Raw genomic sequence first — 57,671 nt, forward strand, 5'->3', positions numbered from 1 at the left:
GTGAAATGTTCTAAAGGTACCTACATACGTAGTTTAGCTGATGATATAGGTAAAAAGCTAGGGTGCGGGGCTCATCTTTCCAATCTTAAAAGGACGCGTAGCGGGCCCTTTAAAGTCGAAGATTGCTTAGATGGCAGCCAATTATTTATTGCCTCCCCTGATACTCAAGAAATTAGCAAAGCTCTTTTTTACCCTGCTCTATAGGATATTTCCTAAAACTTTTTTAGCTAATCAATTAGAATTAGCTCCAAAAAAATTCTAATAGATAGCTTATAAGTCATTTATGTTAAAAGATCCTTGCTTTCATCAACCTATCATCCTCATTAATAGCCTTACCAAAAAATTATATTTATTTGCAAGAAAATGTTTTATATGTATGTTGTAGGCAAAGCCCTTACAAAGGAAAAAAAGGGCTGTTTTTAAACCTAGTTACCAACCTAAAGATTAATAAATTCTTCATTATTTTTTGAACCATGAAACTCATTCGCGAACTTCCAGCTACGCCGCTTTTTTCTACCTCTTCTATTCTTACTCTAGGCAATTTTGATGGCATGCACATTGGGCATCAAACCCTCATCAAAAAAGTAGTAGAAACTGCTAAAAGCCAACACAAGGCCAGCGTAGTTTTATCCTTTGAGAATCATCCTTCCGAAGTCCTTTATCCTGATAGGCCGCTAAATAAAATCTGCACTAATGAACATAAAATTCAGCTGATCAAAAATATGGGTGTAGATTTATTAATCTTGCTTAAATTTACTAAAGAATTGTCTGAGCAGAGTGCTGAGCAATTTATTCATCATTTGCAAGCTCTCCTCCCCTTTTCTCATCTTATCCTTGGATGGGACGCTACGTTAGGTAAAGATAGAAAAGGCAATAAAGAAACCATTAAAGGTATTGCAGAAAGAGAACATTTTAGTGTGGAATACATCGAACAGCAAACTGTCGACGAAGTTACTGTTTCTAGCTCCCTGATTCGTAAATCCATTCAAGAAGGGCGATTAGAGACCGCCCAGAAGCTCCTAGGACGCCCTTATAGTGTCTTATCTACCGTTTATAGAGGCCTAGGAAAAGGAAAACAGCTAGACTGCCCTACAGCCAATTTGGACGTCAAAAGTTTGTGTATTCCTCCTTTAGGAGTCTATGCTATTAATATCTTTGTTGATCAGCAGCTGTTTAAAGGCGTGGCGAATCTAGGGATAGCACCCACCGTCCGTGAAGATAAAGTCCCTCTTTTAGAAGCTCATATTTTTGATTATGAGGCTAATCTGTATGGTAAAACTATCGAAGTTATTCTTACTTCTTATTTAAGGCCTGAAAAAAAGTTTGCTAGCCTTGAAGAATTAAAGCTACAAATTCAACAAGACATCTTAAAAGCTAGATCTCTTGGTTAAATTTAAATAAAGAAAGTACTTTATTTATTTTCCTTTTAGCTTGCTATAACCTTCAAGGAAGAAAAAATATTAAAACCTAGTAAAACATCTTATACGCTTTAAAAAACTCAGTCTACATATCCAACTCTCTGAAGTCTGACTTTCAACTTAACAAGAGGGGCTTTATAAAGTGTGGGGCTGCATAAGAAGTAGCTCAAAAGCATATTATATTTTTTCTTCTTAATCACACATACCCTTCCATGACGCTAACAATAGTAAAAAAATATTTTTAAGATTTAGATTGACAAATTATAACGCGTAGCTAAAAGCTTGTAAGTAAAGCATGTAATGCTTTGAAGTGCATGTGAAAATAAAACTAGATAAAAGAAGGATAAGCTTATGAACTTAGAAAGTTCCTCTATTAACTCTTTTATATTTACAACATTTAAGAAATTAGCAAAAGAAAAGCCTTATTTAGGGCTAGGCCCGTATGCAGAAATTAGCTTAAAGATTTTCAAAGAGCTGAGCCAGCAAGATCTCTCTAACGCACGAGGCGTTTGTAAAGAGTGGAAGCAATTGATTGAACAAACTGATGAATGGAAAAGGCTTCATTTAAAGAAAATTAAAAGTAATTTACCAACAAATAATCAGCTTGCTAATAATAAAGCAAATTCCTTAAATCTTTCTCCGCCTCACTGGAGCCGCTCTCAAATAGCTAAATCTTTATGGGATGATCCCTCAACTATTATTAGTGATTCAATAGAAATAAAAGTAAATGCTGTAGCTGCCTATCTACATAAAGAAGGCTTTGAATTAAGAGGTGTTGCAGGTGACGGCGACTGCTTTTTTAGTGCTTTTTTAGGAAGCTATAAAGAACTTCCTAGAAAGATTCCTTTGCTAGACGAGCAAAACGATAAAATCTTTTATTTAAGGCACGTGCTCTCAGACATTTATAGGCACGTTAACAGTAAAAGAGCAAAAGAAATAAGAGAAAAAGGAAGTTGGGTAAGTGGCTTGGGCGAAGGAGATTTATTAGCCCAGGCTTTATCTATTCCTATGAGATTGATCACAGTGAATGAAGACCCTTCGGGATGTGGTATTAATGATATGCTTATCTTTTCAAAAGTAGGCTTAACATCTAAAAAGGATAGATCTAGGGAATGGGAAACTATTCCTCAACAAGAAAGGCCTCAAGAATATATTGTTATTGTGGATTTAGGTGGCCATTTTATCTATGCTCAAAAGCCCTTAAAGCAAGATAAAACTCTTCTTTTAAAGTCGAAAATCTCTTCTAATATTCTTTTTTCTAATTCGCTATCTACAAATAAATTAAAAAAAACCTTAGAAACATTGGAAAGCGAGGAGCTTTTATCAGGCGAGAAGATAAAAGAATTAGAACAAACCTATACTTTAGCTTTACAAATTGCTGTCCAATGGAAAGATCCAATTCAAGAAAGCTTTTGCATAGAAGAATTAGGTGACATTTATCTAAGAAAGCAAACATCGGAAACGCTCCTACAAGCGGCAGGCCTTTATAATTATGCCTTACGCCTAGCTCCTCCACAACGGCAAAAAATTCTTAGGGATAGACTCTCCCAAGTACAAAATTTACTCGTTAAACAATGTAAAGGCAAACCTTTTGATTCCGTGGTAATAGAGAAACAATTTGAACACAATCGCAGCGAATTGAAAAAATTTAGAGAAGAAATAGAGAAGAAAATTCAAACTCTGCCAGAGAACCCTTCTTCCCAAGAGGTGAGAGAGCTTTATGGTGAGATAGCTCAACACATAAAAATTTTCTTCGGACAACTTGTAATACAAGCCGTGCATCAATTAGATACTGCGCCTTGTGAGTATGCCATGATAGGCTTTGGCTCTCTTGCTAGGGAAGAGATGACTCCTTATTCCGACCTAGAGTTTGGTATCCTTATTCAAGAGAACAATCCTATAAATAAGAAGTACTTTAGGAATCTAACAAATCTACTTCACTTAAAGGTTATCAACTTAGGAGAAACTATCCTTCCTGCTTTAAATATTCCTTGCTTAAAAGCCATCAACTTTTTTGATGGCATTACGCCACGGGGCTTTGCCTTCGATGGAGCAGGAGTAGAAGGAAAAGGCTGCAAAACTCCTTTGGGTAATGGTAAGACATTTGAGCTTATCCAAACTCCTGAAAAGATGGCTCAATATGTGGGTAAAGATGATGAAGGCCGGTGGTGGCATGAAAAAGAGCCTCATCTTCCTATGGAATTGCTAAACTTTACTCATTTGTTAGGTAACGAGAAACTAACTAAAGCCTATGATAAAAAAATTCAAGAAATACTCAATACCTCTTATCAAGAAAGCGTTGATCTGCGCCAACATTTAGCCAAGCAGCACCTTATGCTAGCTGATATGGAAGCTTTTAACCCAGGAATGGGTGATTTAGATAGGAATGGCATGCTTTTTCAAGTTAAGAATGATTTTTATCGGTTTCCTCATTTAGCTTTGGATCGGCTAGCCCTTCTTAAAAAAGTAGAAGCTTCCGACACTTTTACTAGGATTGATAAGCTAAGAGAGTTAGAAATTATAACGAAAGGGGCCACTGAAAAGTTAAAGGACTGGATGAGCCTAGCCTTATTCATGCGTCTTAAGACTTATTCTCATTATCAGGCGCAAAAAGAGATGATGAATCCTCTCCTTAAACCTTTTGGCTTTGAAGATCCAGATCTTATTCAACAGCAGTTTGCCCTAGATCATAAAGCCTTAAAAAAGATAAAAAAAATCTACCACATCTTCATTCCTTTCTATCAAGTTATTCAAGATTTTTTAGCGGGTAATGAAGATATACTTAAATCTTCTGATTTGGAGGATAACTCACCAGAGACGCAAGGGAATATACACCGGAGGCTTTTTCAACATAAAAAAGCAGAAAAATGGTTTCTTTTAGCGCAAGAAGCAAACCCACAAAATGCGAGGGTTTTAAATGCTCTTGCAATCATTTACCTCGAGCAAGGCAAGTTAGGCCAGGCGGCAGAGTATATTAACAAAGCGCTTGCCATCAGCCTTAAGCTTTTTGGTGAAAATCATCCCACGGTGGCAATTTATTACAACAACCTAGGACAAATCTACAAAGACCAAGGCAATTTAAGCCAGGCGGAAGAGTGTAGCAACAAAGCACTTGCCATTCACCTTAAGCTTTTTGGTGAAAATCATCCTATGGTGGCAACTTGTTACAACAACTTAGGACAAATCTACCAAAGCCAAGGCAATTTAGACAAAGCAGCAGAGTATAACAACAAAGCGCTTGCCATTGATCTTAAGCTTTTTGGTGAACATCATCCCACGGTGGTAATTTTTTACAATAACCTAGGAGCAATCTACAAAGACCAAGGCAATTTAAGCCAGGCGGAAGAATGTAGCAACAAAGCGCTTGCCATTGACCTTAAGCTTTTTGGTGAAAATCATCCTACGGTGGCAAGAAATTACTATAATCTAGGACTAATCTACCAAAGCCAAGGCAATTCAGACAAAGCAGCAGAGTATAACAACAAAGCACTTGCCATTCACCTTAAGCTTTTTGGTGAAAATCATCCCAACGTGGCAACTTGTTACAACAACTTAGGACAAATCTACCAAAGCCAAGGCAATTTAGACAAAGCAGCAGAGTATAACAACAAAGCACTTGCCATTCACCTTAAGCTTTTTGGTGAAAATCATCACGGTGTGGCAAGAGATTACAATAATCTAGGACTAATCTACCAAAGCCAAGGCAATTTAAGCCAGGCGGAAGAGTGTAGCAACAAAGCGCTTGCCATTGACCTTAAGCTTTTTGGTGAAAATCATCCTACGGTGGCAAGAAATTACAATAACCTAGGACTAATCTACCAAAGCCAAGGCAATTTAGACAAAGCAGCAGAGTATAACAACAAAGCACTTGCCATTGATCTTAAGCTTTTTGGTGAAAATCATCTCGAGGTGGCAATGTGTTACAATAACCTAGGACAAATCTACCAAGAGCAAGGCAATTTAGACAAAGCAGCAGAGTATAACAACAAAGCGCTTGCCATTGACCTTAAGCTTTTTGGCAAAAATCATCCTAGGGTGGCAAGAGATTACAATAATCTAGGACTAATCTACCAAAGCCAAGGCAATTTAGACAAAGCAGCAGAGTATAACAACAAAGCACTTGCCATTCACCTTAAGCTTTTTGGTGAAAATCATCCCGATGCGGCAATTGATTACAATAACCTAGGGCAAATCTACAAAGACCAAGGCAATTTAAGCCAGGCGGAAGAGTGTAGCAACAAAGCGCTTGCCATTGACCTTAAGCTTTTTGGTGAACATCATCCTACGGTGGCAAGAGATTACAATAATCTAGGACTAATCTACCGAGAGCAAGGCAATCTAGGCCAGGCGGAAGAGTGTAGCAACAAAGCGCTTGCCATTGACCTTAAGCTTTTTGGTGAAAATCATCCTACGGTGGCAATTGATTACAATAATCTAGGACTAATCTACCAAAGCCAAGGCAATTTAGACAAAGCAGCAGAGTATAACAACAAAGCGCTTGCCATTGACCTTAAGCTTTTTGGTGAACATTATCCTACGGTGGCAACTTGTTACAACAACTTAGGACAAATCTACCAAAGCCAAGGCAATTTAGACAAAGCAGCAGAGTATAACAACAAAGCACTTGCCATTCACCTTAAGCTTTTTGGTGAAAATCATCCCGCGGCGGCAACTTATTACAATAACCTAGGACAAATCTACCAAGAGCAAGGCAATTTAAGCCAGGCGGAAGAGTGTAGCAACAAAGCGCTTGCCATTGACCTTAAGCTTTTTGGTGAAAATCATCCTACGGTGGCAAGAGATTACAATAATCTAGGACTAATCTACCAAAGCCAAGGCAATTTAGACAAAGCAGCAGAGTATAACAACAAAGCACTTGCCATTCACCTTAAGCTTTTTGGTGAAAATCATCCCACGGTGGCAACTTGTTACAACAACCTAGGACAAATCTACCAAAGCCAAGGCAATTTAGACAAAGCAGCAGAGTATAACAACAAAGCACTTGCCATTCACCTTAAGCTTTTTGGTGAAAATCATGCCGATGTGGCAATTGATTACAATAACCTAGGACAAATCTACAAAGACCAAGGCAATTTAAGCCAGGCGGAAGAGTGTAGCAACAAAGCGCTTGCCATTGACCTTAAGCTTTTTGGTGAAAATCATCCTACGGTGGCAAGAGATTACAATAATCTAGGACTAATCTACCAAAGCCAAGGCAATTTAAGCCAGGCGGAAGAGTGTAGCAACAAAGCGCTTGCCATTGACCTTAAGCTTTTTGGTGAAAATCATCTCGAGGTGGCAATTGATTACAATAACCTAGGACTAATCTACAAAGACCAAGGCAATTTAAGCCAGGCGGAAGAGTGTAGCAACAAAGCGCTTGCCATTGACCTTAAGCTTTTTGGTGAAAATCATCCTACGATGGCAAGAGATTACAATAATCTAGGACTAATCTACCAAAGCCAAGGCAATTTAGACAAAGCAGCAGAGTATAACAACAATGCACTTGCCATTCACCTTAAGCTTTCTGGTGAAAATCATCCTACGGTGGCAATTGATTACAATAACCTAGGACAAATCTACCAAGAGCAAGGCAATCTAGTCCAGGCGGAAGAGTGTAGCAACAAAGCGCTTGCCATTGACCTTAAGCTTTTTGGTGAAAATCATCCTACGATGGCAAGAGATTACAATAATCTAGGACTAATCTACCAAAGCCAAGGCAATTTAGACAAAGCAGCAGAGTATAACAACAAAGCGCTTGCCATTGACCTTAAGCTTTTTGGTGAAAATCATCCCAACGTGGCAACTTATTACAATAACCTAGGACAAATCTACCAAGAGCAAGGCAATCTAGTCCAGGCGGAAGAGTGTAGCAACAAAGCGCTTGCCATTGACCTTAAGCTTTTTGGTGAAAATCATCCCGATGTGGCAAGAGATTACAATAATCTAGGACTAATCTACCGAGAGCAAGGCAATCTAGGCCAGGCGGAAGAGTGTAGCAACAAAGCGCTTGCCATTGACCTTAAGCTTTTTGGTGAACATCATCCCACGGTGGCAACTTGTTACAGCAACCTAGGACAAATCTACCAAGAGCAAGGCAATTTAGGCCAGGCGGAAGAGTGTAGCAGCAAAGCGCTTGCCATTGACCTTAAGCTTTTTGGTGAAAATCATCCCGATGTGGCAAGAGATTACAATAACCTAGGACTAATCTACAAAGACCAAGGCAATTTAAGCCAGGCGGAAGAGTGTAGCAACAAAGCGCTTGCCATTAACCTTAAGCTTTTTGGTGAAAATCATCTCGAGGTGGCAATTGATTACAATAACCTAGGACAAATCTACCAAGAGCAAGGCAATTTAGGCCAGGCGGAAGAGTGTAGCAGCAAAGCGCTTGCCATTAACCTTAAGCTTTTTGGTGAATATCATCCTATGGTGGCAAATTGTTACAATAACCTGGGGGTAATTTACCACGAGCAAGGTAATTTAGACAAGGCGGAAGAGTATAGCAACAAAGCGCTTGCCATTAACCTTAAACTTTTTGGTGAAAACTACCACGAGGTGGCAAGCAATTATAGCAACCTAGGAACAATCTACCAAGCTCAAGGCAATTTAGGCCAAGCGGAAGAGTCTATTAAAAAAGCGCTTGCCATTAACCTTAACCTTTTCGGCGAAAATCATCCCGAAGTGGCAATTGATTATAATAACCTAGGGCAAATCTACAAAGATCGAGGCAATTTAGACAAAGCAGCAGAGTATATTAACAAAGCGCTTGCCATTAACATTAATCTTTTGGGTGAAAATCATCCCCAAGTGGCAATTGATTACAAGTGAAATATTGGAAAGGGTTGTTAAATTTTAGTCTTATAATGTGTCCTAGGCAGTACTTGACCTGACAAGCATGAGTTACCTGGCAGGTACTATTTCTGTCAGTTGTAACTTATCTAACATCTTTTCTTGCGCAAGATGTTTAGCATCTAAGAATGTTTGTAAAGGCGTCTTGCCAAAACAATACTTTCCTGTATGTGTTCTCTCATTATTATACTCATTCATCCATTTTGTGGTGGCTTCGGTTGTTTAGACAGTTTTTTGCAAAATTAAGTAAGAAACTTTACCTTTTTAAGGTTTGTTCGATACAACATTAATCATCTTCTTCCACAATTTAATTCAAATTTTACGTAGCTTGGAGTTTCAATGACCATGTTGGTTTTGCGCCTATTATTTTATCTTACTTTTTTCATTTTCACCTAATAAGAGGTTATCTTAAAACCCCTCTTTTAACTTATCAATTCGCCTTAACATCAGTCTAATCATCGATAGATAAATCCAATTTTCACTCGTAGTTGTTAGGTACTCATACTCTTTAGAAGTTCTTCGATTACGACCAATCCATGCAAAAGTCCTTTCCACAATCCACCTCTTGGGCAGGACTTTAAAGCTTAAATCAAGGGTTTTTAAAAACTCTTCTATTTTATCCTCATGTACCCAAAATCTACGAGGAGGCCTTTTAACGATCTCAAAGTCAATGTTATACTGCTCTTGGCAGGTTTTCTTTAATGCAGTGCCTTGATAGCCCATATCCGCCCAAACCTTGGTGATGGTTGAAAATAGGCTTTTGCATTTGTCTAACAGCTTAATTAAGGCCGTTCGATCGTTTTCGTCAGCAGCTCCTACATAGCATGTTAATAATCGGGTCGCCCAAGGGAACTTCCCCCTTAGGCTCCCACAGACACGTACGTGAAACTCTCGCTTCATACGATTCTTATTGTTCTTCAAGCTTTCCAGCCTTTTCTCCACCCCCATAAGTTCCTCGTATTTCTACTTGACTTATTGAGTTGAATTGAACAATTCCAACCCCTTCGCTCCCTCTTCATTACAAAGACTTCCTCACTACTACGAGTTGATCTGCCCCTCATACATGCTTCGATATTTCCCACTTTGTGTTCTTCATTTATATGGTTTTCTCTTAACCTCATCTATGAGGTTCCCACGTTCTATATAAAAGCCTAGACTAAGTTTACGCTATCTTTATGCCGGACGCCATTTAGGCAGTAAACAGGTTGCCCCTAAATTTATCCTGGAAGAGCTTTTAACCCCCAGTTTTGACATCATCTTTATGCTTTCGACACTTGGACCAATAGTTCACTTTCGTTCGTCTCCTTAGCCCTCACCTGATATGTTTATCACACCTTTTCCTTAACGCTCACTACCTTGGCTTTTGACCAAAGCAGCTTAAGGTGGTTTGAAATCTCTTCCTGCAAAGCGACTTCGAGGAGCCATTTTCCTCATCTTTCGTATAGTTACGCACATCTATAATGTGCTCGTGGCACACAAAAGCCTTGCGTATCCACTAGAATGTGCCTTTTACGCCCCTTAACCTTTTTAGCTCCATCGTAACCTGTGAGCCCCCCCTTTCTACTGTTTTAACTGACTGGCTATCGACGATGGCAGCGCTGGGATCGGGGTTCCTCCCCATTATAACTCTTAATTTTTTCCTTAAATGATGATTAATTTTCTCAAACAAATGTGCGTCTTTCCACTTCTTAAAGTAAGTGTAAACCGTTTTCCAATGAGGAAAATCTTTGGGTAGATAATGCCATTGGCAACCGGTTCTTAAGACATAAAAAATAGCTTCCAATAACTCTCTTTTTGTATGTTTAATGGGTCTGCCTCCTTTGCTGTAATCCACTTCAAAGTAAATTTTAATGGCTTCCCATTCACGATCTGATAAATGACTAGGGTATGTATTGCTCATCTTTACCTCCCTTTTCTCTCAAAATTATCTTAAATAAGTTGTTTTGCATCAACCTATTAGATCTGTGAGAAAGCAGATTGATAAGATAAAACAGGGGTTTTAAGACATCCTCTTAAACGTGGACTGACCACAGTATGGGCATAGCCGTGTAGGATTTATATGGGTAATAAAAACTCTGACCATATCCTCCTGAATATAAATATCCTTAAACTTTACCCCTTCCAAATTAATAAGCTTTGTTAGATAATCATTATTTAGCATTTGTTCACTCTCCTTTTTTGTTTGCAAACACTAGGATGTGACAAATGCTATTTTTATTTAATCCTACTTCGTTAGGTTTAAGAAGTATCAAAAAATAGCCTTTTAGATGAGTCATGAATAGCTTGGCAAAAAGGGCAAATGATAATCCCGACTTTGACAGTTGTTTTCTAAGTAGATAATTATTAAAGGATTACATTCAAAAATTCAGGCACAACATAGGAGTTGAAACGTAGTAGTGTTAACTACTTTTAGCATTAAAGAAATTTTTTACCACGTAAACCTCCGAAGAGCCAAAAATTTAAGCCAATTCTTAAAAATCATTAGAAAAATAATATAGCGCTATTATTTTGACCTGCGGAACGCGTGTTCTAAAGAAAAATTTCCTCTATTCATTTTTCTACTACTTATCGAAGCCTTAAAGAAGAAAGAAATTTTAAAATTTAGAAAAAGATTTTATATTTTCTCTTCTTAATTACTCCATCGCTTCTCTAACGCTAGCATCAGCAAAAAATATTTTTTAGATTTAGATTGACAAATTATAACATTTCTTCAAAAAATTGAGGATAAAGCAGATAGAGCTTTGAAGTGCAGGTGAAAATAAAGTTAGATAAAAGGAGGATAAGCTTATGAACTTAGAAAGTTCCTCTATTAACTCTTTTATATTTACTACATTTAAGGAACTAGCAAAAGAAAAGCCTTATTTAGGGCTAGGCCCGTATGCAGAAATTAGCTTAAAAATTTTCAAGGAGCTGAGTCAGCAAGATCTAACTAACGCACGAGGTGTTTGTAAAGAGTGGAAGCAATTAATTGAACAAACGGATGGATGGAAAAGGCTTCATTTAAAGAAAATTAAAAGTAATTTACCCACCTATAATCAGCTTGCTGCTAATGAAGCAAATTCCTTAAATCTTTCTCCACCTCACTGGAGCCCCTCTCAAATAGCTAAGTCTTTATGGTATGATCCTTCAACTATTATTTGCGACTCCCAAGAAGCAAAAGTAAATGCTGTAGCTGCTTATCTACATAAAGAAGGCTTTGAATTAAAAGGTGTTGCAAGTGATGGCGACTGCTTTTTTAATGCTTTTTTAGGAAGCTATGAAGGGCTTTCTAGAAAGATTCCATTGCTTGATATGCCCAGCGATAAAATTTCTTATTTAAGACAAGTGCTTTCAGACATTATTAAGCACACTAACAGTAAAAGAGCAGAAGAAATAATAGAAAAAGGAAGTTGGATAAGCGGCTTAGGAGAAGGAGATCTATTAGCCTCGGCTTTATCCATTCCTATAAGGCTAGTAACGGTTAATGAAGAACGATTGATTTGCGGTGTTAATGAAATGCTTATCTTTTCAAAAGTAGGCTTAACATCTAAAAAAGTTAGATCCAGGGAATGGAAAAATACCCCTCTGGAAAAAAGGCCTCAAGAATATATCTTTATTGTAGATTTAGGTGGTCATTTTATTTATGCTCAAAAGCCCTTAAAGCAAGATAAAACTCTTCTTTCAAAGTCGAAAACCTCTTCTGATATTCTTTTTTCTAATTCTCTATCGATGAATGCATTAAAAAGCCCCCTAGAAACATTGGATAGCCAGGAGCTTTTATCAGACGAGGAGATAAAAAAATTAGAACAAACCTATACGCAAGCTTTACAAATTGCTGTTCAAGAGAAAGATCCTATTCAGGAGAGCTTTTGCATAGAAAAACTAGGTGACATTTATTTAAGAAAACAAACATCGGAAACGCTTCTGCAAGCGGCAGGCCTTTATAATTATGCCTTACGCCTAGCTCCTCAAGAGCGTCAAAAAGTTCTTAGAGATAGACTTTCCCAAGTTCAAAATTTACTTGTTAAACAATGTAAAGGCAAAACTTTTGATTCCGCAATAATAGAGAAACAATTTGAAAACAATCGCAACGGATTAAAAAAATTTAGAGAAGAAATAGAGAAGAAAATTCAAACTCTGCCAGAGAACCCTTCTTCCCAAAAGGTGAGAGATCTTTATGATGAGATAGCTCAACACATAAAAATTTTCTTCGGACAACTTGTAATACAAGCCGTGCATCAATTAGATATTGAGCCTTGTGAGTATGCCATGATAGGCTTTGGCTCTCTAGCTAGGGAAGAAATGACTCCTTATTCCGACTTAGAATTTGGCATTCTTATACAAGAAGATACTCCTATAAATAAGAAGTACTTTAGGAATCTGACAAATTTACTTCATTTAAAAGTTATCAACTTAGGAGAAACTATTCTTCCTGCTTTAAATATTCCTTGCCTAAAAGCCATCCATTTTTTTGATGGTGTAACACCACGAGGCTTTGCCTTTGATGGAGCAGGAGTAGAAGGAAAAGGCTGCAAAACTCCTTTGGGTAATGATAAGACATTTGAGCTTATTCAGACTCCTGAACAGATGGCCCAATATGTGGGTAAAGATAAAAAAGGCCAGTGGTGGCATAAAAAAGAGCCTTACCTTCCTATGGAATTGCTAAACTTTACTCATTTGTTAGGCAACGAGAAACTAACTAAAGCCTATGATAAAAAAATTCAAGAAATACTTAACACCTCTTATCAAGAAAGCGTTGATCTGCGCCAACATTTAGCCAAGCAGCACCTTATGCTAGCTGATATGGAAGCTTTTAATCCAGGAATGGGTGATTTAGATAGGAACGGCATGCTTTTTCAAGTTAAGAATGATTTTTATCGGTTTCCTCATTTAGCTTTGGATCGGCTAGCGCTTCTTAAAAAAGTAGAAGCTTCAGACACTTTTACTAGGATTGATAAATTAAGAGAGTTAGAGATTATAACGAAAGGGGCCACTGAAAAGTTAAAGGACTGGATGAGCCTAGCCTTATTCATGCGCCTTAAGGCTTATTCTCATTATCAGGCGCAAAAAGAGATGATGAATCCTCTCCTTAAACCCTTTGGCTTTGAGGATCCAGATCTTATTAAACAGCAGTTTGCCCTAGATCATAACGCATTAGAAAAGATAAGAAAAATCTACCGCATCTTTATTCCTTTCTATCAAGCCATTAAAGAATTTTTAGCAGGCAATGAAGACAAACTTGAATTTTCTGATTTGGAGGATAACTCACCAGAGACGCAAGGGGATATACTCCAAAGGCTTTTTCAATATAAAAAAGCAGAAAAATGGTATCTATTAGCAAAAGTAGCAAATCCACAAACTTCGAAGGTTTTAAATGCTCTTGGAATCATTTTCCACGCCCAAGGCAATTTAGACAAGGCGGCAGAGTATATTAACAAAGCACTTGATATTAACCTTAAGCTTTTTGGTGAAAATCATCTCACGGTGGCAAGAGATTACAATAACCTAGGACAAATCTACAAAGAGCAAAGCAATTTAGACAAGGCGGCAGAGTATATTAACAAAGCACTTGCCATTGACCTTAAACTTCTTGGTAAAAATCATCCCGTGGTAGCAAGCAATTATAGCAACCTAGGAGCAATCTACCAAGCCCAAGGCAATTTAGGCCAAGCGGAAGAGTATATTAACAAAGCGCTTGATATTAATCTTAATTTTTTTGGTGAAAATCATTTCACGGTGGCAAGAGATTACAATAACCTAGGACAAATCTACAAGGAACAAGGCAATTTAGGCAAGGCGGCAGAGTATAGCAACAAAGCGCTTGCCATTGATCTTAATTTTTTTGGTGAAAATCATCCCACGGTGGCAAGAGAAACGCTAACCATTGGCCTTAATTTTTTTGGTGAAAATCATCCCACGGTGGCAAGAGATTACAATAACCTAGGACAAATCTACAAAGAACAAGGTAATTTAGGCAATGCGGCAGAATATAGCAATAAAGCGCTAGCCATTGAGCTTAAGCTTTTTGGTGAATATCATCCCACAGTGGCAAGTTATTACAACAACCTAGGACAAATCTACAAAGAGCAGGGTAATTTAGGCAAGGCGTTAGAATGTAGCAACAAAGCGCTAACCATTGATCTTAAGCTTTTTGGTGAAAATCATCCCACGGTGGCAAGAGATTACAATAACCTAGGACAAATCTACAAAGAACAAGGTAATTTAGGCAAGGCGGAAGAGTACACTAACAAAGCACTTGCCATTGACCTTAAGCTTTTTGGGGAAAATCATCCCACAGTGGCAAGTTATTACACTAACCTAGGACAAATCTACAAAGAGCAAGGTAATTTAGGCAAGGCGGCAGAATATATCAACAAAGCGCATGACATTGATCTTAAGCTTTTTGGTGAAAATCATCCCACAGTGGCAAGCAATTATAGCAACCTAGGAACAATCTACCAAACTCAAGGCAATTTAGGCCAAGCGGAAGAGTCTATTAAAAAAGCGCTTACCATTAACCTTAACCTTTTCGGCGAAAATCATCCCGAAGTGGCAATCAATTACAACAACCTAGGACAACTCTACAAAGAACAAGGTAATTTAGGCAAGGCGGCAGAATATAGCAACAAAGCGCTAGCCATTAACCTTAAGCTTTTTGGTGAATATCATCCTATGATGGCAAATTGTTACAATAACCTGGGGGTAATCTACCACGAGCAAGGTAATTTAGACAAGGCGGAAGAGTATATTAACAAAGCGCTTACTATCGACCTTAAGCTTTTTGGCGAATATCATCCTAGGATAGCAATTTATTACAATAACCTAGGACAAATCTACCAAGAATTGGGAGGAATCTACGAAGAGCAAGGCAATTTAGACAAAGCGAGAGAGTATATTAACAAAGCACTTGCCATTGGCATTAAGCTTTTTAGAGAAAATCATCCTATAGTGACAATGTTAGCCAATAAGCTAAAAACAATTTTATAAAGGGATGCTAAAAAATTTACCGATTAAAAATTTGTTTAGGTTGAGATAATATGAAGTGCAGATGAAAATAAAGTTAGATAAAAGGAGGATAAGCTTATGAACTTAGAAAGTTCCTCTATTAACTCTTTTATATTTACTACATTTAAGGAACTAGCAAAAGAAAAGCCTTATCTAGGGCTAGGCCTGTATGCAGAAATTAGCTTAAAGATTTTCCAGGAGCTGAGTCAGCAAGATCTAACTAACGCACGAGGTGTTTGTAAAGAGTGGAAGCAATTAATTGAGCAAAATAATGGATGGAAAAGGCTTCATTTAAAGAAAATTAAAAGTAATTTACCCACCTATAATCAGCTTGCTGCTAATGAAGCAAATTCCTTGGATCCTTCTCCGCCTCACTGGAGCCCCTTTCAAATAGCTAAATCCTTATGGTGTAATCCAGCGACTATTATTAGCGGCTCACAGGAAGCAAAAGTAAATGCTGTAGCTGCTTATCTACATAAAGAAGGCTTTGAATTAAAAGGTGTTGCAAGTGACGGCGACTGCTTTTTCAGTGCTTTTTTAGGAAGCTATAAAGAACTCTCTAGAAAGATTCCTTTGCTAGACGAGCATCCCGATAAAACTTCATATTTAAGGCAAGTACTCTCAGACATTATTAAGCACACTAACAGTAAAAGAGCAGAAGAAATAATAGAAAAAGGAAGTTGGATAAGCGGCTTAGGAGAAGGAGATCTATTAGCCTCGGCTTTATCCATTCCTATAAGGCTAGTAACGATTAATGCAGAACGATTGATTTGTGGTGTTAATGATATGCTTATCTTTTCAAAAGTAGGCTTAACATCTAAAAAAGTTAGATCCAGGGAATGGGAAACTATTCCTCCAGAAGAAAGACCTCAAGAATATATCCTTATTGTAGATTTAGGCGGACATTTTATCTATGCTCAAAAGCCCTTAAAGCAAGATAAAACTCTTCTTTCAAAGTCGAAAACCTCTTCTGATATTCTTTTTTCTAATTCTCTATCGATGAATGCATTAAAAAGCCCCCTAGAAACATTGGAAAGCGAGGAGCTTTTATCAGGCGAGAAGATAAAAGAATTAGAACAAACCTATACTCTAGCTTTACAAATTGCTGTCCAAGAGAAAGATCCAATTCAAGAAAGCTTTTGCATAGAAGAATTAGGTGACATTTATCTAAGAAAGCAAACATCGGAAACGCTCCTACAAGCGGCAGGCCTTTATAATTATGCCTTACGCCTAGCTCCTCCACAACGGCAAAAAATTCTTAGGGATAGACTCTCCCAAGTACAAAATTTACTCGTTAAACAATGTAAAGGCAAACCTTTTGATTCCGTGGTAATAGAGAAGCAATTTGAACGCAACCGTAGCAAATTGAAGAAATTTAGAGAAGAAATAGAGAAGAAAATCCAAATTTTGCCAGAGAACCCTTCTTCTCAAGAGGTAAGAGAGCTTTATGGTGAGATAGCTCAGCAAATAAAAATTTTCTTTGGGCAGCTTATAATACAGGCCTTGCATCAATTAGATCCTGCGCCTTGTGAATATGCCATGATAGGCTTTGGCTCTCTAGCTAGGGAAGAGATGACGCCTTATTCCGACTTAGAATTTGGCATCCTTGTACAAGACGACAATCCTATAAATAAGAAGTACTTTAGGAATCTAACAAATCTACTTCACTTAAAGGTTATCAACTTAGGAGAAACTATTCTTCCTGCTTTAAACATTCCTTGCTTAAAAGCAATAGACTTTTTCGATGGCATTACGCCACGGGGCTTTGCTTTCGATGGAGCAGGGGTAGAAGGAAAAGGCTGCAAAACTCCTTTGGGAAATGGTAAGACATTTGAGCTTATCCAAACCCCTGAAAAGATGGCTCAATATGTGGGTAAAGATGAAAAAGGCCAGTGGTGGCATAAAAAAGAGCCTCATCTTCCTATGGAATTGCTAAACTTTACTCATTTACTAGGTAATAACAAATTAACTAAAGCATATGATAAAAAAATTCAAGAGGTACTTAATACTTCTTATCAAGAAGGCCTAGAACTGCGTCAGTATTTAGCCAGAGAGCACCTTGTGCTAGCTGATATGGAAGCTTTTAACCCAGGAATGGGTGATTTAGGCAAGCATGGCATGCTTTTTAAAGTTAAAAATGATTTTTATCGGTTTCCTCATTTAGCTTTTGACCGTCTAGCTCTTCTTAAGAAAATAGAAGCTTCCGATACTTTTACTAGGATTGATAAACTAAGGGAGTTAGAGATTATAACGAAAGGGGCCACTGAAAAGTTAAAGGATTGGATGAGCCTAGCCTTATTCATGCGTCTTAAGACTTACTCACATTATCAAGCGCAACAAGAGATGATGAATCCTTTGCTTAAACCTTTTGGCTTTGAAGATCCAGATCTTATTCAACAGCAGTTTGCCCTAGATCATAAAGCCTTAAAAGAGATAAAAAAAATCTACCACATCTTCATTCCTTTTTATCAATCTATTCACGAATTTTTAGCAGGTAATGAAGATCAACTTAAATCTTCTGATTTGGAGGATAACTCACTAGAGACGCGGGGGGATATACATTGGAGGCTTTTTCAACATAAAAAAGCAGAAAAATGGTATCTTTTAGCAAAAGAAGAAAATCCACAAAATGCGAGGGTTTTAAATGCTCTTGCAATCATTTACTACGAGCAAGGCAACTTACAACAAGCCACAGAGTATATTAACAAAGCGCTTGCCATTGATTTTAAGCTGTTTGGTGAAAATCATCCCGAGGTGGCAAGAGATTACAACAACCTAGGACAAATCTACCAAAGCCAAGGCAATTTAGTCCAGGCGGAAGAGTGTAGCAACAAAGCGCTTGCCATTGACCTTAAGCTTTTGGGTGAAAATCATCTTACGGTGGCAAGAGATTACAATAATCTAGGACAAATCTACCAAAGCCAAGGCAATTTAGTCCAAGCGGAAGAGTATATTAACAAAGCGCTTGCCATTGATTTTAAGCTGTTTGGTGAAAATCATCCCGAGGTGGCAAAAGATTACAACAACCTAGGACAAATCTACCAAAGCCAAGGCAATTTAGACAAAGCGGAAGAGTATAGCAACAAAGCGCTTGCCATTGAACTTAAGCTTTTTGGTGAAAATCATCCTACGGCGGCAAGAGATTACAATAACCTAGGACTAATCTACCAAAGCCAAGGCAAGTTAGGCCAGGCAGAAGAGTATAGCAACAAAGCACTTGCCATTGGCCTTAAGCTTTTTGGTGAAAATCATCCCGAGGTGGCAAGAGATTACAACAACCTAGGACAAATCTACCAAAGCCAAGGCAATTTAGTCCAGGCGGAAGAGTATATTAACAAAGCCCTTGCCATTAACCTTAAACTTTTTGGTGAAAATTACCACGAGGTGGCAAGCAATTATAGCAACCTAGAAACAATCTACCAAGCTCAAGGCAATTTAGGCCAAGCGGAAGAGTCTATTAAAAAAGCGCTTGCCATTAACCTTAACCTTTTCGGCGAAAATCATCCCAATGTGGCAGGAAATTATAACAACCTAGGAGCAATCTACCAAGACCAAGGCAATTTAGACAAAGCGGCAGAGTATATTAACAAAGCGCTTGCCATTCACCTTAAGCTTTCTGGTGAATATTCTCCTGAGGTGGCAATTAGTGACAATAACCTAGGACAAATCTATAAAGACCAAGGCAAGTTAGGCCAGGCGGAAGAGTATAGCAACAAAGCACTTGCCATTCACCTTAAGCTTTTCGGTGAAAATCATCCCGATGTGGCAACTTGTTACAATAACCTAGGACAAATCTACCAAAGCCAAGGCAATTTAGACAAAGCAGCAGAGTATAGCAACAAAGCCCTTGCCATTAATCTTAAGCTTTTCGGTGAAAATCATCCCCATGTGGCAATTGATTACAATGACCTAGGACAAATCTACCAAAGCCAAGGCAATTTAGACAAAGCGGAAGAGTATAGCAACAAAGCACTTGCCATTAACCTTAACCTTTTCGGCGAAAATCATCCCGATGTGGCAGGAAATTATAACAACCTAGGAGCAATCTACCAAGACCAAGGCAATTTAGACAAAGCGGAAGAGTATAGCAACAAAGCACTTGCCATTGATTTTAAGCTTTTGGGTGAAAATCATCCCGATGTGGCAAGAGATTACAATAATCTAGGACAAATCTACCAAAGCCAAGGCAATTTAGTCCAAGCGGAAGAGTATAGCAACAAAGCACTTGCCATTGGCCTTAAGCTTTTTGGTGAAAATCATCCTGCTGTGGCAAAAGATTACAATAACCTGGGAGCAATCTACAAAGAACAAGGCAATTTAAGCCAGGCGGAAGAGTTTATTAAAAAAGCACTCGCCATTAACCTTAAGCTTTTTGGTGAAAATCATCCTACGGTGGCAAGAGATTACAATAACCTAGGACAAATCTACCAAGAGCAAGGCAAGTTAGGCCAGGCAAAAGAGTATAGCAACAAAGCACTTGCCATTGACCTTAAGCTTTTTGGTGAAAATCATCCCGATGTGGCAAGAGATTACAATAACCTAGGAGGAATCTACAAAGAGCAAGGCAATTTAGACAAAGCGGAAGAATATATTAGCAAAGCGCTTGCCATTAACCTTAAACTTTTTGGTGAAAATTACCACGAGGTGGCAAGCAATTATAGCAACCTAGGAACAATCTACCAAAGCCAAGGCAATTTAGACAAAGCGGAAGAGTATAGCAACAAAGCACTTGCCATTAACCTCAACCTTTTCGGCGAAAATCATCCCGATGTGGCAGGAAATTATAACAACCTAGGAGCAATCTACCAAGACCAAGGCAATTTAGTCCAAGCGGAAGAGTATAGCAACAAAGCACTTGCCATTGATTTTAAGCTTTTGGGTGAAAATCATCCCGATGTGGCAAGAGATTACAATAATCTAGGACAAATCTACCAAAGCCAAGGCAATTTAGTCCAAGCGGAAGAGTATAGCAACAAAGCACTTGCCATTGGCCTTAAGCTTTTTGGTGAAAATCATCCCACAGTGGCAAGCAATTATAGCAACCTAGGAACAATCTACCAAGCTCAAGGCAATTTAGGCCAAGCGGAAGAGTCTATTAAAAAAGCGCTTGCCATTAACCTTAACCTTTTCGGCGAAAATCATCCCGAAGCGGCAATCAATTACAATAACCTAGGACAAATCTACAAAGGCCAAGGCAATTTAGGCCAGGCGGAAGAGTGTAGCAGCAAAGCGTTTGCCATTAACCTTAAGCTTTCTGGCGAATATTCTCCTGATGTGGCAAAAGATTACAATGACCTAGGGCAAATCTACAAAAACCAAGGCAATTTAAGCAAAGCGGCAGAATATATTAGCAAAGCGCTTGCCATTGACCTTGAGCTTTTTGGCAAATATTCTCCCGAGGTGGCAAAAGATTACAATAACCTAGGGCAAATCTACAAAGATCGAGGCAATTTAGACAAAGCAGCAGAGTATATTAACAAAGCGCTTGCCATTAACATTAATCTTTTGGGTGAAAATCATCCCCAAGTGACAATGCTAGCCAATAAGCTAACAACAATTTCATAAGGAGATGCTAAAAAATTTTACGATTAAAAATTTGTTTAGAGTAAGATAATATGAAGCTTGATTAAGTCTTCAAATTCAATGCTAGAACCCCCATTCCGCAAGTTAATTTCCCTCGTCATCTAATTTCTGCCAAGGAGGCCTAAAACCAGTAAAACATGCCTCATGTCAGGGTTTAAATTAAGGATTAATTCTTTTATGCTTTCATGTATAGAGCCTAGAGTAAAATCTAATCCATTAACTATCATTCACTCGACGCTTCTCCTGTGATCATAATCGCTCTAGGATCTGAAGAGACCACCTGGACTATCATCATCCCTTGGGTAATTTTGTCACTCATTGCAAAACCAATTTTAAGGTGATCAAGTCGCGTGCTATAGTGGTTTGAATTTTAAATTTCTGTTCATTAACATATACTTAAAAAAGAGTAATCAATGGTTTGAGCAAGAGTAGAAAACTTACTTAAGTTTGCTGCCACAATCTTCTTAAAATTAGCCCAAAAGGTTTCAATAGGGTTTAGATCTGGAGAATAAGGCGGTAAAAATAAAATCTCACAACCTGCCTTTTTAATAAGTTCATCAGTGGCTTGCGATTTATGGAAGGTAGCATTATCCATTATCAGAACTTGTCCTGCTTTAAGTTCAGGTATCAATATTTTTTCTAGCCAAATGTTAAACAGAAGAGAATTACAAGTACCTGTATAACAAAAAGGAGCTAAAATTTTAGACTTGCATTTAGCTGCTATAAAGCTTTCTCTAGCAAATGAACGACCTGCTATAGCACCATAAATCTTTTCTCCTATAGGTGATCTTGCATGCTGGCGCTGTAAGTAGGCATTTATCCCGCTCTCATCTATGTAAATCCTATTTTCTTCCGGAATGTTTTCTAGCTTTTGGCTAAACTCCTCTCGTTTATTCTCATCTCTTTCCTTGTAGAAGGGTGTCTTTTTTTTAAAGTGATTTTCAGTCTTTTACAGGCATAAAAAACTGCAGTTATTGTCACTCCGAATGCCTCAGCTATTTCCCTAAGGTAGGCATCAGGATTTTGTTTTATATATAATTTTAGCTTTTCACTATCTATTTTACTGGGGCTCTGTCGTCTTTTTTTAGGAGCTAGACAACCTTGTTTTTTCCGCTTAATCCAGTTGGTTAACGTGCGAACTGTTACACCAAACACCTCACTAGCTGTGGCCATTGAGCCGCCATTCTCTATATAATTCAAAGCTTTTTTTCTTAAATCGTGTGAATATACCATGCCAATTGATTATACATATATCCTTAGAAAAATAGAATTCAAATAACTATATTATACTTTTCCATCGTTTATATTCTCACTTTCTTGGCTTTAAAAAGAACAAGATTAGCCTTTTCTAAAAAAACTTAAGGCAATTTCCAGTCTCAATAAAAATAATATCCGGGAATCGCTACAACCCGCGGAAGGTGGGCTAGAAGAATTTAGAGGAGCAAATAAGGATATGTAAAAACCTAAAAAAATTCTCTTTTTTAAAAGGGAAAACTTGTACAGCTCTATAACCCCTCCTATCATTAAGCACTCTTAACGTCTACTAAAGCGGCTTTTAAATGCTAGCACTAACGGTTATTAGGGAAAGATAAACCTACTCAGTTTCTAATTCTAGATAAGGAAAAACGTTTCTAATTTGCTCAATTCCATTCTTACTAAGGGGTGAATGCTTCAGAAGTATTTTTTTTAAACTCGGGCAACTTTTAATCCCCTCTAAAACTCCCTTTTCAGAAAGAGAGTCACATCTTGAAATATCTAGAAAATATAGATTTTTACAATGCATCATAATATCAATTAAAGCAGCGTCTGTAAGCAAAGAACGTGAAAGATTTAAGGCAGATAAATTGGGTAACAACCTACCTAGGTGAAAAAAAGCCTCGCCATTGATTTTTTGACAATTAGCAAGGCTTAATTCTATAAGATAGGGACAAGCCTGAATAGTCATTTTTAAATCATTATCGTTAATTTGTAAGCAACGCGAAATATCAAGAACCTTTAGTTGTTTGAAATATTGTAGATGAGGCCATATCCCATAGTTTAAATGCTCATTACTGCTCAGATCTAATTTCAAAAGATGGGGGCAGGTATTTGCTAAGGTATTTAAAGCCTCAGCATTTACCCATGGGCAGCGCGATAAACACAACTCTTGCAATGTAGGTAGAAGATCGACTAGATAATCGGAGAAGATAGTAGACTCACTTAAATCTAATCCTATTAAATGTGGAGTACGATTGGTAATCATTTTAAAATAAGGATTAGCAGTCATTGCGCCAGAAAAAGTCAGATGAGTAATATAGGGAGAGAGGACGCTGAATACCTCCAAGGCGATTGCGTTGTAATTTAAAAATTCTATCGAAAGATGGTTTATCGGGGTCACCAGAAGATGCATGCCCCAATCTAGCTGATTGATAAACTCTATGCAGCCATTCTTTAAGAGGGGTAAGGATTGATGATGGGCCTTAATCAATATCTCTACTACGTTATTCCTATGTATGTATCGATGTAAAACCCTTTCGCAGGCTTCGCCTAGGGAAGCAAAGCCCAAAATTTCTAAATCTTTGAGAAGAGCCCACAGCTCCTCAGGCGGCTTTTTCCATACATCTTCCGCTATATTTTTAAGAACAAACTTTTCAATCACCTCCATCGTTTGAGGAAGAATGCCATCAATCTTAAGAATACGCCTTTCTACATGAGGACACTCCTTCATAATACGCCGTCTAAAATAGTAGCTATGATGGCTTAATAGTAAGCTATTAAAAAAATATTCTTGCTCACCACTTTTAATCGTTAAATCTAATGGAATAAAAGCTTTTAGGAACTCCATGTGTTGATAAATAGGAGGTATAACCTGATGAAAGAAATGATAAGGAAGATTGGTATGAATATGAGCATCAGTAAGCCATTTGAAAAAGGCTTTCATTGAGTTAGGATAAGACTCAATCCATAGTTCATCGTTGCAAGCAACGAGGAAAAAAGAGACTAAATCCGCAGAATGCTTAGATAACTGTTCAATAAGCTCTTCTTCTTTTTCGAGCTTGCTATATTTCATCAAATGAAGCGGTGTCCCTAACGGCATACGCATGTTATCGCCAACTTTTTTTTTAAGTTTTATTTACCATCCATAGCATAAAAAAATTTCTAACCCTACATAAAAATCTGTGTTGAGATTAATGAAGACCTTTTTCCTCAGTGGTAAGCAATAAAAAAACAAGGGAAAGAATAGAGACCTATGGGCTGATCATTTACTCCCTATTTAATCTCCCCATTTAACCAAAATCTTTGAAAGAGAGACACTTCAAATAAATCATTTGAAAAATAATTTTTGAATTAATTTTTGTGTTAAGCAAGCAAAAAATTATAATTAACTTATTTAAGTAAATTTTTTGAATTTTTATATTGCTTTGCAAAAAAATTAACAGACCATAAATCTGCATATTTCCATACCTAGTAATTAGCCGAGCTTGTTAAAATAACCCTTACTTTTGAATAAGGTGCTTATATGTCTAAAACATGGTCTATAGAATGCTTAAAGAAATATATTACCCCTCTTAATTTGGCTCAAAAAATTGAAGAACTACGTGAGCAGGGCCAAAAGATTGCCACGGTTAATGGATCCTTCGATTTGCTACATGCTGGACATTTACAAATTTTATTCGAAGCTTCTCAACAGGCAGATATTCTTATTGTAGCTCTTAATAGTGATCAATCGATCAAACAGTATAAAAGCCCTTGGCGTCCTATTATTCCTTTAGAATTTCGTTTACAAATGATGAGTGCTCTTAGCTTTATCGATTATGTGACCTGGTTTGAAGAAACCAATCCTATTGAATTGCTTAAAATTATTAAACCCGATGTGCATGTCAATGGATCAGAATATGGAGAAAATTGCCTTGAAGCAGAGACGGTTCGCGCGAGCGGAGGGCGTCTGCACCTCGTGAATTTGATTCCTGGCCTATCTACCTCACAAATATTAAAGAAAATTTCTTCGTTACCATCTTAGGAGATTCGATCATGCGTTTGATAGGAACATTTAAAAATCAAAAGCAAGCACAAGACCTTTCTGCTTTCCTTGAATGCTACGGCATTAAACATCAACTAGAGATTGAGAAGAATACCGATTGGGGTAGCCAAAATTATGGCGATATGATTTATAAACTATGGGTCATTGAAGAGGAAGACTTAGAAAAAGCCTTAGAAAAAGTGCAAGTTTTTGTAGATAATCCTCGAGCTGCTATGGCGGCGGCTCCTGCCTCAAAAAGTTGGCTAAAAGAACCTTTGAAAGAAAAAATTAAAGAAGCTCCCTTAAAAATGATACGCCAAAAAAAGCTGCAATATGCTAAAACCAGTGGCTGGGGAACAATTACTACTACTCTATTAATTCTTTGCACTCTTCTGCTTTTTCTTTCTACCTTCACAACCCCTTCACTTAATCATATCCCTAATAAACTACCCAGCAGCGTGCTATTAAACTCCCCTATCCATAAAGCATTGATGTATGATTACCCTTACGCTTACACGATAATGGATAAAATCATTAGTGCGTATGGGATCGAAAGTCTGCAAGATCCTACGGAGATGACCTTTCAGGAGCAGATACTCCTTAACACCTTTAATCATACCCCCTACTGGAAAGGGCTGTATGCTAAGCTGAGTAATCGTTTTTTCACTGGGAAGGCTTTCGGGGAGTCTAATCCTCCTTTATTCGAGAAAATTCGTGAAGGGCAAATTTGGCGCTTATTAACCCCTATTTTGCTCCATGATGATATTTTTCATCTATTTTTTAACATGATATGGCTCCTCGTTTTAGGTAAACAAATGGAAGAGCGCCTGCGCCCTAGCCGTTACATCTTATTTATCCTTCTCGCAGGCATCTTTACAAATACCCTACAATATTTAATGGGAGGCCCTAATTTTTTAGGATTTTCTGGGGTGCTCTGTGCCATGCTCACCTTTGTATGGATGCGCCAGAAGAAGGCCGCTTGGGAAGGATATCAATTGCAGACCTCAACTTTTACATTTATTATGGTATTTATTATTGCGATGTTTGGCATTCAACTGGTATCATTTTTGATGGAAATTTATACAAAATCACCCTTTTCCCCCGGTATAGCGAATACAGCGCACTTATCAGGAGCTATTGTTGGCCTTCTGTTAGGCAGCCTGGACTTTTTTGCTTACAAAAACCGTTAATTTTTTTAGTTTATGACCGTACGAGACATCATCATTCTAGGCTGCTCAAGTCAGCAACCAACCCGCATGCGCAATCATGGTGCTTATTTAGTGCGCTGGAATGATGAAGGGCTATTGTTTGATCCAGGAGAAGGCACGCAGAGACAATTTATCTTCGCTAATGTAGCTCCTACAGTGGTGACACGCATTTTTGTCTCCCATTTTCATGGAGATCACTGCCTGGGACTAGGTTCTGTTCTGATGCGCCTTAATCTTGATAAGGTTACTCATCCCATTCACTGCTATTATCCGGCAAGTGGTAAACGCTTTTTTGATCGTTTGCGCTATGGAACCATTTATCATGAACTTATCCATGTGGTCGAACATCCTGTCTCTAAAGGCGGGCTAGTTCATGATGATGGTAAATTTCGCATTGAGGCCGTGGAATTGGATCATGGTGTAGAGAACTTGGGATGGAGAATTACAGAACCTGACACCCGCAAATATGACCGCAATAATTTGCAAGCTTTGGGCGTTAAAGGACCTTTAGTGCGTGAACTTGAGCAAAAAGGTTTTCTAGTCTTAGATGGAAAAACGGTGACTTTAGATCAGGTCAGCCATATTAGGAAAGGCGACAGCCTTGCAGTAGTTATTGATACCCGCTACTGTCAAAATGCCATCGATATCGCTCGTCATGCTAAGGTTTTAATCTGTGAAAGCACCTACCTCGAAGAGCATCAGGAACTAGCACGTAAACATTTTCACCTAACTGCCAAGCAAGCTGCCACTATCGCTAAAGAAGCAGGTGTAAAGCAACTTATACTGACTCATTTTTCCGCACGCTACCAGAACTTAAGGCCTTTTGAAGAAGAAGCGCGAGCGGTTTTCCCTCAAACTTATATTGCTGATGATTTATTAACATTTCCTTTTCCTAAAAATCTTTAAGAAAAAAATGTATGTTCATCTCTACTGCCCAAAAGTTTTTAAAGCATCTTAGAACCATCAGAAATGCCTCGGAGCATACTGTCCGCAATTATGCCATCGATCTAAATGCCTTTAAAATTTATATTGAAACTCACCATTTACCTCCTAAAGCCTCTCAAGAAGTAACGCCTAAAATTCATCATAACATGGTAGATAAATATTCTACTGCCTATGATGCCCTTATCCCTCTGTCCATGATCGACCGCAAAACCATTCGTGGATTTCTAGCCACCCTTACCCAAAACGGTATCAATAAAAAGACGATTGTTAGACGGCTTTCCTCAATTCGTGCCTTCTTTAAGTATGCTTTTTCCCATAAATTTATAAGCATTAATCCTACGGAAGAGCTAGATACGCCGAAAATAGAAAAAAAGCTTCCCACCTCTCTTTCCTATGATCAAGTTTTAAAAATCTTTGCAGCACCAGACCTCTCTACTTTCTTAGGTTTTCGTGATCGCGTGATTATGGAGCTATTCTATAGCTCCGGATTACGCGTCAGCGAGCTAGCTTCTCTTAATCGTCGCGATTTTGACCCTCAAAACTTGCTTGTGCGCCTTAAAGGTAAAGGAAAAAAAGAAAGAGTGATCCCTATTACTAAAAATGCTGCGCAATGGATTCAAAAATATCTCGAGCACCCCGAACGCCATACTTGTACGGATGGACATAGAGAACAAGTAGACTCCCAAGCAATCTTTTTGAATAAGCTAGGCACTCGGCTTACCACGCGCTCAATCGATCGAACATTTGATAATTATATAAAAAATAGTGGCTTAGCTGGCAAAATTACGCCTCACACAATCCGTCACACGATTGCTACTCATTGGTTAGAGAATGGCATGGACCTAAAAACCATTCAAGTTTTATTAGGCCATACCTCTTTATCTACGACCACTATTTATACCCAAGTGTCACCTAAGCTCAAGAAAAAAGTTTATCATCAATCTCATCCCCGTGCGAAAGCTCCATAAGCTAGAGCACAAAAGCTAATGCTTTTTGCCGATTTGATAAATAATGTTTCCCAAAAAATCTTTAGGATTAAATTTATTTAACTTTGGATTATGCAAAAAAAATTTAGATTATTGTTTGAAATAGGGCTTTGGTATACCTTTAAAGAAGTTTAAGAGGTTTAAAACAGGCTAAAACTCATCCTGAATTTTAGTTGCGAGTTATCTATATTTCAGGTAATATAATAAGGAAAAAATCTAAAATTTATTATCTTATGCTAACATTAAATAAAATATCTAAAAGCTTTGGTAGCCGCGTCCTATTTGAAGAAGTTATTATGACTTTTAATGCGGGAAATCGTTATGGCTTAACAGGGCCTAACGGAGCAGGAAAAACCACCTTACTTAAAATCATTATGGGCGTTGAAGAGGCCACAAGTGGAAGTATTACTCTGCCTGACCGAGTAGGGATTCTAAAGCAAAATATCGAAGCCTATAGCGATATTAAAGTGGTCGATGTCGTAATCATGGGTAATAAACGCTTGTGGGATGCCTTTAAAGAACGCGACGCTCTTTATGAAGTAGAGATGACAGATGATGTAGGCATGCGTCTGGGGGAAATAGAAGGAATTATCGCCGAAGAAGATGGCTATTCTGCTGAATCTAATGCGGAAATTCTATTAGCGGGTATGGGAATTGCGGAAGAATTTTTTTATCTTAAAATGCATGAAATTCCCTTAGATCATCAATTTAGAGTGCTGCTATGCCAAGCTTTATTTGGAGACCCTCAAGCCTTGCTGCTGGATGAACCTACTAACCACCTCGATTTAGAGTCTATTGGGTGGTTGGAAAACTTTTTACATGGTTATAAAGGCGTGCTTATTGTGATCAGCCATGATCGCCACTTCTTAAATTCGGTAACTACCCATATAGCAGATATCGATTATGAGACTATCATCCTTTACCCTGGAAACTATGATGATATGATTGCTGCTAAAAGTGCAGTACGTGATCGTGCGGAAGCAGATGCCAAATCTAAAGAAAAAAAGATTGCCCAACTACGTGAATTTGTTTCTAAATTTGGCGCTGGAACACGCGCAAGCCAAGTGCAATCACGCCAACGCGAAATCTCTCGTTTACAGCCTCAAGAGCTAAAGAAAACAAATATTCAACGTCCTTATATCCGTTTTATACCTACAGAAAAACAGCCGGGAAAAATTGTATTAAAAGTAGATAATATCCAAAAAGCTTATGATGGACCAGAGGTTATTACAAATTTCTCTTTAGAAATTGCCAGGGAAGATAAAATTGGTATTATCGGCAATAATGGCCGCGGAAAGACTACTCTTATTAGAATGCTAGCACGAGCTTTATCTCCTGATAAAGGAAATATAGAACATGGCCATCAAGTACAGATCTGCTACTTTCCACAAAATCATCTGGAAGCGGTAGACAAAAACGTTAAACAAACGTCATTTGAATGGCTTAAAGAAAGGCGCCCTGGTATTTACGATCAAGATATCCGTAGTGTAATGGGCAAAATGCTTTTCGGCGGAGACGATGCTTTTAAGCCGGTAACTAGTCTTTCTGGTGGCGAGACAGCACGCTTGATTATTGCAGGTATGATGTTAGCCGAGCATAACGTTCTTTTGTTGGATGAGCCTAATAATCATCTCGACCTAGAGGCTGTCTCTGCATTAGCATGGGGATTAAATGAGTATAAAGGCACAGTAGTAGTCGTAAGCCATGATCGTGATCTGATCTCTCAAGTAGCTAACAAAATTATTGCTTTTGAAGAAAATGGTATCCAAGTATTTGATGGGAATTTAGATGAATATTTAGCTGTCAAAGCAGAGAAACAAAAAGCTTAAGATTCATCAAGGCCAAATGTTTACTAAAAGAAAGTTCTTATCATTTTCTATGGAAAAACAACATAAAAAATGTGCAGAGCTTTTATTAGCCATTTACAAAGATAAAATTGCTTTTCAACCCATAGAAGGGATGTTAGCTCATTATCATGAGCTACAAGAATGGATGCAGAGGGAAGATAAACTTTCCTCGGATGCTAAGGAAATTGCCAATCGTTATCATTACCATCTTAAGTTAGCTAATCGAAAAGTTCGAGAGCATCATTTATTGCCATCTATCCGGCAAGGAGATCGAGCGCAAGGAGAGAAAATATGGCCTATCTCTATCTATTTAGATTCTTTAAGATCAGCTCATAATGTTGGGAGTATCATCCGAACCACTGAAGCTTTTGCCTTAGGAGCCATCTATTTCTCTGAGCATACTCCCTATATAAACAATCTACAGGTGCAAAATGCTTCTATGGGAACCTTTCAATGGATAGAATGCTACCCTAGCTGTAAAGTAACTGATTTGCCTCGACCCTTGATTGTGATGGAGACTAGCCCCCAAGCTACATCTTTATATAACTTTATTTTTCCTGAGGTCTTTACCTTAGCCTTAGGCAATGAAGAATATGGTTGCTCGGATGAAGTCTTAAGAGTAGCAGATCATCTTATTGAAATCCCCCTTAGAGGCCGTAAGAATTCATTAAATGTTGCAAATGCCTTTGCCATAACTGCTAGCGAAATTTATAGGCAAAAGAAGGAAGATCATGGCCAAAAAAGCACCTAAAAAACAACTTTCCCTACGAGCAAGCGCACCCTTACACATCCGCACCTGCTATCCATCTCCTATTTTAGAGAGTGTAGATGATAAGACGGATGAGGAAAAAATTAAACTGATCGCCGAAAAATATACCGAAATTCTACAAATATTAGGGCTCGATTTATCTGATGATTCCCTGCAAGATACTCCACAACGTATTGCCCGTATGTATGTCAAGGAAATCTTTTCTGGGCTAAAAGATGATAATTTTCCTGAAGTGAGCTTTTTTGAGAACAAATATGAACCTTCTAAAAGTGAAAATGCTAATATTATCCTAGTAAAAGTTAATTTTACTAGCTTTTGTGAACACCACTTTGTTCCTATGCGCGGCTATGCTTATGTCGCTTACATCCCTCACAAAAAATTGATCGGTTTATCAAAAATCCCCCGCATTGTGCGTTTTTTTGCTAAGCGACCTCAGGTGCAAGAAAGATTAGCTGCGCAGATCGTAGATTCTCTTGCTCATTTACTTGAGACTGAGAATGTAGCTATTTCGATTATTGCCGAGCACTACTGTGTCATTGCTCGCGGCATTGAAAATGAACATAGCCACACGGTCACTAATATTCTACGAGGTAATTTTCAAAATAACGAAGTTGTACGCCGGGAATTTTTTGAAAGTATTAGGATTTACAATAATACCCCCGTGTGAGAATACCAGCATTCACTATCATTTCTATTTTATCGGTAGGATAAACTTAAAAATGCATCCTAGCTGTAGGTAAAAAACTTTTCGATAGGCCTTTTTTTATCTCGCCTTGCAAGAAATTACCCCACCAATTTACTAAAAAATATTAAAAATATGCTTTTAAACAGCTCTTTATACAAACACGCAAAAACTATGCTTTTAGCTAGGAAAGGCAGCTAAAGAAAATCTAATACGCTTCTTAAGCAACACTTTATGTAATCGTATACCTAATAAAAAAGCTTGTTTTGAAGGAAAGATTTAGCTTAGAAAAAGATTAATTTCTTTTTCGGTTATGCAGACGCAGTTTCTTTAAAATGGTTGAAAATAAAGAAGGAAAAATAAAAGTCTGGGAAGATTTTAAGCCGGATTCTGTCTCACGGTCTTACGACCGTTGGGCAATCATTCATCTAGGCACATTATCACTAACATGCTCAAGCGACCCTTATAAAGCATAGCGGAGAACTATATAGCTTTAATTCGGTCTTGCTTCGGATAGGGTTTGTCATCTCTTGAGTCTCCTCAAGTAGAGCTTCCTCTTAAAGTTAGCATTTCACCCTGTCTATTTAACTAAAAGTTAAACAGCGGTATATTTTCTGTTACACTTTCCGTAGCCTTACGGCCCCCAGCTTTTCGCTGGTATCCTCTCCTATGAAGTCCAGACTTTCCTCCCTTACTTAAAAAATAAGAGCGATTGCCTCTCTTCCCAGACATGCTTTTATCCACTTGAAGTGATTTAGGTAGATATTTCCTAAAGGACAAGTAAAACTTAAACGCTTACCAGCAGGGTTTACTTAAAAAATTAAGGCTTTAATGCTAAGTAAATACGTAGGTTAAATTTAACTTTTTATTTTTGTAGAACGGCGACGGCGCGTCTTTGTAGCCACACTTGTACCTTCAAGTGCTTCGCTTTCTTGCCAATAATGAATACGTGCGCAATGTTCACAGAAGACTAAACGCTCACCTTTTCGTACTAGGTTTTCATCTTGAGCTGTTAGCATAATGTGGCATCCACTACAGCAACGGTTTTCAATAGGAACAACCACGCGGTCTTTTTTATTGCGCAGTAACCTTTCGTAGATGCGAAACGTTTCAGGATCAGCCTTAAGAACAAGCTCATCACGTTTTTGCTTGAGTTGTCTTCCCTCAGCATTAATTTCACGAATACTTTCCATAATTTCAGCTTCAAGTGCTTTACTACTTTCGCTAGTTGATTCAAGACTTTGAGTAAGGTTTTTCAGATGGTCTTCTTCTATAGCTAACTTGTCATAAAGGTCACTTAATCGCAATTCTTTAGCAATACGTTCTCGATCTACTGCCGACATCTCTTGGCTTAAAGCATTAAACTCTTCTACCTTTTTTACATGATTCTGTTGCGCTTCAAGTTTCTTTAGTTTAGCGACAATGTCATGATGCTCACCTTCAACAAGACGTATATGCTTTTTTAATTCTGCTATTTCCGATTCTTTTACAAGAGATTGGTGCTGCAAGTCCGATTTAACAGAATTAATATTATGCAATTCATCTTGACGCTCTTTTTTGAGCCTCATTAATTGAATAAGCTGCATATCAAATTCTTGTATTTCTAAAATTATGTTAAGAGCTTCTTGCATGCTTTTTCCTACGCGTTGTAAAGGTGGCCTTAATCAGGTCTTTGCTATTTTGCTATAAAGCATAGTTCCTTTAAGGATAATTCTCAAGAAAAAAGTCTGAAAAGTTTATTTCTAGATGAACCCATCTTGTAAAAAAGGCCGCCTAGAAAAAATGCAGAAGTTAAAAAAATTTTTATAAAAAAGCTAAAAGCTTTACTTAATTAATCTAAATTATTTTTTACTCTCCTCTCTCGATTATCTTAGAATGACTTAAGTGGATTATTTTTTAAAGGTTTCTCAATTGTTTTTCCTTTCTCATTTCTTCTTAACTTTCAGCTTCTTAGATAAAAAAAACTCAATTCGCTATTCACACTCTTATCCTTAGCCATTTATCTATTCTTAAATTATACTTTTTTTAATTTATTCAATAAAACTTAGCTATATTCTTCAATCGACAAAAACTCTTCTTTCTTATTTCTTGGCCTTAAAAGTAATCTCATTTACAAATTTGCATATTTAGGATAAATTGGTTCGTCTTATGATCCTTAATGAGGAGTTTGCTTTATGACACTACTAGACAATTATTTTGCAAAAAGCGCCAATAAAGAACGTAATAAAGCTACTATCGCCTACTTAGCAGCTTTAGATTATATTGAAACCACGGCTCCCCAAATCAGTGCGAGCATCTTGCAAGAACTTAAGGATCAACGCTCATATCTTAAACTTATTGCTTCAGAAAATTTTTCTTCCCTAGCTGTTCAACTAGCTATGGGAAACCTTCTGACAGATAAGTATGCCGAAGGATTTGCCCATCACCGTTTTTATGCAGGCTGCGAAAACGTCGATACAGTTGAGGATATAGCCACCAAAGAACTTAAGTCCATTTTTGGTTGTGAAGAGGCTTATGTCCAACCTCACTCTGGAGCGGATGCTAATTTAGTTGCTTTTTGGTCTATTCTTGTGCAACGCGTGCAAAATCCTGCCATTGAAAAGCTAGGTAAAAAAAATCTTGATGAATTAACTCCCGACGAATATGAAAATATTCGTCAACTGATGCTTAATCAAAAAGTCATGGGAATGTCTTTAAACTCTGGTGGGCATTTAACGCATGGCTACCGGCATAACATATCCAGTAAAATGATGAAAGCTGTGCTTTATGATGTAGATCCCTCTACTGAACTTTTAGATTACTCACAGCTTGCAAACATGGCTAAACAAGAGAAACCTACTATTCTTTTAGCAGGTTATTCAGCTTATCCTCGCAAACTTAACTTTGCCAAAATGCGTGAAATTGCAGATAGCGTGGGGGCTGTGTTAATGGTTGATATGGCTCATTTTGCCGGATTAGTGGCTGGGAAAGTATTTACCGGTGAGTTTAATCCTATTCCTTATGCCCATATAGTCACTTCTACCACCCATAAGACCCTGAGGGGGCCACGTGGCGGCATTATCCTCTGTACTAAAGAATATATCGACATTGTCAATAAAGGATGCCCCCTTGTTCTCGGAGGTCCTTTACCTCATGTGATAGCTGCAAAGGCTATTGCTTTTAAAGAGGCTAATAGCAAGGCATTCTGCGACTATGCACAAAAAATTGTGGATAACACGCAAGCCCTTGCCGCTCAATTCCGCAAAAGAGGAATTCGGTTAGTGACAGGAGGCACAGAAAATCATTTGCTAATTTTAGACTTAACTCACTATGGGTTGACGGGCAGACATGCTGAGACGGCATTACGTCAAGCTATGTTGACTGTCAATCGTAATGCCATACCTTTTGACAAAAATGGACCCTGGTACACTTCGGGAGTCCGCATGGGAGCAGCAGCAGTTACAACGTTAGGATTAGGTGCTGAAGAAATGGTTGAAATCGCAGATATCTCTGCTGATATCCTTACTCATACTACCCCGATTATAAATAATAAAACCGGGCAACCCAGCAAAGCACAAGCAATTGTAGAGCCTGCAATTTTAGAAAGATCCAGAAGCCGTGTAGCAGAACTTTTAAAGCGCTATCCTCTTTATCCTGAAATCATTGTAAATGATGCTTGATTTTGCAGACTAAAATAAGGATAATGAAGCTTAATTTAATCTTCGGAGAAGACATCCATGGCTAAAGCAGATAAAGAAAAAGATAACTATAGCAGTATACCTTTTATTAGGCTCGAAGATCGTATAGATAGCGTAATCCTTGAATCCCGCCGCATTTTTTTAAGTGATGCGGTTGACAGCAATTCAGCCGAAAGCATTATTCGTAAGCTTTGGTATCTGGAACTTACGGCTCCGGGAAAACCTATTTTATTTGTAATCAATAGCCCTGGTGGTTCTGTCGACTCAGGATTTGCTATTTGGGATCAAATTCAACTGATGAAATCTCCTGTTACGACTTTAGTGTGCGGCTTAGCAGCCTCTATGGGCTCAGTATTAAGCCTTTCAGCAGCTCCGAAACGACGCTTTGCTACCCCTCAGTCAAGGATTATGATTCACCAGCCTCTGATTGGAGGCGTGATTAAAGGCCAAGCGACTGATTTAGAGATTCAGGCAAAAGAAATGCTTAAGACACATGAAGCTCTGATAAGACTTTACATGCATCAGACAGGTAAAGACTATGAAACCATTCAAAAAGCGATGGATCGCGATAACTGGTTAAGCCCTCAAGAAGCCCTAGAATTTGGCTTACTAGATGGCATTGTTCATTCTATAGACGATCTAGAGATGTAAAAATAAAAGAAAATTTCTGATAAGCATTAAGAACGATTACTTTTTTAATTTCATTTTTTCTCCTAATCGGTGATTTTCTTTTAATTTTTTATTAAATTTATTCATGCTATTTACTTTTTCAAAATACTCAGGATGTGGAAATGATTTCATCCTTTTTGATAATCGAACTTCTAAACTTTCTGTTTTAACCCCTAACCTTATCCAAAAATTGTGCGCTCGGCAAAAAGGAATTGGGGCAGATGGGGTTATTCTTTTAGAAACATCGCAAAAAGCTCATTACAAAATGCGCATTTTCAACGCCGATGGTAGTGAAGCCGAAATGTGCGGAAATGGTATCCGCTGCCTATTCAAGTTTATCCAAGAGTGTGGCATTCAAGAGGAGTGGCTAAATATTGAAACCTTATTTAGTACTTTGAAGGTTAGTTCTGAGGATGAGGATGTAGCGGTACAAATGGGAAGCCCTTCTGAAATACGATGGTCTCTTAATCTTTTTCCTTGGACAATTCATTATTTGGATACGGGCGTGCCTCACGCTGTAATCTTTACGGACAAACTCGATCTCTTAAATCTTAATGAATGTGGGCGCACCCTACGCTTTCATCCTCTCTTTGCTCCCCGCGGAGCTAATGTAAACTTTGTACAGATAGATGACCAGGGCATCCTTCATGTTAGAACCTATGAACGCGGGGTGGAGCAAGAAACACTTGCCTGTGGAACAGGAGCTACCGCAGCAGCATTAGCAGCTGCCAAGCTTTATGAATTAAAAGGTCCCTTAACTGTGAAAGTCCGATCGGAAGATTTTCTTAGAATTGATTTCGAATATAATAATGATTGCTTTACCAAGGTGCGTATGATAGGGCCTGCAAAGCTAGTTTTTAAGGGGGCAGTAAACCTTGAACATGGGCTGGAATGACTTCTTTTAAAACTTCTAAGTTATAGCCACCTTCCAATACTGATACTAAGCGGCCTTCACAATACTTTTCTGCCAAGCCTTTAACGCTTCGCGTCAAATCTACAAAATCATGAGTAGTCAAATTAAAGCCTCCTAGAGGATCCTGCGCATGGGCATCAAAACCTGCCGCAATAAAAATAAACTCTGGTTGAAAGCTTTTCATGCTTTCCATAAGCTGGCCACTAAAAATTTCTTTAATTTTTTGCCTAGGATTCTCGTAAGGTTCGATAGGAAAGTTAAGATTAAATCCTTTGCCTGCCCCTCTTCCTTCTTCCTGGCTTGAACCTGTACCCGGATAGATTCTTTTATTGTGGGTGCTAAAGTAAAAAACTGCAGGATCTTCATAGAAAATATCTTGTATACCGTTGCCATGATGAACGTCCCAATCTATAATTAAAACTTTTCTCAACCCGTATCTCTGGCAAGCATATCGCGCGCCGATGGCAACATTGTTATATAGGCAAAAGCCCATGCCCTTATCCATACAGGCATGATGTCCTGGCGGGCGTACAAGGCAAAAAGCATTACGTGCCTGGGCAAGCATAACGCTATCTACAGCATTTAATACAGCGCCCACCGCATAGCGTGCAATCTTTTCAGATGCAGGACATATTTGCACATCTCCTGTAGATAGTTGAAAAGAGCCATCTTTAAGGCCGCTATAGATACATTGCTGAACATTATCTTGCACTTCCTGTAGATAGCAAGGGGTATGGCACAGCAAAAGTTCACTTTCTTTTGCTAAGCGAGGCCGCAAAATACCACCTCTTTTTAATAGCCCTTGATTTTGTAAAGCTTGTCTACTTACTTTAAACCTAAAAGGAGATTCAGGGTGACTAGGCCCTGTGAGATGCTGAGCAAAAAGAAAGTCTTCTACAATAACCGTAGATAACATACAGCCCTGCAAGTGATTAGAAAATTAAAAGATAAAAAATTATATGTATAGAAAGTAGCATAAAATAAACTTATAAAAAATGACTTTTCATTGCTTGCTTAAGATTTTTTTCAAGATAGGAAGGAGTAAAAATTTAAGCCAAAAATTCTCCTAACCTTTTCAAAATGAAAGCTCAAACTTGTAAGTTCGTTTTCCTTAAAGTCATCTCTCGCTTTTACTATTCACTCATTATTTTTAAGTTTATGGACTTAGAGATTAATTTTTTTTCTCCTACCTTTTAACTTTTTTTAAAAGGAACCAAAGCGCCTCTTTTGCCTATCAACATACAAGATACAAGTAGAAAAACCTCTATTTATTAGATAGGTTAAAATTTAAGTTTTTGATTAAGGATGCATCAAAGGATGCTTTAATTATCTTTTAAAGACACCCCCATATATTCCCACTACTTTACAAGGCTTAGCTTATATCCCTCGCTGCTCTTGCAATCAAAAGGGTGATGGTACTTTTTTATGATGCCATCACCGCGTGATGCCTTCTTTCCGATAAACAACTCCGGCTTAGCCATATGATATACAAACGGCTAGAATGCTTGACAAACGCTGGCAGCTTGAAGCCCATCCCTCTCTTTACTTTGTTAAAAATCCTTAAACCGTTTATTTTAAGTATAAGAGTCCATCGTTCTTAACCAATTAAGGCAGCATCGTTTCTAAAAGCTCCTTTAATCTCGGCTATCAAAGTTTCTTTTATTTTTTCTGCTTCGCTAAGCGCAGGGATTGGGAGCTTGGTTAGCCCTTTGCCTCCTACTTGGTTATATAATTGAATAGAACGTGTGTTAGCTTTAAAAGCTTTATCCAAACGGCCTTTTTCCCAATAAAGCTTAGTAAGATAGTAGCTAGATTTAGCACAAATTCTTAAATCTGTTTCAGACAGCTCTACGGCTTTTTCAAAACAGTTTTTTGCTTTTTCCAAATCTTTAAAAGGACAATTTTTATCTAAGTAAAGCTCCCCTAATACTAGATAAGCTTCTCCAGCCTTTCTGTGCCCCAATTCCCTCATTTGAATGGCTCCTTGAAAAGAGGTGCCCTGTTCAAACCCACCTTTTTCAAGCCTTTCTAAAGCTTGTTGATAATACATTACGGCTTCATCTTCTTTAGAAGCTACCTGTGCTAGTTTAATATAAACTCTACCTAATTGAAGATTGCAATACCTTTCGTTAGTTACGTCTTGCTCTTTTCCTAGCGGTGCAAACCTTTTTTCTTGAAATAAATCTAAATAAAGCTTTTCTGCTTTTAACAAATCGTCTTTTTTGCCTTCTAACAGAAGCCAACCTGGCCCTTGCCTTTGGAAGATGAGCCAATCCACAGGATTTGGATTTGTATAAGCATCAGGGTTTTTTGCCACTTCTTTTTGAAGATCAATAGCTTTATTAAAATATCTTTCAGCTTGCTCCCATTCTCGCGCATAAAAATGGATAATACCTAGATAATGGAGCGTTTGAGAGTAAAGCGCGGGAAGCTCTGGATGGTCTTTTAAAATCTTGCAAATTTCATCAGCTTCTTGGTCTTTAAGCTGCAGCCCCGCAAGCTCTAAGCTTTTCTCAAAAGCTTGGCGAGCTTCAAAAAAATTATTAGATTGCAAATGGTAATTACCAAGCACATTGCAAACATGCACAAAGTAATGTTTTAATTCATCGGTTACTTGATAGTCTGTTGCAGATTTTGAAAGAAATCTCCATTGGTTTTCAATAGCTTTTGTTTGGTGGTAGCTATCTTTGGAGCCCATATTCAGACTATAATTATCCTTAAGCATTCCAAGAAATTTTTTTAAAACCTGGTCGGCTTTTTTTCCTTCTTTACTCATTTTTTCAAGAAGCAACTCTTGCAAGGAAGAATGAATTTCCCACACTTCAGATCCCTTTCTAGTAATCAACCCGTAGCCTTCCAGCTCATCCAATAAAGAGGTCAGCGACCCAGGACTATCTAACTGACTTTTACACCAAAGCTTCAAAAGAGAATCTTCAATAAAATAAGGATTTAAGAAAGGCATAATAGTAAAGACCTCTTTTGATTCACTTCTTTGTTTTTCACATGCTTCTATGCTTAATAGTAGCACGGCTTTTAACATGTGGCTAGCATCAGCTGAATGCATAGAAGCTTCTTTAGATATCCCCATCAAGTTTCTTAGTTTATCACTATAAGCGCTTACTATAGAATCAAACGAAGCAGAGGGTTCAGCCGCTTTTAAGTAAAGGGCCGCTTGCTTCAAGGCTAATGGTAAATAAGAAAGCTGCGCTGCAAGATCACGTTTTGAGTTGTTTGCTTGGTTAAGAGCCCAATGATCTTTGCCAAGATTGAGATGGAAAATCTCTAAGGCCTCATCTTCGCTAAGATGATTTACTTGCATATCAAAGTTTTTCACTTTATTTAGCTTCTCGCGACTCACCATTAAAATTTTACCCTTAGAATCTTGAGGAAGAAAAGCTTGTAAATCTTCGTAATTATTAGAATTTACGTTATCAATAACAAAAAGCCAATCAGGCCTTTGGGCAAGCATCTTATTGACTTCACTAATAATCGTTTCTTTTTGCGCTTTCAAAGGTACATTAACGCCTAATTCTACCGCAAATTTCCTATAAGATTCAAAAAAGCTTTCCATATCTTGCATATCTCCAAAAAATGGAGTACTTATCTTATCCTGTTGGCCTTTCATTTTTTGTTCATACTGCTCTATATATTGCTTAGCTAAAACAGTTTTTCCTGAGCCACCTATTCCTGTAATCGTCAGCTTTTGAGGAGTAGATTGCTGAGAGCTAAAAGTTTTATCTAACTTATCAATATTTTTTGTCTGTACCCACGCTTCTTTGTGAAACAAAATTTCCTCTGGCACACTAACAGGATTAACTTCTACTTTTAAAGTTTTTTTTACATGATCAGTGAAATGTGAGCGAAGCAAATGATAAGCTAGGCCACTAACAGGTATCCACAGCCACTTCCTAGACATCTCAAAAGGAGTCATATTCTTAACATCATGATATTTTTTGTTCACAAACGTTTGAAAAGTTTCTCGTGGCCCATTTTTATCACTTCTACCTTTTATTTCCATATGCAGCTTCTTTAATTCTCTAAACACTTTAGAAGAACTTGGCTGGGGTTTAGCATTTAGCTTTTTACTATAAAAGCGTTTGCCTTTAGGCCACGGAAAGCAACTCTTCTGGTTAGGATGGCCTCTTGAAACGGCATATTTGGACATTCTACCGTAGCTAACTGTAGTTACCAATGAAGGACTTATCCGAAGGCTTTTTAAAGCCCCAGGAATCGAGGTAGAATGAAAAAGAGCAGAGGAAATAGGTTTATTTGCTGCCCGTACAGATACAGAACCCCCTATTTTAGGATAAAGGCTTTTACTTAGCGAAGATACTGATCTAGAAGAAGACACTGACATATTATTAAACCCCTTAGATTAGAAGATTGTTTTTAACAGAATCAATTAATTAACAATAAAATAGACATTTTATTTAAATATTAATAATTAATCAACTAAATTAATTTATTAAACTCTCTGAGTTTTCGATTAAAAAAAATCAAAAAATTTCATGAAAATAATTGGCAAGGGAGCAAAACTGCTTAAATTCTTGCTGCTAAGGAGCTAATGAAAAAAAGCAGTACACTAAATAGAAAAAACAATTATTTGCAAGCATTTTTGGCCCTGCAAATGCCCGCAGAATGATACCTAAAGCTGGGCATAACCCCCGTGATTGCTTACGAATGCAATAAATTTTTAATGTTCATTAGTAGGACATACTTCCTGAAACATCTTTAGCCAGATGTAAAGTCATCTGTAAGCACTTTAATAAAATCGGTAGTCAACTTATTCAGATTTCATAAATGAAGAAAGATTTTTTTTTAAATTGCCGTAATCAATGGTTGTAGGTGGCAGTTTCCTTTATCATACATAAGGTTAAATGCATGTGCTTTCTGCACATAAGATAAATCTTCCTATAAACCTACTTGCCTTTGATAAATCAGTTCTATTTCCTTGCAGGCCTATACGCTCTATTACCTTGTCGCTTTATATAGCTTTTCATTAGGTATAGGAGAAAAGAGCAATACTATTTCTTTTTCAAACATGTCTACTTAAAAATAAGTTACTTTAAAGATCGGGTAAAGGAATACTTTCACGAAAAGGCCTCATCCTCCCCTCTATGCTTCTTAAAAAGTTTTATAGCTTTGCATAATAAAGAGGACCTACTGTGGTAGGACACGCACGCTAAATAAGCTTCTGATAAGACAGCAAAGCTTCATACCAGGACAAAAATTGAAAAAGCCCGTCTAAAAATTTATACTGTTATCTTTTACTAGGAGAAAACAGATGAAAGAAATAGACGAGCTAAGAGAAATTTTAAGTCAAACTTTAGATTGGAACCGAGCAAGACTTACATGCTTTTGTCAAATTGTTCTAGCTCTCTTTAGGGTTAGAAGCGTTAATCTTACTCAACTAGCCACAGCTTTTCAAGGAAAAGCAAAGCTAGACTCCCACTATAAAAGGCTACAACGCTTTTTCCGAGAACTAAAATTTGATAGGTTGGATGCTTTTAAAATTATTTTACAAATATTTCCTATTAAAAGGAAAGTATGGCTGATTATAGATAGAACAAATTGGCAGGTAGGTAGCAAAAACATTAATATTTTAACCTTAGCGATGACTTATGAAGGAACAGCTATTCCGTTGGTCTGGTTTGTGATGAATAAAGCTGGTAATTCCTCTACTGATGAACGCATAGAACTTTTAGAAAAAGTTATTAGGCAATTAGGCCCATCAAAAATTGCAGGTCTTATTGGAGACAGAGAATTTATAGGGAATCAATGGTTTGATTATAGGGAGTCAATGGTTTGATTATCTGATAAAAAGTAAGATTCCCTTTTATATGCGTATTAGGGAAGACACTCTAGTGGAAGGAGCAAGAAATGGCTATGCAATTTCTCTTAGAGGCGTATTTCGTCATCTAAAAGAGGGTAAAAAAAAGTGTTAATTCAACCTTTACAAATGCTCGGCCATTCCTTTTATGTAGCTGCAAGCCGCCTAAAAGATGAGCTTTTAATCGTGGTCACTAATAAAAATCCAAAAAAAGCTATAAGCAGCTACAAAACTAGATGGGAAATAGAAACCTTATTTGCTTGTCTAAAAACGCGAGGCTTTTGCTTGGAAGATACGCATTTAACATATACTGACAGAATTGAGAAACTTATCTTTGCCTTAAGTATTGCTTTTTATTGGGCGTATAAACTAGGTAATATAGCTGCAAACGTAGTCCCTATCAGCATTAAGAAGCATGGCAGAAAAGCTAAAAGTTTGTTTCGCTATGGGTTGGATAAAATAAGGAAAATCTTATTGGGAACACCTAGGTGTTTTAACCTTTTTCTTTGGTTGCTAAAGCTTTTTGGCCCATTGTTATCCTCAAGTATACCTAAGAGGTTTTTTTATGAAAAAATTATTTTTCGTCCTGTACAGAGGCAGATGGATAAGGTAAAATAGGGGGTTTTTAAGATAACCTCTAATACTACAGTGGTAAATGTAAACATAGCTTTCTTTGCCTTTGATAATGGTAGTAACAAGCACTCGCTTGATGCTTACGACGCCAATTAGACCATTCTAACCAATAGCTCCAGCATTGCTTGATAGAGGTATGTGCATAGATCACTAAACGCCTAGCTTCTTGTAAGGTATATCTAATTAAATTAAATTCCGTACTTTTAGAAACTTCTTCATATGAAGCCGACGAGCTTTTTTTTTCTTCTCCAGTAAGTTGAAAGCATCGCGCAAGCCCGAAAGGAAAGTTAAAGCTAATAAACAAAGCGTCATGTGTCGATACCAGCCTGTGTAGCTTCTCACCTCATAGTGATCAAGCCCAATTTCTCCTTTAGAAGCTTCAAAACATTGGTGAGTCGACCTGCGGAACTTCCCCACAGGCCTCTCTTAGAACGGTACAGGAACCTCTCAATTCATACCGCTCCCAATTAAGCAAACGCTCCTATCATTCCTCTTTTCCAATGTACAAATAGTCCTGGGTCTTTTCTGACCATTTTTTCCATAAAGGTAATTGCTCTTGTTTTGTGACCTGCAAGTCTCTTGTATTTGCGCATAGCCCATGTGATTAATGATTTATTAAAATGACGGCAGATTTGATATAAAGCTGCTGGCCGATATTTCCCGTAGTATTCTAGCCATCCTCGGATGACTGGATTATACATTCTGGCTATATCTTTAAGCTCCAAATCTGTCTTATTTCTTATTTTCCATTGTCTTATGGCTGCTTGCATAGATTTTAACGCTGTTTTACTTACGGCTGGTGTAAAACTTACAAACATGCTATTTCGTTTGCTATTTTTGACCAATCTTGGCCGAAAGGTATATCCTAAGACTCGATGATGTACTTTTTTCTTGTTGACTAATTTTTAATAAAATATTGTTATACCTTATCAACTCATTAAAAATAATTTTTCGTCTATGTTTTCCCAACCGCTTCCCTTTATTAAAGAATATTTAAATCAACTTGAAGTGGCTCTCAAGCAAGAAAATCCTCATAATAATTTATCCAAAATTCAATGGTGTTGGCTAGCCTTTTGTTTGATGGGAATATTAGTTACTAATTCAATCTGTTGGGCAAAATTTGAAAGGGCTGGGCTTAAAAGTTATAAAAAGATGGCTTTATCGGCCATGTTTAGACGTGCTAAGATTGCTTGGAATAGGCTGCTAATTTGTAGTGTTCGCGCGGTCCTGCATAAACATGGCATCACAGAAGGGGTTCTTATTATCGATGATAAAGATCACAGTCGATCAAAAAATGCTGAGAAATTGCATCATTTACATAAAATCCGGGATAAAAAAACAAGTGGTTATTTTTGTGGTCAAAATATAATATTTCTTCAGCTAGTGACTAAAAAATTTTGCATTCCCGTCTCCTTTGCCTTTTATTCTCCCGATCCCGTACTCACAAGATGGCAACAGGAAGTGAGGAAGCTAAAAAAGTTGGGAATTTTAAAAAAAGACCGTCCCAAAGAGCCTAAAAGGTCATTAGAATATCCAAAAAAGTATACATTAGCTTTACAATTACTTAAAAATTTTGCTTGTGAATTTCCTGCTTTTAAGGTCACTTGTGTACTGGCTGATGCTCTTTACGGCAACGGCTTGTTTGTAGATGGAGTAGAAGGTATTTGGCCTGGAGTGCAAATCATTACTCAGCTTAGAAAGAATCAAAAAGTCATGCGGGGTAAAAAATCTCTCTCGTGCCAAGAATTCTTTGAAGCCTACAAAGGCTGGAATCAGGAAATTTTCATTCGCGGTGATAAAAAAAATGTGGTGCAAGCCGGGGGAGCAAGATTGTATGTTCCTTCTCACCACAAAAAACGATTTGTAATAGCCCTTAAATATGAGGGCGAAAATGAGTATCGCTATCTTATGGCTGCAAATCTTTCATGGAATATGAAAGATGTGATGCAAGGATATACTTTAAGATGGTTAGTAGAGGTTTTTATTGAGGATTGGAGTAGTCATTGTGGGTTTTGCAGTTTGGCCAAACAGTGCGGCGTTGAGGGATCAGAGCGACCTTTGATTCTAAGCCTGCTGTTTGACCACTGCTTTCTTTTTCATTTGTCTCAAACAAATTTCATTAAGAACAAACTCCCTTTAGCAACCTTGGGGAGCCTAGTAGAAAAGTCTAGAGTGGATGCTTTATGTCAAGTTATAAGAGAAATTGTTGAGCATGAAAATTCAAAAGAACTCTTCCGTGATTTCGAAAAGACGCTAGATGAAATCTTTGTTTTAAGGCCTTCTCGTAAACATTTAAATGCAGTACAAGAAAATGTAACTTTTGAGTCATCAAGAAAAGTTGCCTAACTGTCAAGAATAAAAAAGTATATCATCGAGTAAGAAGTCAAATTTGATTTCCTTGTATTTTTCCTTACGATCTACATCTTTGCAGTAGACAATCTTTGTTTTATCGGGATGAAGTGTCAAACCACATTTTTCCATTCGCTTTTCAAGCATATGTAGGATTTGTTTTGCTTCTTGTTCCGTCTTACAATGTACTAGTGCATCATCGGCGTATCTACACCATGGTATGTCAGGATAATCCCTTGTCATCCATGCGTCAAATACATAATGAAGAAATAGATTCGCAAGCACGGGGCTGATTACTCCCCCTTGAGGTGTACCCTTCGTTCTTTGAACAAGGGTTCCATTTTCTAGTTGGAGTGGTGCTTTCAGCCATCTTTCGATATACAAAATAACCCATTTGTTATCTGTATGTTTTCTTACTGCTTTCATTAGAAGGTCATGGTCTATATTGTCAAATAGACCTTTGATATCAAATTCCAGCACCCAATCGTATTTCCAACATCTTTGCCTAGTGATCCCTACAGCATCCAAAGCTGATTTATTCGGCCTATATCCATAGGAATTTTGATGAAAATGGGGCTCTACTGTTGGTTCAAACATCAGCTTTACAATCATTTGAGCTATTCTATCACTTACCGTAGGTATTCCCAAGATTCTTTCTCCACCACTTTTCTTTGGTATTGAAACCGCTTTTACAGGCGGTGGAAAATAGCTTCCCGAGGACATTCGGTTCCAGATTTTATAAAGATTGCTTTTAAGGTTTCGATCGAAATCTTCTAGCGTTTGCTGATCTATGCCAGCTGCTCCTGCGTTTGCTTTTACAAGTTTATAGGCCTCCATAACAAGTGTTTTAGAAATAATAAAAGGTTTTGTTTCACTCACGATTTCCTCCTAGAAATCTAGTTGAATAATGAATGTTACTACTTAATCCAACCTCTTTGCTTCAGCCGCATTACCAGCCTTCTTCGCTACTACAGGTTGTTCCGCCCCAGTTTTTGGCATCGGTACTCTCATTCTTATGATTTTTTGTCATTTGAATTTCTCCCTTATCATCCAAGCGACTGGTTCCCGCAGTTCCGTACAAACGCCCAAATCAGACTCACGCCATCTATACGCCGGATGCCATCTACACAGTAATCAGGTATCTTGTAGATTCTTTACAGGAGATAGAAGTGCCCCTGCTTTTGACATCAAATCTCTGGTTTACGACGCATCAACAATGGTTCAGTTTTATTCGTCTTTCTGATTCATACCTTCCAAGTTTTATCTCGACTTTTCCTTAATGCTCACCACCATTACTCTTAATAACAGCAGCTTAAGGTGGTTTGAAGCCCGTTCCTGAAAACCGACTTCGGAGGGTCTTCTCCATCATTTGTACAGCTTATGCACAAAGCTTTTAGTTCATGTTTAACTTCTTTGTGCGCCTGCGGCGCACCCTCGATCGTCCAACGACTTCCTGCAGCTTTGACCATATCTTGTAAAGTAACATTATTGGGACAACAAGCTATATAATAAGCTACATCGCGAGGGTCTTTCATGTTACGCCTTAATAAAAGCCAACGTGTCCACCCTTCAGGGCTATCTGAATTGACTTCTAGACGATACCAATGATAATAACGTTCGCCTTTCGCTCCTTTTCCTGCCGATAAACTCTGCCAATCTTTTGGCTTAATTTTTGCAAGAAAGTGGCTGACTGGACTTCGATCAAAGTCTACGCTCACATGGTAATTAGAGGGTACAGCTAATATATAAGGGCAGCATTCTTTCTCTAGATAAGCTCTTAAAGGATAAACTCCATATACCTCGTCTCCCACTACCCATGAGGGCCTGATCCCATGGCCGAAAGCTCGCTGTAGCATCAACATGGCTAATTGTATTTTCGTTTTGAATTTAACTTCTTTAGGTATACCAGCTCTTGCTCTACGTTCTTCATCTAAAAACCATTCTTCAGGGATATATAGCTCTCGATCAATTAGTACGTGGCCTTGGTTAGTTGCATAGGAAAGGAAAACCCCTACTTGGCAATTTTCAATTCTTCCTGCTGTTCCACTATATTGTCTTGCCACTCCTACTGAATGCTTACCTTTCTTTAAAAAACCCGTCTCATCTATAGCTAGTATATCGCCTTCTTTATCTTTCAACACTTTCATTTGCAACCTATCTCTGATGGCATCTGCTTGCCATAAACCACGGCGTAGTAGATGTTGAAAAGCATACGGGGTTTGTAAGCCGGCCTCTTCTGCCAATTGCCAGGTATTTTTACGTTCTGCTTTGCTCATTAACCCCCATGTATATTGCAAAGCTACTTGTCTAGCTTCTTCTCGGCTAAAAAAAGGCCTTAAAAATAGAGCTAGCTCTTCTTTTTTTTGTTTTATAGTTTGGTTTATTGCTTTCAATTCCATACCTTACCTCCCTACTTAACAAATAAAATAGCATACTATATTTTTTATTACCCCTGTAGTACTAAGCCTGCTATAGTAAAATATCCTACCCTTTTGGATTTACCTGCACCAACACTTAAAGGCTATACCCCGCACACCTCAATTGCCGAAAAGTTTGAATCCATCATTCGTTTAGGATTTGCTAACACCCGCATGAAAGACTTTTATGACATCTGGCTATTGATTCAACAATTCGATTTTGAGCGCGACGAACTGAAGCTCATCATTCAGCAAATTATCAAGAATCGTGGCACGATTGTTAAAAGCTCTCCCATAGCATTTGAGGAAGCCTTTTATAATCATTCACTAAAGCAAGATCAATGGAAAGCCTTTCTGAGAGATATTTCTCATAAAGTTATACCTTTAGAACAAGTTATCCTTGATTTAAGAAATTTTTTCAGTGACCTTATCTTTTAGAATAGGAATACTATAAATATACACTACATGCAATTGAGTTAATGTGTTAAATCTCTTCTTAGTGATCTTCAGCAACCGTCGCTGGACCCTAGCTTTTTTAAACAAAATGTAGGCTTATAAGCTTACGGAAAACATCCTAAACATCCTAAACATCTTTTTAACTCTATTTACATCTAACGCATTAGTTACAAAGGTTGGCAATAAATATTTTTTGTTCAACGGTAATGTAATTAGTTGCTTAGCTTAAAGTCAGCCATTTTATATTCTCTTCTGTTTTTTCCTTTGATAAAATATAATATGCCACTTTAGCTTCTCATACGTTTCGATTATGCTATTGATTAACATTTGTACAAACGTGAGTATTGCTGATAGACATTAAGAGGTAAAAATATGAATACTAGAAAAGCTTTTTCTCAAGCCCGGAGCGAGCTAACTACAATCGTCAATCATGTAGCTTTTTGCCATGATCGATATATTTTAACTCGTAATGGTAAAGATTTGGCTGCTATAGTGCCTATCGAAGATCTAGAAATGCTAGAGGCAATAGAAGATGAGCGTGATATCGAGGTAGCGCGACGTGTAGACGAAGATATCAAAAAGCATGGCACAGTCAAATGGAAAGAGATTAAAAGAGATTTTGGATTGTGATTTACGAGATTGAATTGAGTCGTATTGCACATAAAAGCATGGCTAAAATCCCCAAAAAAGAGCTTAATCGCATTCGGAGTAGGCTTGAAGCTCTCTCATTAGATCCCGTCCGGAATATCTAAAAAAGATTCGAGGGGACGATATATAGAATTCGGAACGGAAATTATCACATTCTCTATAGAATATTTGATACCAAGCTTTACGTTTTAATAGTAGACATAGATCATAGGAAAGATATCTATAAAAAATTTTAAATATCTATTGATTTGTGGATGATCTGCTATCGCTTGTGAAACTACTTTTTTACTAACTATTATTCAAGGGATAATTGCCCCTTGGATGAATGCATCTAAATTTCCGAGACAATTTGCAAAGCCTGGCGACAAATATTTTTTCCTTGATCAAAGGTAATGCAATCAGCAGCTTGGCTTAGCGGCACCCATTGTACAGCTTTAATCTCTTCTTCCATTCTCTTTACTTCCCCTGCTACCTGGGCAATATAGTAAATAACAGTCTTATGAATGAGTACACCTTCAAATTTGAAGTAAAAGCTTTCTTCAAAAGTTTGATCAGATAGAAGCTTGCAAACCTTTAAACCGGTTTCTTCAAACAACTCTCTTTGAGCTGCTTCCCAAGCACTTTCTTGGGAATCAGGATGACCTTTAGGAAAACCCCAATGTCCCGCGTGCGATTGGACAAGCAGGACATGCCAGCCATCTTCAAGCTGAGCTAGAGGAACAATGCCGTAGGAATATTCTTTCTTCGTAGCCATCAGGGATGGTAAGCTCCTAGCACGATAGTGGCGTTATGACCGCCAAAGCCAAATGTATTGGAGATAGCAATGTTAATATCCTTTTTTTCCGCTACTGTCGGTATATGAAATTCTAAATCGGGTTCAGGATCTTCCAAGTTTATACTCGGATGAACCCATCCTGATTCAATCGCTTTGGCTGTAACGACAGCTTCCATAGCTCCTGCAGCCCCTAAGCAATGTCCAATCATCGATTTGGTCGAATTCATGATGATTGAGCTAGGTTCTTTGAAAACTTTTTTTAAAGCACGCACTTCCGCCATATCGCCTGCAGGAGTCGAAGTACCATGAGCATTAATATAATCCACTTCCTCAGCTTTTATGTCTGCATCCGCTAAAGCATTACGTACGCATAAAGCTACCCCTTCACTATCAGCGCGAGGCTCGGTAATGTGATAGGCATCACATGACATACCCCCTCCTAAATACTCCGCTATGATTGGAGCTCCTCGGGCTAAAGCATGCTCCAAACTTTCAATAATAAAAGTTCCTGCGCCCTCTCCCATTAAGAAACCATCACGACCTCGATCCCAGGGACGAGAGGCTTTTTCTGGTTCATCATTACGCTGGGACAAGGCTTTGCATGAGCAAAAGCCCGATAAGCCCATCGGGATAATAGGAGCTTCAGAACCGCCACAGATCATTAAATCTGCCTCACCTTTGCGAATATGGTTAGCTGCTGCAATGATCGCATTATTTCCCGTAGCACAGGCTGTCGAAACAGAATAATTAGGTCCCATAAAGCCTATATCCATGGCAAGCATAGCTCCACCCATGTTGGTAAGAATATAGGGCACAAAGAAAGGACTGACCCATCGCTGGCCTTTTTGTATGAGCGTCTGAACGCCTTGACAGTAGACATCCATTCCCCCATACCAGAGCCTATAACGACACCACAACGCTCTTTATTAAGCTTTGCTATAACCTCAGGACTAAGCTGACTTGCTTCCAAAGCTTTTTTTCCTGCCACTAATGCATAAGCAATATTTTTATCAATGCGACGTGCTTGCTTTTTATCAATATAGTCACCAGATTCAAAATTCTTAATTGAGGCAGCTATGCGAGTAGGATAGTCTTCACAAGGAAAACTTGTAATCAAGGAAGCTCCACTTTTGCCGTCCAATAAAGATTGGAAATAATCATCTACCTCGTTACCAAAACAAGAGACGATACCCATACCAGTAATAACAATACGTTTTTTCTTCATGAAATGACTTAAACCTTCTAATTTTCCTTCACGTTAATGTGAAGATCCACAATTTTTGCTTGTTGCCATAGCTGCTCCAGTGCATATCTTTCTCGTAATTCTGGAATAAAAAGATGAATGATGATTTCCCCATAATCCATCACTAACCAATCAGGAGCTTTAATCCCCTCAATATGGAGAAGTTCATCCCCTCCTAGGGTCATCACCTCTTCGATTGTTTTTGCTATGGATTTAACATGACGATCAATATTCCCTTCAGCGATCACATAGAAATCGGTCATCGTAGAAAAATCGCGAACATCTAAAGCGAGTATGTTAAAACCCTTTTTATCATAAATAGTTTGAGCGATTAAATCTAAGTTTTTTAAAACAGTTTTTGACATATTCTTTTAAGTTTTTATTTTTGTCCTGGCCTAGAAGAATATAAATGATTTTGATATATGTAGTCTATCACTTTCGCAGGGACCAAATGGCCAATATACAATCCTTGTGAAACTCTTTCACGTATGCGGCTCGCGCTGATTTCCATTACGTAGGTAGAAGTCATTCCCGTTTGGAGAGCTGCGCAAATCTCTGGATCTCCTTCCCAAATAATAGGTTGTTCTGAAGCATACCGTCGGCAGATAAAAGGTGTAGCTAACGTAAGAATCTCTTTAGCCTCCTTCCAATGAACAAAGCTAAAGGCAGTATCTTCACCCATAATTAAGTAAAATTTACTTGGATATGCTTCTTTTTTTTCCTCCTTAATAATTTCACGTAAAGTATCAATAGTATAAGAGGGTCCGGGACGCTCCAATTCATAAGGAATGATGCCAAAATAGGGAAGTTCCTGCAGAGCAATTTCTAGCATTTTGAGACGGTGATAAGCCAAAGTAGGTTCTGCGCCTAACTTGTCAGGATTGACTAACGCCGGGCAAAACCATATTTCATCGAGTTGATGAGCTTCCATAATTTCTATAGCAGTATTTAAATGTCCAAAATGAATAGGATCAAAAGTACCACCATATATTCCTACATGCTTATGAATACGCATTTAAAGCTTACGTCCCATGGTTAATTTTGTAATATTAAAAGAGTTAAGGGTTTCCCTTTATCAGCGTTTTATTCCTATAGTATGTTTATGAGCTTGGCAAAGAAATAAATTTAATTTCTCCTTCTAGTTTTATCTGGCCAAACGCCCACACGCTCTAAAAAAGTATAAAAGTATGCCTTTTCCCATCAAGCCTTTTTAATATAACTATTAACATACGACCTCAAATTTTAAAATTATTTTATTTTTCATAGCAAAAAACGTTTTATTTTACCCTCTTGCCTGGGTATTAAAGTGCTAAATCATTTTGATGTTGCTAAAAGTCACCAAAACCTGTTGGCTATTGACGGAAACATATCGGCGTAACTGTTAAGATCTCTTATCGCTATTAAAAAATTTGTATACTTGTACAAGGCAATTCGCTGTAGGCTTTTTACTCTTTTTCCTTACTCTTATCAGGCCAATCGCTGTATTCTTACATTAAAAAGATAATGATACGCTTTTGAGCTGCTCTTTATGCAATCGCCTGCTATATAAAAGCCCCTTCTTAAGTAGTGAGATAGCTTTTAGAGGGTTGGGTATGGAGGCTTAGTTTTTTAAAGCGTATGATAAAATGAACAAACATTAATTTAAATAATTGGCCATTGATTTTGACGGCACATGGCCTTTAAGCGTCGATCTGGGTTGACGCCCACAGGATTTCCAACTGCGTAAAGAAGGGGTAAATCTAAATAGCTATCTGTGTAAGCAGTCACATTAGCTTTAACGATTTGCAATTCTTTTAAAAGTAGCTCGAGAGCTTGAGCTTTTTGAGGACCTTCCATTACCTGGGTAATATGAGTAAAATCACCCTCTTCATTTTTTTGATAAATCGTAGAACTCCATCTATCAACGCCTAGCCTCAACGCCACTTTTTCCACTAAAAAATTTGGTGAACTAGAAAATATGGCAGTATATGATCCTTCATTTTTAGCTTCTAATAGCTTTGAAAAGACGGGATGATAGATAAGCTTGTCCAGTTGCTGTGATAAAAATTTGGTGGCATGCTCATTAACAAGGGCTACGGAAAGGCCATAAAAAAAGCATTGAAAAGTAGATTCATGCAAGTTTTTTAGGCTAATGAGTCCAAGCTTAAACCTTAAATATAGGAAAGATAGACGGATCATTCGGTGAAAAGAAAGGACCTTTTCACGAAAAAGATAGATGCCAAAAAAGAGACTGCAATTTTTGCGAAGAAGTGTATGGTCGAGATCAAAAACAACTAGGCTATTTTTTCTTTTGGAATTGCACAATTTTGTTTTCAATTTCTTGAATGCCTTGGTTGATTTTTTCTAAGCGCTCTTTTTCAGACTTTATCAACTCGTTATTATTCATGGCTTTCTCAAAATCTAAACCTGAAACTCCTCCAGCTTTGCGCAAAGACTCTAGCTGTACTTTTATCGCTTGTCTACGTTCTTTTCTTTGTTTTAGAACCTCACGAAGTTGCTCAATAGATTGACGATCATCCTCGGACAATGAAAGTAAAGCTTGTTCCTCTTTATCTGAAAGAACATCGGTGATTAAGCTACGTAAAGATTTATAAAGGCGCTCTACCTCTTGCTTTTCAAATTTATTAAAAGAAGAATTCTGTATTTTCTGAGCAAGCTCATCTCTAGCTGCTGCTAGCTCTTGAGCTTCTAAAGAACGAGCATTATTGCCAAGCTGTTCGATTTCATTTTTTACTTCTTCTATTTTAGCTTTACGTTGCCTTTCTTTTTCTTGCTCATGTTGAAGGCGCACTTGCTCGTGTGCTTTCTGTTTTTCTAAAATCTGATCTTTTACGCCAAACATTTCGCTTCTTAGAGCTTTGATTTCATCTCTTCCCAGTTCAACATTTCTCATAAACTTAGAAATCTCATCTAAATGCTTATAAGCTTGATCATCCGATAATCCTGAAGACTCATATTGCTTTTTAAGCTCATGTATTTTGGCTTGGACCAGATAAAAATTTTGCTTAAAAGTAGCTTTTAGCTGGGCGCGTTCTTTTTTGCGTTCTTTTTCGGCTAATTTGATTTTATCCCAACATTCGCTAAGACGCATTCTCGTGTGGGTAAAGGCATGTGTGTTAAGGGTTAAAACCTTAGCAATTCCTTGCAGGTCTTTAATTTCTTCTCTTAATGCAAATAAAGAATCATCAAAGTTACCTTTAAAGCTATCTTCAATAAATGCTTCCACATCATCGCTAAATGTTTGGCTTACCTCTTTGATAAGCTCTTTCCTTAAAGGAAAAACTTGATCGCCTATTTCAGAAAGCCTTTGGAAAAACTTATTTTTTTGTCTTATACGCATGTCCGTTTTAATAAGTTCTTTGCGTAATGCATTCACGCGAGAAGCTTGCACATTAAGCAAATTAAGTCTTTTTTGAGTGTCTTGATAAAATAGCGCTTTTACAGAAAGCCTTGTGGGGATAGGACCTAAGTCAGGATTGGCAATTTTAGTGACTTGCTCTTCAAACAGCTTTATATCGTTTTCTAAAGCTACGATTGCTATTTCAATTTGTTCGGCTGCAAAAGAGCTTTGTTCATCCAACATCTCTTTTAGACGGCGGGCTTCTTTGGAAAGCTCGCTATATTTTGTCCACAACTGGGTACGTACAAGGGGAGAGAGGTTTTCTTTAAAGAGTTGCAAGCAAATATTGCGCACTTCCCAAAAGGCTTTGAAATGAGGGGCCCCGCTTTGGGCTAAAGAGCTTTCCATAAAATCTAAAGCATATTTAACCTTAGCGTCTACTTGAAGTAAATTTTCCATCTCTTGCATAAACTCATCGAGATGGGGATTATGCTTTTTTTCTACCACAGGCTCTTCACTAATTTCTTGCTCTGCCTCTTCTAAAGAAGGGGTTGGTAGGCATAGTTCTTCGCCTTCTGGATTAACCGAGGATAGGAATTTCTCATCTTGATGAGGTGTCGTTTCTTGTATATTTTGATTTTTACTTTCTAAGTCGCTCATGGAAATTCTTAAAGATATATGTTTAATGGAATTTTAGAGCAAAATCATAGCTGATTTACCCTTTTCGGTAAAGCTCTTTAAAAAACAATAATAATTAGCAGCTTTCGAAATCTTTAGAAATAAGGTCGGCAATCATTTGCGTATCATATAAATCCATATCAATCCAGTTAAACAAAGGTTCTTTGCCAAACCAGGTATGCTGACGTTTGGCATAGTTTCTAGAAGCTCGTTTAAATGTCTCGACAAACTGAAGATAATCATCGGGCCTTTTAGCGGTTGCTAAATAAGCAATAGCTTGCTTATAGCCTATCGCTTGGGCTGCAGAGGAATTAGCTAAAAGACCTTTTTTAATAAACCTTGCACTTCTTCTAGCAAGCCATCTTCAATCATTTGATCGCAACGGTTTTCAATACGATGATATAAATGAGGCCTAGGTCGAAATAAAAACCAGCAACGAAAGTCATAATTTTGAAGCTTATGACGCCCCTTCCACGATAACTTGCTAACTTTTTCTCCAGTTAAAGTAATGATTTCCAAAGCACGCACAATCTTTTGCTTATCATTTTTTGTAATCCCACTGGCGTAATGTAGGTCTAGCTGTTGAAGGCGAGCATACAAGGCATCAGGACCTAGCCTATCATATTCTTCTTCTAAAGCTTGTCTAATTTCAGGAATAGAGGGAGGCCCCAGTGGAGGACCATAGAGCAAAGAATGAATATAAAAGCCCGCACCGCCTACTACAATAGGTACTTTGTCTCTATTGTGTATGCGCTGAAAAGCTTGACGTGCTTCGTAGCAAAAATCTACTACATTGAAAGAATCTGTCAAATGACAAATATCAATAAGGTGATGAGAAATCTGCTGCCGCTCTTCAATGGTAGGCTTAGCTGTGCCAATATCCATTCCTTTGTAGACTTGCATGGAGTCCGCCGAAACGATTTCTCCCTGGATCTTCCTTGCCAGTTGGAGGGCAAAATGAGACTTGCCGCAGCCAGTAGGGCCAGCAATGATGATCACGCGCTTTTTATTTTGAGGAAGAGCAGTAGGGAGCCGCTTCTGAGCTTCAATAGCGAAATTTATAAAGATTTGTTCTATCTCTTCTTTTTCTAATGTTCCACAGGCCACTATCAAATACCTAAACTTGGTCAAAGCATTGTTTTTATTGTTATTAGATTTAACCCTTTTATTCAAAGTGTTAATTTTTAACCTATCTCTTAAATGGTAAAATTAAACATACAAAACACCTTTTAAATAATTTCTTCCTCTGATAATAAAAGCTAAAAAGCTCTCATAGTATTCAGAGAAGATAGCTGACCACTTCAAAGTCTCGTCATCTTGCTTATTATTTAATTAAAATATTCTTGCTTCCACTAAGAAGTAATCAAGTAGTACTTATGGCTCTCTTCAATTTTATACCTACCTATTTGAGTTATTTTCCAGCTTAAATTCAATCATCTATTCATCTTAAAAAACATCACAAGCTTTCTAAAATATAGTTTCTAGCCTTTTAAGATCATCATGCTTTTTTTCTTTTTTATATGAAGTAATTTTTTAAGACCTTTAGGAGGAGCTAATTTTTTCTTAAACACTTTTTCATTTATGGCTTCTTTCCAAAAACTGAGCTTTTACTTCTACAGGGTGCTTAATTAGCACTTTTTATTCTTTCCTTTAGGCCAATACATTTTGCAATTGCAGATGGCTTTTTATAAAAGCAAAGGCTGAATGGTCTAAATGATCTATACTACTTTCTTCTAGCTTCTTTTGGACGGTACCATCAACCGCAGGCACTTACTTCCTGGCTAGCATAGCAGATTCAAGCGTTGAAGCCATAAGAACATCTGTTAAAAGCCTGTTATCTCATGTGCAATGAAACTTAATTAAGGATTAAAGGTCAAAAGACCCAACAGGAATCACTTTGTTTGAGGCTTGCATAAGAAGCCTAGGCTTGGATCATTTTTTTTAGATGCACTTCATCAGCAATGACCTTATACCGTTCAAAGAAACTACGTCTGTAGAGTCTAAAGAAGAAAACACCTTTCTGAGGGCTCTTTTCTACTAAAAAGAGATTCTTATTAGGTTACGATTACATAAAAAGCTGCTTGAAAGCGTATGATTAAAAAGAAAAAAGATTAAGTAAGAGAAAAAGCAATATTTTCTAAATATTTAATCCTTAATAAAAATTACTCAATAATTTCAACCCTAACGCGACGTCCAAGCCGAGCACAAATCATCATGGATATAGTACGTAGGGCTTTAATAGTATTTCCTTTCCTTCCTACAACTTTACCAATATCGTGAGGATTAACCCGCACTTCCACAATCATTCCTCGTTCCCCTTCATAGCAATTAACGTTGACATCATTAGGGGCGTCTACTAAATTTTTTACAATATATTCAACAAATTCTTTCATAGCTCTACAAATGTTTTTTATAGTTTTACAAGCTAGCATTTTTAGCATCAGAAAGAATTTAACTCAAGAAGTATCCAATTAAAGCGCTTATTCTACTCGTCAAAACGTAACGAGAAAAATAAATCTAAAAAGTTGTCTTTTCCCTTAATCAAAAATCAACCAAGTAATTTTTTTTTAATCCTACACTATTTTTTTCCTAGAATTTTGTCGGTCGGCATGATAGAGCAATTTACCTTTTGAGCTCTCAATTACTTCTTCAGCAGCTAAGACATTTAAAGAGCAGGGCTTTTTATGTAGGCGAGCGCAGGGATACGTAAATCTACAACTAGAGGTTTAAATTTTAATAATTTTTCTACCCCCCCTCCTTCTGCATCTTCCA

37 protein-coding genes, 1 other RNA gene and 5 pseudogenes (2 of these 43 running past the window's edge) are annotated in these 57,671 nt (G+C 37.7%); 20 read left to right on the top strand and 23 right to left on the bottom strand.

The window, feature by feature from the left end; genetic code table 11:
* The 3 genes from truB to TY21_RS10670 form a co-directional block, all read left to right on the top strand.
* Nucleotides 1–204, top strand: partial view of a tRNA pseudouridine(55) synthase TruB gene (truB, locus tag TY21_RS10660; protein ID WP_042243503.1) — the 3' portion only. Its footprint begins 519 nt before the window's first position; the window shows 204 of its 723 coding nt (coding positions 520–723); its start codon lies beyond the left edge, outside the window; the stop codon is at nt 202–204.
* A gap of 269 nt (nt 205–473) precedes the next feature.
* Nucleotides 474–1,391 (top strand): bifunctional riboflavin kinase/FAD synthetase, encoded by a 918-nt coding sequence (locus tag TY21_RS10665; protein ID WP_042243500.1) that lies wholly within the window; start codon nt 474–476, stop codon nt 1,389–1,391.
* A 378-nt stretch (nt 1,392–1,769) separates the two neighbouring features.
* A complete protein-coding gene (locus TY21_RS10670; protein ID WP_130589762.1) occupies nt 1,770–8,246 on the top strand; it encodes a tetratricopeptide repeat protein in 6,477 nt (2,158 codons plus the stop codon).
* A gap of 72 nt (nt 8,247–8,318) precedes the next feature.
* On the opposite strand, the gene TY21_RS11185 is transcribed toward TY21_RS10670, so the two are convergent.
* From TY21_RS11185 to TY21_RS10680, 3 genes and pseudogenes are all read right to left on the bottom strand, one after another.
* Nucleotides 8,319–8,465, bottom strand: a complete 147-nt coding sequence (locus TY21_RS11185) for a hypothetical protein (protein ID WP_042240616.1) — start codon at nt 8,463–8,465, stop codon at nt 8,319–8,321.
* A 210-nt stretch (nt 8,466–8,675) separates the two neighbouring features.
* Nucleotides 8,676–9,215 carry a transposase gene (locus TY21_RS10675; RefSeq protein WP_130589763.1) on the bottom strand — a complete coding sequence of 180 codons (540 nt, stop codon included), beginning with the start codon at nt 9,213–9,215 and terminating at the stop codon, nt 8,676–8,678.
* 530 nt (nt 9,216–9,745) lie between these two features.
* A pseudogene (locus TY21_RS10680) lies at nt 9,746–10,167 on the bottom strand (IS5 family transposase); the annotation flags it as partial.
* Nucleotides 10,168–11,054: 887 nt separating this feature from the next.
* Here TY21_RS10680 and TY21_RS10685 point away from each other — a divergent pair.
* Complete coding sequence (locus TY21_RS10685) at nt 11,055–15,233, top strand: tetratricopeptide repeat protein (RefSeq protein WP_130589765.1); 4,179 nt, start codon at nt 11,055–11,057, stop codon at nt 15,231–15,233.
* Between the two features lie 96 nt (nt 15,234–15,329).
* Nucleotides 15,330–20,816 (top strand): tetratricopeptide repeat protein, encoded by a 5,487-nt coding sequence (locus TY21_RS10690; RefSeq protein WP_130589766.1) that lies wholly within the window; start codon nt 15,330–15,332, stop codon nt 20,814–20,816.
* 403 nt (nt 20,817–21,219) lie between these two features.
* On the opposite strand, the pseudogene TY21_RS11190 reads toward TY21_RS10690, so the two are convergent.
* The 3 genes and pseudogenes from TY21_RS11190 to TY21_RS10705 form a co-directional block, all read right to left on the bottom strand.
* Nucleotides 21,220–21,708, bottom strand: a pseudogene (locus TY21_RS11190) (IS630 family transposase); the annotation flags it as partial.
* The gene (locus TY21_RS10700; protein ID WP_130589767.1) at nt 21,699–22,067 is read right to left on the bottom strand and encodes an IS630 transposase-related protein; all 369 of its coding nucleotides are present in this window, start codon (nt 22,065–22,067) and stop codon (nt 21,699–21,701) included. The gene TY21_RS10700 and the pseudogene TY21_RS11190, both read right to left, overlap by 10 nt.
* A gap of 361 nt (nt 22,068–22,428) precedes the next feature.
* Complete coding sequence (locus TY21_RS10705) at nt 22,429–23,883, bottom strand: hypothetical protein (protein ID WP_130589768.1); 1,455 nt, start codon at nt 23,881–23,883, stop codon at nt 22,429–22,431.
* Nucleotides 23,884–24,333: 450 nt separating this feature from the next.
* On the opposite strand from TY21_RS10705, the gene TY21_RS10710 reads away from it, so the two are divergent.
* From TY21_RS10710 to folE, 7 genes are all read left to right on the top strand, one after another.
* Entirely contained in the window at nt 24,334–24,834 is a 501-nt protein-coding gene (locus TY21_RS10710; RefSeq protein WP_052243805.1) for an adenylyltransferase/cytidyltransferase family protein, read from the top strand.
* A gap of 11 nt (nt 24,835–24,845) precedes the next feature.
* A complete protein-coding gene (locus tag TY21_RS10715) occupies nt 24,846–26,024 on the top strand; it encodes a rhomboid family intramembrane serine protease (protein ID WP_042241753.1) in 1,179 nt (392 codons plus the stop codon).
* 12 nt (nt 26,025–26,036) lie between these two features.
* Nucleotides 26,037–26,948, top strand: coding sequence for a ribonuclease Z (locus TY21_RS10720; RefSeq protein WP_039383859.1), 912 nt, complete (start codon nt 26,037–26,039; stop codon nt 26,946–26,948).
* 11 nt (nt 26,949–26,959) lie between these two features.
* Nucleotides 26,960–27,955: a tyrosine recombinase XerC gene (locus TY21_RS10725; protein WP_042241756.1), complete on the top strand. Its 996-nt coding sequence runs from the start codon at nt 26,960–26,962 to the stop codon at nt 27,953–27,955.
* Nucleotides 27,956–28,206: 251 nt separating this feature from the next.
* Entirely contained in the window at nt 28,207–29,802 is a 1,596-nt protein-coding gene (locus tag TY21_RS10730; protein ID WP_042241759.1) for an ABC-F family ATP-binding cassette domain-containing protein, read from the top strand.
* A gap of 49 nt (nt 29,803–29,851) precedes the next feature.
* On the top strand, nt 29,852–30,571 hold the full coding sequence (locus TY21_RS10735; RefSeq protein WP_079979946.1) for a TrmH family RNA methyltransferase: 720 nt from the start codon (nt 29,852–29,854) through the stop codon (nt 30,569–30,571).
* On the top strand, nt 30,552–31,256 hold the full coding sequence (gene folE / locus TY21_RS10740; RefSeq protein ID WP_042241765.1) for a GTP cyclohydrolase I FolE: 705 nt from the start codon (nt 30,552–30,554) through the stop codon (nt 31,254–31,256). The genes TY21_RS10735 and folE overlap by 20 nt, the downstream gene beginning before the upstream one ends.
* A 378-nt stretch (nt 31,257–31,634) precedes the next feature.
* Here the strand turns inward: folE and rnpB are convergent.
* Both rnpB and cdsZ read right to left on the bottom strand, forming a co-directional pair.
* Nucleotides 31,635–31,999: RNase P RNA component class A (rnpB, locus tag TY21_RS10745), an RNA gene on the bottom strand.
* Nucleotides 32,000–32,128: 129 nt separating this feature from the next.
* A complete protein-coding gene (cdsZ, locus tag TY21_RS10750) occupies nt 32,129–32,902 on the bottom strand; it encodes a zinc ribbon domain regulatory protein CdsZ (RefSeq protein WP_039383851.1) in 774 nt (257 codons plus the stop codon).
* Nucleotides 32,903–33,445: 543 nt separating this feature from the next.
* On the opposite strand from cdsZ, the gene TY21_RS10755 reads away from it, so the two are divergent.
* From TY21_RS10755 to dapF, 3 genes are all read left to right on the top strand, one after another.
* Entirely contained in the window at nt 33,446–34,930 is a 1,485-nt protein-coding gene (locus TY21_RS10755; protein ID WP_042241769.1) for a glycine hydroxymethyltransferase, read from the top strand.
* A 57-nt stretch (nt 34,931–34,987) separates the two neighbouring features.
* On the top strand, nt 34,988–35,599 hold the full coding sequence (locus TY21_RS10760) for an ATP-dependent Clp protease proteolytic subunit (protein WP_042241773.1): 612 nt from the start codon (nt 34,988–34,990) through the stop codon (nt 35,597–35,599).
* 103 nt (nt 35,600–35,702) lie between these two features.
* Nucleotides 35,703–36,512, top strand: coding sequence for a diaminopimelate epimerase (gene dapF / locus TY21_RS10765; RefSeq protein ID WP_042241775.1), 810 nt, complete (start codon nt 35,703–35,705; stop codon nt 36,510–36,512).
* Here the strand turns inward: dapF and TY21_RS10770 are convergent.
* Together TY21_RS10770 and TY21_RS10775 are read right to left on the bottom strand one after the other, a co-directional pair.
* Nucleotides 36,475–37,446 carry a histone deacetylase gene (locus TY21_RS10770; RefSeq protein WP_042241778.1) on the bottom strand — a complete coding sequence of 324 codons (972 nt, stop codon included), beginning with the start codon at nt 37,444–37,446 and terminating at the stop codon, nt 36,475–36,477. The two genes, dapF and TY21_RS10770, sit on opposite strands and share 38 nt — an antisense overlap.
* Nucleotides 37,447–38,127: 681 nt before the next feature.
* Nucleotides 38,128–40,887: an NB-ARC domain-containing protein gene (locus TY21_RS10775; protein WP_042241781.1), complete on the bottom strand. Its 2,760-nt coding sequence runs from the start codon at nt 40,885–40,887 to the stop codon at nt 38,128–38,130.
* A 927-nt stretch (nt 40,888–41,814) separates the two neighbouring features.
* Here TY21_RS10775 and TY21_RS10780 point away from each other — a divergent pair.
* A complete protein-coding gene (locus TY21_RS10780; protein WP_130589567.1) occupies nt 41,815–42,339 on the top strand; it encodes a hypothetical protein in 525 nt (174 codons plus the stop codon).
* A 129-nt stretch (nt 42,340–42,468) separates the two neighbouring features.
* Nucleotides 42,469–42,978 (top strand): transposase, encoded by a 510-nt coding sequence (locus tag TY21_RS10785; RefSeq protein ID WP_130589568.1) that lies wholly within the window; start codon nt 42,469–42,471, stop codon nt 42,976–42,978.
* A gap of 198 nt (nt 42,979–43,176) precedes the next feature.
* Here TY21_RS10785 and TY21_RS11595 read toward each other — a convergent pair.
* A pseudogene (locus tag TY21_RS11595) lies at nt 43,177–43,377 on the bottom strand (IS701 family transposase); the annotation flags it as partial.
* Between the two features lie 83 nt (nt 43,378–43,460).
* A complete protein-coding gene (locus TY21_RS10795) occupies nt 43,461–43,811 on the bottom strand; it encodes a group II intron maturase-specific domain-containing protein (protein WP_042242165.1) in 351 nt (116 codons plus the stop codon).
* A gap of 139 nt (nt 43,812–43,950) precedes the next feature.
* Here TY21_RS10795 and TY21_RS10800 point away from each other — a divergent pair, with 139 nt between their 5' ends.
* Nucleotides 43,951–45,339 carry a transposase gene (locus TY21_RS10800; RefSeq protein WP_130589569.1) on the top strand — a complete coding sequence of 463 codons (1,389 nt, stop codon included), beginning with the start codon at nt 43,951–43,953 and terminating at the stop codon, nt 45,337–45,339.
* Nucleotides 45,340–45,342: 3 nt separating this feature from the next.
* On the opposite strand, the gene ltrA is transcribed toward TY21_RS10800, so the two are convergent.
* Nucleotides 45,343–46,221: a group II intron reverse transcriptase/maturase gene (ltrA, locus tag TY21_RS10805; RefSeq protein ID WP_174232791.1), complete on the bottom strand. Its 879-nt coding sequence runs from the start codon at nt 46,219–46,221 to the stop codon at nt 45,343–45,345.
* Between the two features lie 419 nt (nt 46,222–46,640).
* Nucleotides 46,641–47,741 carry an IS701 family transposase gene (locus tag TY21_RS10810; RefSeq protein ID WP_130589570.1) on the bottom strand — a complete coding sequence of 367 codons (1,101 nt, stop codon included), beginning with the start codon at nt 47,739–47,741 and terminating at the stop codon, nt 46,641–46,643.
* Between TY21_RS10810 and TY21_RS10815 the strand changes: the two genes are divergently transcribed.
* Nucleotides 47,718–48,197 (top strand): nucleotidyl transferase AbiEii/AbiGii toxin family protein, encoded by a 480-nt coding sequence (locus TY21_RS10815; RefSeq protein ID WP_158623029.1) that lies wholly within the window; start codon nt 47,718–47,720, stop codon nt 48,195–48,197. The genes TY21_RS10810 and TY21_RS10815 overlap by 24 nt on opposite strands.
* A 390-nt stretch (nt 48,198–48,587) precedes the next feature.
* Entirely contained in the window at nt 48,588–48,845 is a 258-nt protein-coding gene (locus TY21_RS10820; protein WP_042239749.1) for a type II toxin-antitoxin system Phd/YefM family antitoxin, read from the top strand.
* 349 nt (nt 48,846–49,194) lie between these two features.
* Here the strand turns inward: TY21_RS10820 and TY21_RS10825 are convergent, their stop codons facing one another.
* The 9 genes and pseudogenes from TY21_RS10825 to TY21_RS10865 all read right to left on the bottom strand — a co-directional run.
* A complete protein-coding gene (locus TY21_RS10825) occupies nt 49,195–49,617 on the bottom strand; it encodes a bis(5'-nucleosyl)-tetraphosphatase (protein WP_042239746.1) in 423 nt (140 codons plus the stop codon).
* A pseudogene (fabF, locus tag TY21_RS10830) lies at nt 49,617–50,863 on the bottom strand (beta-ketoacyl-ACP synthase II). Before fabF ends, TY21_RS10825 begins: the two are co-directional and overlap by 1 nt.
* Nucleotides 50,864–50,880: 17 nt before the next feature.
* Nucleotides 50,881–51,246: a ribosome silencing factor gene (rsfS, locus tag TY21_RS10835; RefSeq protein ID WP_042239742.1), complete on the bottom strand. Its 366-nt coding sequence runs from the start codon at nt 51,244–51,246 to the stop codon at nt 50,881–50,883.
* A 14-nt stretch (nt 51,247–51,260) separates the two neighbouring features.
* Nucleotides 51,261–51,896 carry a nicotinate-nucleotide adenylyltransferase gene (gene nadD / locus TY21_RS10840; protein ID WP_042239740.1) on the bottom strand — a complete coding sequence of 212 codons (636 nt, stop codon included), beginning with the start codon at nt 51,894–51,896 and terminating at the stop codon, nt 51,261–51,263.
* A gap of 626 nt (nt 51,897–52,522) precedes the next feature.
* A complete protein-coding gene (locus tag TY21_RS10845) occupies nt 52,523–53,197 on the bottom strand; it encodes an HAD family phosphatase (RefSeq protein WP_052354425.1) in 675 nt (224 codons plus the stop codon).
* Nucleotides 53,160–54,881, bottom strand: coding sequence for a hypothetical protein (locus tag TY21_RS10850; protein WP_042239738.1), 1,722 nt, complete (start codon nt 54,879–54,881; stop codon nt 53,160–53,162). Before TY21_RS10850 ends, TY21_RS10845 begins: the two co-directional genes overlap by 38 nt.
* A gap of 94 nt (nt 54,882–54,975) precedes the next feature.
* A pseudogene (gene miaA / locus TY21_RS10855) lies at nt 54,976–56,006 on the bottom strand (tRNA (adenosine(37)-N6)-dimethylallyltransferase MiaA).
* 1,055 nt (nt 56,007–57,061) lie between these two features.
* On the bottom strand, nt 57,062–57,292 hold the full coding sequence (locus TY21_RS10860) for a KH domain-containing protein (protein ID WP_039384138.1): 231 nt from the start codon (nt 57,290–57,292) through the stop codon (nt 57,062–57,064).
* A gap of 272 nt (nt 57,293–57,564) precedes the next feature.
* On the bottom strand, nt 57,565–57,671 hold the final stretch of the coding sequence (locus tag TY21_RS10865; protein WP_130589769.1) for a hypothetical protein. 226 nt of this gene lie beyond the right edge of the window; the window shows 107 of its 333 coding nt (coding positions 227–333); its start codon lies off the right edge, out of view; it ends in the stop codon at nt 57,565–57,567.

This window comes from Neochlamydia sp. S13 (genome assembly GCF_000648235.2).
Taxonomy (GTDB): domain Bacteria; phylum Chlamydiota; class Chlamydiia; order Chlamydiales; family Parachlamydiaceae; genus Neochlamydia.

Excerpts from the sequence above, each read along its gene's own strand:
- TY21_RS10775 (WP_042241781.1), bottom strand. The coding sequence starts at position 40,887 with ATGTCAGTGTCTTCTTCTAGATCAGTATCTTCGCTAAGTAAAAGCCTT.
- TY21_RS10670 (WP_130589762.1), top strand. The coding sequence starts at position 1,770 with ATGAACTTAGAAAGTTCCTCTATTAACTCTTTTATATTTACAACATTT.
- TY21_RS10735 (WP_079979946.1), top strand. The coding sequence starts at position 29,852 with ATGGAAAAACAACATAAAAAATGTGCAGAGCTTTTATTAGCCATTTAC.
- folE (WP_042241765.1), top strand. The coding sequence starts at position 30,552 with ATGGCCAAAAAAGCACCTAAAAAACAACTTTCCCTACGAGCAAGCGCA.
- TY21_RS10685 (WP_130589765.1), top strand. The coding sequence starts at position 11,055 with ATGAACTTAGAAAGTTCCTCTATTAACTCTTTTATATTTACTACATTT.
- TY21_RS10825 (WP_042239746.1), bottom strand. The coding sequence starts at position 49,617 with ATGGCTACGAAGAAAGAATATTCCTACGGCATTGTTCCTCTAGCTCAG.
- TY21_RS10770 (WP_042241778.1), bottom strand. The coding sequence starts at position 37,446 with ATGTTATCTACGGTTATTGTAGAAGACTTTCTTTTTGCTCAGCATCTC.
- TY21_RS10730 (WP_042241759.1), top strand. The coding sequence starts at position 28,207 with ATGCTAACATTAAATAAAATATCTAAAAGCTTTGGTAGCCGCGTCCTA.
- TY21_RS11185 (WP_042240616.1), bottom strand. The coding sequence starts at position 8,465 with ATGAATGAGTATAATAATGAGAGAACACATACAGGAAAGTATTGTTTT.
- nadD (WP_042239740.1), bottom strand. The coding sequence starts at position 51,896 with ATGCGTATTCATAAGCATGTAGGAATATATGGTGGTACTTTTGATCCT.
- TY21_RS10820 (WP_042239749.1), top strand. The coding sequence starts at position 48,588 with ATGAATACTAGAAAAGCTTTTTCTCAAGCCCGGAGCGAGCTAACTACA.
- TY21_RS10700 (WP_130589767.1), bottom strand. The coding sequence starts at position 22,067 with ATGGTATATTCACACGATTTAAGAAAAAAAGCTTTGAATTATATAGAG.
- TY21_RS10725 (WP_042241756.1), top strand. The coding sequence starts at position 26,960 with ATGTTCATCTCTACTGCCCAAAAGTTTTTAAAGCATCTTAGAACCATC.
- TY21_RS10800 (WP_130589569.1), top strand. The coding sequence starts at position 43,951 with ATGTTTTCCCAACCGCTTCCCTTTATTAAAGAATATTTAAATCAACTT.
- TY21_RS10760 (WP_042241773.1), top strand. The coding sequence starts at position 34,988 with ATGGCTAAAGCAGATAAAGAAAAAGATAACTATAGCAGTATACCTTTT.
- TY21_RS10755 (WP_042241769.1), top strand. The coding sequence starts at position 33,446 with ATGACACTACTAGACAATTATTTTGCAAAAAGCGCCAATAAAGAACGT.
- TY21_RS10860 (WP_039384138.1), bottom strand. The coding sequence starts at position 57,292 with ATGAAAGAATTTGTTGAATATATTGTAAAAAATTTAGTAGACGCCCCT.
- TY21_RS10705 (WP_130589768.1), bottom strand. The coding sequence starts at position 23,883 with ATGAAATATAGCAAGCTCGAAAAAGAAGAAGAGCTTATTGAACAGTTA.
- TY21_RS10810 (WP_130589570.1), bottom strand. The coding sequence starts at position 47,741 with ATGGAATTGAAAGCAATAAACCAAACTATAAAACAAAAAAAAGAAGAG.
- TY21_RS10710 (WP_052243805.1), top strand. The coding sequence starts at position 24,334 with ATGTCTAAAACATGGTCTATAGAATGCTTAAAGAAATATATTACCCCT.
- TY21_RS10690 (WP_130589766.1), top strand. The coding sequence starts at position 15,330 with ATGAACTTAGAAAGTTCCTCTATTAACTCTTTTATATTTACTACATTT.
- TY21_RS10850 (WP_042239738.1), bottom strand. The coding sequence starts at position 54,881 with ATGAGCGACTTAGAAAGTAAAAATCAAAATATACAAGAAACGACACCT.
- TY21_RS10715 (WP_042241753.1), top strand. The coding sequence starts at position 24,846 with ATGCGTTTGATAGGAACATTTAAAAATCAAAAGCAAGCACAAGACCTT.
- cdsZ (WP_039383851.1), bottom strand. The coding sequence starts at position 32,902 with ATGCAAGAAGCTCTTAACATAATTTTAGAAATACAAGAATTTGATATG.
- TY21_RS10665 (WP_042243500.1), top strand. The coding sequence starts at position 474 with ATGAAACTCATTCGCGAACTTCCAGCTACGCCGCTTTTTTCTACCTCT.
- dapF (WP_042241775.1), top strand. The coding sequence starts at position 35,703 with ATGCTATTTACTTTTTCAAAATACTCAGGATGTGGAAATGATTTCATC.
- TY21_RS10795 (WP_042242165.1), bottom strand. The coding sequence starts at position 43,811 with ATGTTTGTAAGTTTTACACCAGCCGTAAGTAAAACAGCGTTAAAATCT.
- TY21_RS10720 (WP_039383859.1), top strand. The coding sequence starts at position 26,037 with ATGACCGTACGAGACATCATCATTCTAGGCTGCTCAAGTCAGCAACCA.
- TY21_RS10675 (WP_130589763.1), bottom strand. The coding sequence starts at position 9,215 with ATGGGGGTGGAGAAAAGGCTGGAAAGCTTGAAGAACAATAAGAATCGT.
- rsfS (WP_042239742.1), bottom strand. The coding sequence starts at position 51,246 with ATGTCAAAAACTGTTTTAAAAAACTTAGATTTAATCGCTCAAACTATT.
- TY21_RS10780 (WP_130589567.1), top strand. The coding sequence starts at position 41,815 with ATGAAAGAAATAGACGAGCTAAGAGAAATTTTAAGTCAAACTTTAGAT.